The organism is Cellvibrio sp. ATLC23, from assembly GCF_057196725.1.
The window spans coordinates 230,686-288,356 of sequence record NZ_JBXUOS010000006.1; the positions used below are offsets into that span (position 1 = coordinate 230,686).

The 57,671-nt window shown below is 46.3% G+C and carries 41 protein-coding genes and 1 riboswitch (2 of these 42 only partly in view); of the genes, 18 read left to right on the forward strand and 23 right to left on the reverse strand.

Features of this window, described 5'->3' with window-relative positions:
* Positions 1 to 405, forward strand: partial view of a hypothetical protein gene (locus AC2CG4_RS11965; RefSeq protein WP_484486470.1) — the 3' portion only. The gene continues 477 nt to the left of window position 1, outside the view; the window shows 405 of its 882 coding nt (coding positions 478-882); its start codon lies beyond the left edge, outside the window; it ends in the stop codon at positions 403 to 405.
* A 239-nt stretch (positions 406 to 644) separates the two neighbouring features.
* Here the strand turns inward: AC2CG4_RS11965 and AC2CG4_RS11970 are convergent, their stop codons facing one another.
* From AC2CG4_RS11970 to AC2CG4_RS11990, 5 genes are all read right to left on the reverse strand, one after another.
* A complete protein-coding gene (locus tag AC2CG4_RS11970) occupies positions 645 to 3,629 on the reverse strand; it encodes a TIM-barrel domain-containing protein (protein ID WP_484486471.1) in 2,985 nt (994 codons plus the stop codon).
* Positions 3,630 to 3,706: 77 nt separating this feature from the next.
* A complete protein-coding gene (locus AC2CG4_RS11975) occupies positions 3,707 to 5,416 on the reverse strand; it encodes a DUF5597 domain-containing protein (RefSeq protein ID WP_484486472.1) in 1,710 nt (569 codons plus the stop codon).
* A gap of 102 nt (positions 5,417 to 5,518) precedes the next feature.
* Positions 5,519 to 8,425 carry a TonB-dependent receptor gene (locus AC2CG4_RS11980; protein WP_484486473.1) on the reverse strand — a complete coding sequence of 969 codons (2,907 nt, stop codon included), beginning with the start codon at positions 8,423 to 8,425 and terminating at the stop codon, positions 5,519 to 5,521.
* Positions 8,426 to 8,481: 56 nt separating this feature from the next.
* Complete coding sequence (locus AC2CG4_RS11985) at positions 8,482 to 10,836, reverse strand: glycoside hydrolase family 95 protein (RefSeq protein ID WP_484486522.1); 2,355 nt, start codon at positions 10,834 to 10,836, stop codon at positions 8,482 to 8,484.
* A gap of 297 nt (positions 10,837 to 11,133) precedes the next feature.
* Complete coding sequence (locus AC2CG4_RS11990; RefSeq protein WP_484486474.1) at positions 11,134 to 12,618, reverse strand: tryptophan halogenase family protein; 1,485 nt, start codon at positions 12,616 to 12,618, stop codon at positions 11,134 to 11,136.
* 238 nt (positions 12,619 to 12,856) lie between these two features.
* Between AC2CG4_RS11990 and AC2CG4_RS11995 the strand changes: the two genes are divergently transcribed.
* Complete coding sequence (locus AC2CG4_RS11995; protein WP_062060333.1) at positions 12,857 to 13,825, forward strand: hypothetical protein; 969 nt, start codon at positions 12,857 to 12,859, stop codon at positions 13,823 to 13,825.
* Between the two features lie 46 nt (positions 13,826 to 13,871).
* Positions 13,872 to 14,987 carry a phospholipase A gene (locus tag AC2CG4_RS12000; protein WP_484486475.1) on the forward strand — a complete coding sequence of 372 codons (1,116 nt, stop codon included), beginning with the start codon at positions 13,872 to 13,874 and terminating at the stop codon, positions 14,985 to 14,987.
* Between the two features lie 34 nt (positions 14,988 to 15,021).
* On the opposite strand, the gene AC2CG4_RS12005 is transcribed toward AC2CG4_RS12000, so the two are convergent.
* Complete coding sequence (locus tag AC2CG4_RS12005) at positions 15,022 to 15,384, reverse strand: PilZ domain-containing protein (protein ID WP_484486476.1); 363 nt, start codon at positions 15,382 to 15,384, stop codon at positions 15,022 to 15,024.
* The gene (locus tag AC2CG4_RS12010; RefSeq protein ID WP_484486477.1) at positions 15,381 to 17,810 is read right to left on the reverse strand and encodes a DUF1631 family protein; all 2,430 of its coding nucleotides are present in this window, start codon (positions 17,808 to 17,810) and stop codon (positions 15,381 to 15,383) included. The genes AC2CG4_RS12005 and AC2CG4_RS12010 overlap by 4 nt, the downstream gene beginning before the upstream one ends.
* Before the next feature lie 521 nt (positions 17,811 to 18,331).
* Positions 18,332 to 18,473, forward strand: a riboswitch (guanidine-I (ykkC/yxkD leader).
* Positions 18,474 to 18,543: 70 nt separating this feature from the next.
* Between AC2CG4_RS12010 and AC2CG4_RS12015 the strand changes: the two genes are divergently transcribed.
* From AC2CG4_RS12015 to uca, 6 genes are all read left to right on the forward strand, one after another.
* Entirely contained in the window at positions 18,544 to 19,605 is a 1,062-nt protein-coding gene (locus tag AC2CG4_RS12015) for a putative urea ABC transporter substrate-binding protein (protein WP_484486478.1), read from the forward strand.
* A gap of 95 nt (positions 19,606 to 19,700) precedes the next feature.
* The gene (locus tag AC2CG4_RS12020) at positions 19,701 to 20,522 is read left to right on the forward strand and encodes an ABC transporter permease (protein ID WP_062060326.1); all 822 of its coding nucleotides are present in this window, start codon (positions 19,701 to 19,703) and stop codon (positions 20,520 to 20,522) included.
* 106 nt (positions 20,523 to 20,628) lie between these two features.
* Complete coding sequence (locus AC2CG4_RS12025) at positions 20,629 to 21,420, forward strand: ABC transporter ATP-binding protein (protein ID WP_484486523.1); 792 nt, start codon at positions 20,629 to 20,631, stop codon at positions 21,418 to 21,420.
* A gap of 3 nt (positions 21,421 to 21,423) precedes the next feature.
* Positions 21,424 to 22,158 carry an urea amidolyase associated protein UAAP1 gene (locus AC2CG4_RS12030; protein ID WP_484486479.1) on the forward strand — a complete coding sequence of 245 codons (735 nt, stop codon included), beginning with the start codon at positions 21,424 to 21,426 and terminating at the stop codon, positions 22,156 to 22,158.
* Positions 22,159 to 22,171: 13 nt separating this feature from the next.
* A complete protein-coding gene (locus AC2CG4_RS12035) occupies positions 22,172 to 22,813 on the forward strand; it encodes an urea amidolyase associated protein UAAP2 (RefSeq protein ID WP_484486480.1) in 642 nt (213 codons plus the stop codon).
* Between the two features lie 79 nt (positions 22,814 to 22,892).
* On the forward strand, positions 22,893 to 26,507 hold the full coding sequence (gene uca, locus AC2CG4_RS12040; RefSeq protein WP_484486481.1) for an urea carboxylase: 3,615 nt from the start codon (positions 22,893 to 22,895) through the stop codon (positions 26,505 to 26,507).
* A 62-nt stretch (positions 26,508 to 26,569) separates the two neighbouring features.
* Here uca and AC2CG4_RS12045 read toward each other — a convergent pair whose 3' ends face one another.
* Positions 26,570 to 29,098, reverse strand: a complete 2,529-nt coding sequence (locus AC2CG4_RS12045) for a DUF1631 domain-containing protein (RefSeq protein ID WP_484486482.1) — start codon at positions 29,096 to 29,098, stop codon at positions 26,570 to 26,572.
* Between the two features lie 213 nt (positions 29,099 to 29,311).
* On the opposite strand from AC2CG4_RS12045, the gene nadC reads away from it, so the two are divergent.
* The 4 genes from nadC to AC2CG4_RS12065 all read left to right on the forward strand — a co-directional run bounded on the left by nadC (position 29,312) and on the right by AC2CG4_RS12065 (position 34,505).
* Complete coding sequence (gene nadC / locus AC2CG4_RS12050) at positions 29,312 to 30,169, forward strand: carboxylating nicotinate-nucleotide diphosphorylase (protein ID WP_484486483.1); 858 nt, start codon at positions 29,312 to 29,314, stop codon at positions 30,167 to 30,169.
* Between the two features lie 41 nt (positions 30,170 to 30,210).
* On the forward strand, positions 30,211 to 32,103 hold the full coding sequence (locus AC2CG4_RS12055; protein WP_484486484.1) for an acyltransferase family protein: 1,893 nt from the start codon (positions 30,211 to 30,213) through the stop codon (positions 32,101 to 32,103).
* A gap of 118 nt (positions 32,104 to 32,221) precedes the next feature.
* Entirely contained in the window at positions 32,222 to 33,319 is a 1,098-nt protein-coding gene (locus AC2CG4_RS12060) for a glycosyltransferase family 4 protein (RefSeq protein ID WP_484486485.1), read from the forward strand.
* A 91-nt stretch (positions 33,320 to 33,410) separates the two neighbouring features.
* Positions 33,411 to 34,505 (forward strand): glycosyltransferase, encoded by a 1,095-nt coding sequence (locus AC2CG4_RS12065; RefSeq protein ID WP_484486486.1) that lies wholly within the window; start codon positions 33,411 to 33,413, stop codon positions 34,503 to 34,505.
* Positions 34,506 to 34,519: 14 nt separating this feature from the next.
* On the opposite strand, the gene AC2CG4_RS12070 is transcribed toward AC2CG4_RS12065, so the two are convergent.
* The 8 genes from AC2CG4_RS12070 to AC2CG4_RS12105 all read right to left on the reverse strand — a co-directional run bounded on the left by AC2CG4_RS12070 (position 34,520) and on the right by AC2CG4_RS12105 (position 42,948).
* Positions 34,520 to 35,635 (reverse strand): glycosyltransferase, encoded by a 1,116-nt coding sequence (locus tag AC2CG4_RS12070; RefSeq protein ID WP_484486487.1) that lies wholly within the window; start codon positions 35,633 to 35,635, stop codon positions 34,520 to 34,522.
* Positions 35,628 to 36,524 carry an FkbM family methyltransferase gene (locus tag AC2CG4_RS12075; protein WP_484486488.1) on the reverse strand — a complete coding sequence of 299 codons (897 nt, stop codon included), beginning with the start codon at positions 36,522 to 36,524 and terminating at the stop codon, positions 35,628 to 35,630. Before AC2CG4_RS12075 ends, AC2CG4_RS12070 begins: the two co-directional genes overlap by 8 nt.
* Positions 36,524 to 37,318, reverse strand: coding sequence for a methyltransferase domain-containing protein (locus AC2CG4_RS12080; protein WP_484486489.1), 795 nt, complete (start codon positions 37,316 to 37,318; stop codon positions 36,524 to 36,526). Before AC2CG4_RS12080 ends, AC2CG4_RS12075 begins: the two co-directional genes overlap by 1 nt.
* Positions 37,315 to 38,427, reverse strand: a complete 1,113-nt coding sequence (locus AC2CG4_RS12085; RefSeq protein WP_484486490.1) for a lipopolysaccharide biosynthesis protein — start codon at positions 38,425 to 38,427, stop codon at positions 37,315 to 37,317. Before AC2CG4_RS12085 ends, AC2CG4_RS12080 begins: the two co-directional genes overlap by 4 nt.
* A gap of 322 nt (positions 38,428 to 38,749) precedes the next feature.
* Positions 38,750 to 39,619 (reverse strand): glycosyltransferase family 2 protein, encoded by an 870-nt coding sequence (locus AC2CG4_RS12090; protein WP_484486491.1) that lies wholly within the window; start codon positions 39,617 to 39,619, stop codon positions 38,750 to 38,752.
* 6 nt (positions 39,620 to 39,625) lie between these two features.
* Positions 39,626 to 40,417 (reverse strand): hypothetical protein, encoded by a 792-nt coding sequence (locus AC2CG4_RS12095; protein ID WP_484486492.1) that lies wholly within the window; start codon positions 40,415 to 40,417, stop codon positions 39,626 to 39,628.
* 22 nt (positions 40,418 to 40,439) lie between these two features.
* On the reverse strand, positions 40,440 to 42,374 hold the full coding sequence (locus AC2CG4_RS12100; protein WP_484486493.1) for a tetratricopeptide repeat protein: 1,935 nt from the start codon (positions 42,372 to 42,374) through the stop codon (positions 40,440 to 40,442).
* A 76-nt stretch (positions 42,375 to 42,450) separates the two neighbouring features.
* Positions 42,451 to 42,948, reverse strand: coding sequence for a pilin (locus AC2CG4_RS12105; protein WP_484486494.1), 498 nt, complete (start codon positions 42,946 to 42,948; stop codon positions 42,451 to 42,453).
* A 366-nt stretch (positions 42,949 to 43,314) separates the two neighbouring features.
* On the opposite strand from AC2CG4_RS12105, the gene pilB reads away from it, so the two are divergent.
* From pilB to yacG, 5 genes are read left to right on the forward strand one after another with little or no spacing between them, the layout of a single operon-like run.
* Entirely contained in the window at positions 43,315 to 45,042 is a 1,728-nt protein-coding gene (gene pilB / locus AC2CG4_RS12110; RefSeq protein WP_484486495.1) for a type IV-A pilus assembly ATPase PilB, read from the forward strand.
* A gap of 3 nt (positions 45,043 to 45,045) precedes the next feature.
* Complete coding sequence (locus tag AC2CG4_RS12115; protein WP_484486496.1) at positions 45,046 to 46,329, forward strand: type II secretion system F family protein; 1,284 nt, start codon at positions 45,046 to 45,048, stop codon at positions 46,327 to 46,329.
* Positions 46,330 to 46,331: 2 nt separating this feature from the next.
* The gene (locus tag AC2CG4_RS12120; protein ID WP_484486497.1) at positions 46,332 to 47,228 is read left to right on the forward strand and encodes a prepilin peptidase; all 897 of its coding nucleotides are present in this window, start codon (positions 46,332 to 46,334) and stop codon (positions 47,226 to 47,228) included.
* 9 nt (positions 47,229 to 47,237) lie between these two features.
* Complete coding sequence (coaE, locus tag AC2CG4_RS12125) at positions 47,238 to 47,864, forward strand: dephospho-CoA kinase (protein WP_484486498.1); 627 nt, start codon at positions 47,238 to 47,240, stop codon at positions 47,862 to 47,864.
* A gap of 6 nt (positions 47,865 to 47,870) precedes the next feature.
* On the forward strand, positions 47,871 to 48,083 hold the full coding sequence (gene yacG, locus AC2CG4_RS12130; RefSeq protein WP_484486499.1) for a DNA gyrase inhibitor YacG: 213 nt from the start codon (positions 47,871 to 47,873) through the stop codon (positions 48,081 to 48,083).
* A gap of 49 nt (positions 48,084 to 48,132) precedes the next feature.
* On the opposite strand, the gene AC2CG4_RS12135 is transcribed toward yacG, so the two are convergent.
* The 7 genes from AC2CG4_RS12135 to ftsA form a co-directional block, all read right to left on the reverse strand.
* Positions 48,133 to 49,086: a Nudix family hydrolase gene (locus AC2CG4_RS12135; RefSeq protein WP_484486500.1), complete on the reverse strand. Its 954-nt coding sequence runs from the start codon at positions 49,084 to 49,086 to the stop codon at positions 48,133 to 48,135.
* A gap of 17 nt (positions 49,087 to 49,103) precedes the next feature.
* Entirely contained in the window at positions 49,104 to 50,324 is a 1,221-nt protein-coding gene (argJ, locus tag AC2CG4_RS12140) for a bifunctional glutamate N-acetyltransferase/amino-acid acetyltransferase ArgJ (protein ID WP_484486501.1), read from the reverse strand.
* A 97-nt stretch (positions 50,325 to 50,421) separates the two neighbouring features.
* Positions 50,422 to 53,151: a preprotein translocase subunit SecA gene (secA, locus tag AC2CG4_RS12145; RefSeq protein WP_484486502.1), complete on the reverse strand. Its 2,730-nt coding sequence runs from the start codon at positions 53,149 to 53,151 to the stop codon at positions 50,422 to 50,424.
* A 157-nt stretch (positions 53,152 to 53,308) separates the two neighbouring features.
* On the reverse strand, positions 53,309 to 54,238 hold the full coding sequence (locus AC2CG4_RS12150; protein ID WP_484486503.1) for a M23 family metallopeptidase: 930 nt from the start codon (positions 54,236 to 54,238) through the stop codon (positions 53,309 to 53,311).
* A gap of 332 nt (positions 54,239 to 54,570) precedes the next feature.
* The gene (lpxC, locus tag AC2CG4_RS12155) at positions 54,571 to 55,482 is read right to left on the reverse strand and encodes a UDP-3-O-acyl-N-acetylglucosamine deacetylase (RefSeq protein ID WP_484486504.1); all 912 of its coding nucleotides are present in this window, start codon (positions 55,480 to 55,482) and stop codon (positions 54,571 to 54,573) included.
* A gap of 131 nt (positions 55,483 to 55,613) precedes the next feature.
* Positions 55,614 to 56,795: a cell division protein FtsZ gene (gene ftsZ / locus AC2CG4_RS12160; protein ID WP_062060292.1), complete on the reverse strand. Its 1,182-nt coding sequence runs from the start codon at positions 56,793 to 56,795 to the stop codon at positions 55,614 to 55,616.
* A 49-nt stretch (positions 56,796 to 56,844) separates the two neighbouring features.
* Positions 56,845 to 57,671: the 3' portion of a cell division protein FtsA gene (gene ftsA, locus AC2CG4_RS12165; protein ID WP_484486505.1), read on the reverse strand. The gene runs 412 nt beyond the window's last position; the window shows 827 of its 1,239 coding nt (coding positions 413-1,239); its start codon lies off the right edge, out of view — the gene reads right to left on this strand; its stop codon occupies positions 56,845 to 56,847.

Consider the following 57,671-nt stretch of genomic DNA (forward strand, 5'->3'; position numbering starts at 1 on the left):
AAAGTAAAGGATCTTACCATTGTTTATTCATTTACTTTTTTCGGAAAAGATGGATCCGAAACAACCATGACCGCAGACCCAATTTTATTCGAATCAGTTAAAACTGGAAGCACCTTAAGCGATTTAAATGCATATGGTACAAAGGCAATTTTCCCTTTGCCTGAATCCATTAGAGTTAAAACTACGAAAAGTGGCGATTCATTTTTAGAAACCCCTTATAAGTTGACCATTCAAGTTTCAGAGGTAAGTCCTGGAAAGGGGGCAGAATTAGCTGGAAACATCGCAAAATCAATTGGAGAGTCTTTAGAAAATGAGAATGATGCACTCACAAAACTTATAATAAGCAAAATAATTAAAGATGATAAAACTGGCGACTCTGGTCAAACGCAGGAGGACGAAAACTGATATAATGGCGACATCAAAGTTAAATAAGCGCTATTAGGAAGAAAGTAAACCCCACTGCTTGTGAGACTGTAACCAATATATAATGCACTGTGAGCACAAACAAACTTTGATTAATATGTACTAGAATAATATTAACTGCCTTTTTCTAAGTTATATCTTTTTTAAAAATTTTTCGCTTAAACAAAAATCCCGACCATTATTCAATGACCGGGATGTTTGTTTATCGCCACTCACGAAAATTACTTCACCATTTTCACCGCAACAGCTTTACCTTTGTAGGTAATTGTCTCTTGCACCGATTTATCAAAATTCGCCGCATCTTTGTTGGCGCCAGTGATAAAGCGAACACTAATACTGCGCTCGTTGGCCATACCGGTGAAGCTGCCGATACGGTCGCCAATGGTGACTGTGCCGGTGGCATCATCGTAGCTAACGGGAATGCGTGCCCACTCGCCTTGCTCGTATTTGGTTGAACGGCCATCATCTTCGTAAATCTCGAAACTGCCGTTTGCACCTGTGTAGATGTTCAAGGTTAAGGGTGTATTCAAACCTTCATCCACGTGTTGAATCGCGGCACCGGTCGGAATAATTGCGCCCGCTTTTACAAACAGCGGCATTTGTGACAAGGGTGCAGCAGCGGTAATGGTTTGACCACCGCTTAACTTCTCGCCAGTGTAGAAGTTGAACCAATCACTGCCCGCAGGCAAATAGACTCCACGTGAACGCGCTTTGTTTTCATAGACAGGGTTGACCAGAATCGATGGGCCAAACATGTATTGGGTATTGATGTTCCAACCTTTTTGATCATCGGGGAAATCCATCACCAGCGGACGCATAATTGTGCCGTCTTTGTGATAGGTATCGCCCGCCAAGGTGTAGATGTAAGGCATTAAGCGATAACGCAATTTAATGTAACTTTCGAGCGTGCTGTAAACTTCTGTGCCTTCGTCCGCGAGACTAAAAATTTCGCGGTAAGGATATTGTCCATGCGAACGGAACAATGGCACAAAGGCGCCGAATTGAAACCAGCGCACATTGAGCTCTTGCCAATCTGCAACCAACTCTGGTTTCAAATCACGAATCGTAAATACTTCGCCACCGGTTTTATGACCCCAGCGATATTTATCTTCCGGCGTAAACCCGCCTATATCAAAACTCCAGTTAGGCATACCGGCAATACCGGTGCTCACACCTGCAGCAACCTGATCTTTTAAATTGTTCCAATCCGATGAAGTATCGCCACTCCAAATCGCTGAGCCAGTCCGTTGAATTCCACCAAAACCTGAGCGGGTCAAAATAAATGAACGCTTCTCGGGGCTGGTTTCGCGCTCACCGTTATACACCGCAGTTGCATTTGGAATGGCATAGGAGTTGAAATTTTCTGCACCTGAAGCAATGCCACCTTCGCGGCTCATTAATTCTTTGCGCTTGGTGAATGACAAGTTTGAGTGAATATCCGGCTCGGCCGCATCTAACCACCAGGCATCGAAGCCTTTGGATTTAATTTTTTCGTTCAGTTGCTTCCAGAAAATTTCTTGTGCTTCTTTCGGGTAAGGATCGTAAAACGCATTGGGGTAGCCTTTACCAATCCAATCCACATTACCTTCTTCAATATTTTTGTTGAACATATAACCTTTATCATTCAACTCTTTATAGGTGTCGGTAGTGGGATAAAATTTTGGCCAAACGGAAATCATGATATTGCCGTTCATCGCATGAATTTTATCGTTCATGGCTTTAGGATCGGGGAAATATTTTGGATCAAAATCGTGGCTGCCCCAAGCATTTTCCGGCCAGTAAGACCAATCCAATACAATGTTATCAATCGGGATTTTTTTGTCGCGATAGTATTTAAAGGTATTGACGATTTCGTCCTGATTTTTATAGCGCTCGCGGCTCTGCCAGAAACCATACACCCACTTTGGCAGCATCACTGCTTTACCAGTTAAGTGACGGTAACCCGCGACTACGTCATCTTTGTTATCGCCAACCACAAAGTAGTAGTCGATGGCTTTGCCCGTGTCAGACGCAAGTGACAACTCGCCCTGCTCTTCTACTGGCATAGGGTCGAGATGGGTTAAACGGAAGAAACCGCCGCTCACTGTCCAATCCACTTTGATGGCTTTTTTCTCGCCTGCTTTCATGTCCATATTGTAGGTGTGGTACCAGGGGTTCCAGTTCAAACGCCAACGATCCAGCGCTAACTGACCTTCCACATAGAGTTTTGCATAACCGGAGTTATACATTTTGAAATGGTGCGTGCCGCTCTCATCCGATTGGATACTGCCTTCCCATTCGATGCGCAGGTTTTTTGCATCTTTCACTTCATCTGGAAAAGGAAATTCGCGCACGCTGTTGTTGCTAAAGAATTGGTAGTTCAAATCGGCCTCTACGCGGGTGAGCAATAATTTATCACCATCGTAGTAGCGCGCAGTCATACCACCCTCTTTGCCTTCTACATCAAATAACTTGAGTGATGCATTCAGTGGTTGGGTTTCGCGCGGGTCACCAAAGCGAGTTACTGAGTTGTTATCCCACAAGACACCGTAATCGCGGCTAGAGACCACAAATGGAATTGAAATCACCAAATTATATGTAGTGAGTTCAACATTTTCGCCCGCATAGTTTACTTGGCCGTTTTGATGCTGCCCTAAACCGAAAAAGCCCTCGTCTGTACCGCGATTAAATTCCTGGCGAATCGCAAATGAATCTGCATCAGGCTTGATTGGATCAGCGGTCACCTCGGTGAAGCTGCCGCGATTTTCTTCTTTTAGTAGCACCTCGCCTTTGGCATTGCGGAATTTTACCGTGCCATATTTCAACGATAACTCGGCAGTAAGCTGGGTAGTTTTTAATATGAGCGATTCTTTATCCTGCTCAGTACTAAATGGCACTTTACCTGCCGCGTTGGCGACAACTTGAATCGATTCAGGCAACACAGAAAAATCGTCACCGGGCAACGCGGTTACTCTAATAATTTTCTCGCTGATAACTTGCAGACGCACTTTTTTAACACTGCCATCATGCAGAGTTAACACTGCCCCATCAGGCGTCACATCCACTTCGGGGGCATATTCCATTTGTTTGGCAGGAGCGGAACTTTCTGCACTGCGCTCACTACCAGATTGTTTTGAACAGCCCTGTAAGTGCGCGACAGCAGCTACCCCGATGAGGCAGAATGTAATCATGGCTTTGCTTGAAAGCCGTTTTAATACAGATAGCATTTTTATTTTCCTCGTTTTGCGATGCAAATTTTCTGAATCTCCCTGCCCCCTTTTCCAAAGAGGGTTAGGGGGATTAATTATTCGGTCTCGTAAGTCGCCATTTTTATACGCAGCAATAATGGACGATTAGGAAAATTCAGACCCCAGTCGGTTTGGTCACCATTCCACACGCGATGCATAACCCATTTACTGTTCTTGCCATCATTGGAAGAGAAATGCCCCTCTTCCGCGCGTTCAATCATGGTTTTTTTATTAGCCAACTCCGCAGAAGGTTTAATTTCTACACGCGCGTTATACGCGGTAATTAAATATTCGTTTTCGCTTAATTGGGCAATCAATGCACCGCCTGATGCTGGTGTATTACCCTTGGGTGGATGAATCCAAAACATGGGGCGACCGTAAGTAACCTCCGCATCCCACAAGCCCAGATCCAAATGCTGGGTTAGTGCGGCAGCACGATCTTTAACCTGCTGCTCTTTTTCTTCCGGTGTTGCCTCTGCATTCCAAACTTTTTGTGTGTCGGTTTCTGTATCCAGCGGTTCAGCAACGCCCCAGACATTACTTTCATAACTTAATTTTGCCCATTCACGCATCATGGGTGACACCAAGCGATAAACTTGGGCAAAATTTTCGATGATCTCATCGTTAAAATTTTGCGCACCTAGCGGGTAGTTTGTGTAAGCAGTATCGTCCATACCAAATGGAGAAAAGCCAATTCCACCCTTGCCCAAGGTAGGGAAGAAGTACCGCACGTACGGTTGGGCGCTGCCAATTTCTGCAACAAACAAGGCGTTGTCGGGGCGGGCATAAAGATCCAATACTTTGCTCACGGTTTTGTAATCACGGAAATAAATATCCGGCGCGATTAAATCAATTGCTGGTGCCGCCGCTTTCCAAATATGCAGTACGTTATCCGTGCCACCACCACTGGAATATTGCCCAGGCAATCCCGGATTGTATGGGTTGCGCAGTGCCACATTCACATAGATGGGTAAATTTTTGATTGCCTTACCGGCCGCCGTGATCTCATTGCAGTATTTGGCGATGTAATAGGCGTGAAAAAATTCGTCGGCATCTTTACCAAAGACTTGTGCCCAGTTGCCGGATTTTAATTTCAATGATTCGATTAGATCAGTGGGCACCGGTGCCGCAAACTGCTGTTGCGCCATAGCGGAATAATCCCGCGCAGAGCCATAGGTGCCCACTTCATTTTGTACCTGCACCATAATCACGGTGTGATCTTTATCGCGTTTGGCCAAATATTTCATCAGCTCAATAAATGCTTTTTTATCGGCCTCTCGCGTATTTTTTCCCAGTGGCGAAAGTGAATTCAAGGTGTCGCCATCTTGTTTTACTACACGCGGGAAACGTTTGTTATCCAACTTTACCCATGCGGGCGCATAATGTGGCGCATTGTTTTTCCACGTGGCGAACCACAGCAAAACAACTTTTACTTTATGCTGGCGCGCTTCTTTTAACAGTACGTCCAAATAAGAAAAATCAAAGCGCCCCTCTTCTGGTTCAATTTGCTCCCAAGCAACCGGAATACTCAGGGTATTAGCACCCATTTTTTCCACTGTTGGCCACACATCCTTAAGTGCAGCAGGATAATTACTGGAATTATTTGTTTGTGCACCCAGCATAATAAAAGGCGCACCATCTACCATGAGGGCGTGTTTGCCGTTGTTTGTTACCAGTTGCGGCAACTCGCTCGCTTGTAGCTGATGCATAAAAATAATCGCGATTAACGGCACTAGTTTTTTAAACAATTGAGTGGGATATCTCATAGGTGAAGCCTCAAGCTGATTTTTCTTGGAATTTCGTGGCAGGTAAAAACTAAAATGCCCTGCATCGCTAAAGCGATGCAGGGCTGAACTTCATAGCACTAATTAAAATTTAGCACGAATACCCACAGCAAAGCGTGCGTCTTGTGCATAGGAGTATGCAATATTATCGCCCGGCTCGTTTTGATCCATGATACCCACCGTTTTTTCTTTTAGCAGGTTGGTAGCTTCCGCAGTAATGGTGTAATTATCGAGGAAGGTATAACTGACGGACGCATCCAATTGACCATAGTCATCATTGTAAACCGGGATAGAAGCCTTGCCCGACCAATCAGTAAAATCTGGATTGAATCCGTTAGATCCCACTGCAACTAAATACTCACTTCTCCATGAATAAGCCAAGCGTGCTGAAAGGCCATCCCGCTCAAACATACCAATAATATTGAATGAGTTTTTGGATAACTGCTCAGCGGGCAAGGTTCCTGCGTAGGAAGATTTATCGGTGTCCACCGGCCCAGCTAAAGTAGGTACCTTCAGCTCGCTATCGATGTAGGTATAGTTTGCCTGCAAGCCCAAACCGTTAAACGGCTCAGGCAACATATCAAAAAACTTGCTGAAGCCAACTTCAATACCGTTGATGTCACTTTCCCCATAATTGCCTAACCAGCTTGCCGTACCTGTGTAGGTAGTACCGTTGTCTGCCGTAATACCAAAAGGTGCAGTGCCCTTTCTAAAATAATCCTCAACTTGTTTATTGAAAATTGCCGCATGGGCCATGCCACCGTTACTATCGAAGTACCACTCGGCAGATATATCGAATTGATTTGCCTTCATGGGTTCCAGATACGGATTAGTATCCTGATTCAGGTTAAAGGTAATAACACCTTCATTACTTCTTGCAGGGGACATAACTATTCTTGCCCCCAAATCGGAAAAACTCGGCGCCCACACCGCTTTAGACGCAGCAAAACGGACAAACACATCTTCCGCTGCCTGCATTCTCAGATTGAAACTGGGCAACACATGGGTGTAATTGTTTTTTGCATCAAACGGTTCTGATGAATAAGGAATAATAAGACCGCCGGTTTCGGTAGATAGCTCATTCACAATGAGTGCACCGTTAGCGACGTTATCGGTCTGCACAACCCGCACACCAATATTACCGTCGATTGGCATCGCTAAATTTTCAAAAGCATAATTTGCCATCATGTACATAGCGACTTTGGTTTCTTCCTGAGTGTTGCGATAGTCAGGATTGCCTAAACGATTCCAATCCATGTACACCGAACCTTCACAGGCCCAAGAAAAAGGCTCGCTAGCACAATTACTATTAACAGCGTCCGTTGTCGCTCTAAAATTTTGTACTGCTGCACTGGAATACAAATAACCCGCCGCAGGCACAGCTACATCACCGCGTTGGAAATTATTGAATGAGTATAAATTTAGATAATCAGATGCTTGCGCCTCGGTGACTTTGGGAATTGAGTTTTTGTCAAAGCCGAACCAAGTAGCGTAACGGGTATTCCAGTCATAACCCGTGTTGACATTGTCAGCTGTTTTTTCCGAGTAGCGCATGCCGACTTTTACTGACTTAATTACATCGCCATCAAAATCATACTCGGCATCAAAACGAGCCGTTTTTGCCTCTGCATTATTGCGTTCGAAGTGAGTCATCTGTTGACCCAGACTGTAATTTTCATAGTCCGCCATATATGACGAATCAATCAAAATTGACGGTGTTTTTGTACCTACACCACTTAAGTAGGCTTCAGCCGGAATCACTTTTAACCCAAGCGTATAGTCATCTACCCTAGCTTCGGCTTTTACGTATTGCAGATCAGCAGAGAATTTCCAATGATCGTCGGGCGACCATTTAATGCCAGTCGAATAATCCGTTGTTTTTGAAATGTTATTAGCCCAACGAGTACTGGTACCAAAATCTAAACCCCAGTTCGCAGGGTTAGCAACAGTTACTGTGCCAGACTCCAGTGCACCACTGCTATTAAACGCCCAGTCATTGTTGCTGGTTGGAACCAAGGCTTGATCACCATTAGCACCTTCAAGGAAGAAAGCATTTTCGTCATAGACTGTATCGTGCTTACTTTGAAACATGGTGAAATAAAGTTCGGTCGCATCATTGGGCGCCCATTGCAATGCTAGGTATCCGCCTTCGCGAGTGCTCTCGTAATCGTTGCGACGCCAATCTACACCTTTGGAAACCCACACCTCTTCACCATTAATATCTCTTGGCAAAAAGGGGCGAGAATAGATTTGATCCGAGCGACTGGATAATTGCGACGTAGAGGCATTAATCAAAACACCGAACTCACCCAGATCGGTTTCCCAGCGGTTGCTGTACAAACCTGAATATTCACCATTCGTTTCTTTTAATTGATCGCCATAATTTGCTTTTGCCGACACACTAATCTGCTGCCCATCGGCATCGAACGGCATACGTGTGCGCAGATTTACGGTGCCGCCCAAGCCACCCTCAATCATATCGGCCGATGGACTTTTGTAAGTATCCACTGCATACATTAATTCTGCTGGAACATCTTCAAAACTTAATCCGCGACCACTCGCAGCGGAAAACACATCGCGGCCGTTCAACTCACCGCGAACTTGCGTTAAACCGCGAATAGCCACACCGCTACCTTCTGCTGCAGGGTGTTCTGCATCGTTATTCGTGTAGCGACCAACTGATACACCGGGAACGCGCTGTAACGCTTCAGTGACACTGCGATCAGGCAACTTACCAATATCTTCTGCGACGATTGAATCCACAATAGTGGAAGAGTTTCGTTTAATGTCTTGTGCTGACTGAATACTCGCACGCTGGCCAGTCACAATCACTTCTTCAACTTGTTCATCGGCTGTGTCTTGTGCGAAAACATGGGTAGCCATACCCATAGTGCTAACAACCAATGAAAGGCTTGAGGCCATTTTGATATACATTGGCAGTTGTTTTTTTAGAAAGGTTTTTTTGTGGTCAGGCTTATTGTTAGTTGTCATGATGTTCTCCAGTTAGAATTATTGAACTACCCCTAAAGTTATCTCTTGCTGTTTTTTTATTTGCCAACATTTAAGAGATATGTGCTTTCTCCTTTTGCGCTAAAGCTCCCATTGGTGCCCTTGCGTTTTAGTGCGACAGTGGCACCAGCTTGCGTTACAGTCAGAGAATATTTTTCTGCCTGTAATTGGGTTCTTAAATTAATTTTTCCCGGGTGTGTGGTGTGGATGCGAGCACGGATTAACTGCCCCTTCGCCCAATTCATATCCATAGTAATGCCGCCGCGTGCGCGCAATCCGGTTACCGAACCCGTCGCCCACGCGCTGGGCAATGCAGGAAGGAAATGCAATTCACCGTTGTGACTTTGCAATAACATTTCGGCAATGCCGGCGGCTGCGCCAAAATTGCCATCGATCTGAAAAGGGGGATGGTTATCCCATAAGTTACTCAGCGTGCTGCGCTGCAGTTGTTCACCCAACACTTTGTGTGCGCGATCGCCATCAAGCCCGCGCGCCCACATATTGACTTTCCAGGCTTGCGACCAACCAGTACCGCCGTCGCCGCGCGCGTTAAGTGTGGTGCGCGCCGCTTGTAATAATTGCGGATCTTTGTGTACGTTAATTTGCGTGCCGGGATGCAAGGCAAATAAGTGTGAGATATGGCGATGATCATTTTTAGGATCATCAACATCTTCTTTCCACTCTTGCAATTGCCCCCATGAACCGATGCGTAAACCCGCATCCAGATGGGTTAATTTTTTTTGCACTTGTTCCGCGAATGTTTTATCACCAACCGCTTGTGCTGCTTCATAGGTGTTGCGCAACAAATCAAACACAATTTGCTGGCTCATAGCCGCGCCGTTAGTAAAGCCGCCCTGCTCCGGGGAAAAACTGGGCGAGACGATCCATTTGCCGTCGCGCGGATCTTTAATTAAAAACTCCAACCAAAACTCTGTAGCACTTTTCATTAAGGGATAGGCGCGCTCACGCAGGAATTTTTCATCACCCGAAAACACATAGTGCTCGTAATAATGTTGCGCTAACCAGGCGGCAGCTTCCGGCTGCCAGAAAGCAGTTGGCCAATCGATCACGCCGGTAAAACCCCAGACATTGGTATTTAAAAAAAGCGTCCAGCCTTTTTTAACGCCGGCAATTTTCTGGGCAGAGATTTTTCCCGGTTCAACCAAACTATCGACAAAATCAAAATAAGGGCTCATCAACTCTGGCAAGTTGGTGGTCTCTGCCAGCCAATAATTCATCTGCAAATTGATATTGACGTGATAGTCGGCATTCCAGGGCGGCGTAGTGGAGTTATTCCAAACACCTTGCAAGTTGGCGGGCAGTGAACCAGCGCGTGAGGAGGCAATTAACAAATAACGACCAAATTGAAAATAAGTCGCCTCAAGGCTGCGATCCCATACGCTATTGCCTTTTTTATAGTTGGCTAATAGCTGCGGTGTAGATGTAGCGCTGGCACCTTGGCCAATATTTAATGTAACGCGGTTAAACAGACGTTGATAATCCTGGCGGTGCGCCGCTTGTAATTGCGCAAAACTTTTTGTGGCGGCGGCATCTAGTATTTGCTGTATTTTTTGATGTGGATGCGCGCCGCGATAGTGGGGATAGCGCTGCGCATAGTTGGTTCCCGCCGCTAACAAAATCACCACTGAATCGGCGTTGGTAATTTGTATTTTTTTATTGTCGATTATTGTTAACACACCGCCCTGGGGCAAAACTTGCACTTGGGTCTCATAAGCCAATTGATTGCTGTTGAGTTGCCCTGTCGCAGTCAACCGCCCCTTTTCTATGCTCAGCGTAAATGAGCGATTGTCGGGCACGGCAATACTCGTTGCGATAGAAATACTGCCCGGCTGATCGGCACTGAGTTTTATGGCGATCACCCCATCGGGATAACTGGCGAAATACTCGCGGCGATAATTCACCCCGTTATGAGTAAAACTCACCGTGACTTGCGCATCATCCAGCGATAGCTCGCGGCGATAAGCAATGACATCGCTGTCATTTATTGGCGAATCAATAATGAGATCGCCAAAGGTTTGATAGTCGCCATAAGCCGTGATTTTTCGCCCCAGCAATTCAGCGGCACGCTCGGGAGTGATCGAGCCTTTTTCGGCAATGCCTGCGCGAACTTCTGCCAGCGCTTTTGCCTGAGATTCGGCAGGGATTCCAAAATCATATCCGTCCGCTCCCGGGCCGCCAGTCCATAAGGTTTTTTCATTAAATTGAATCAGGTCGCGACTCAGGCCGCCCGCAATTACCGCCCCCATTGCGCCATTGCCAATCGGCAAACCCTCACTTTCCCAATCGCTTGCAGGACGATCAAAGCGAATCGACAAGGGCGTCGCAACCGGCGCAGGTTCAGCATGAGCAGCTGACCAGTGCACAGATAGCATCACGACCAAAGCGTTTAAGCCGTGCGTCAAAAGAGTGCTGATCTGTAAGGATGGCATTTTCATAGACGTAAATTTTATTAGTTTAATATGGTATATATGACTATTTCGATTAATCTTAAGTCAATGTTTTTATCTGTGCAAGACTTATCACCCGCAATAAAAAAGATTGAATCTTCATGCTACAAAAGGAAACACACGACAAAGCTGAGCAGAGTTAAAAGGCAGGAAGATAGAGAAGTGCCAGAAAATAGCGTGAAGCGGAGGGGGATTGCTCGGAGCCGTAGCCCCGATTGGGGATTACGACAGGGTTTTTAAAAACTCTTGATGAGAGAGAGCGTACTGAGCGCCCTGATAAACTGCACTGCGCATTTTATCCATGAGCAACTGCAGCTTTTGCGCATCCTGCACCGCTCCCGCATCCCGCGGATTCAGCCCAAAACCATAGAACATACTGACCCAACTCCCTTCCACAAAAGACTCCTGCTCCAAAAGATGGATATCGCCAGTCGCCGTAAAAATTTCAATCTTTTCAGCCAAAGTTGCGGGAATAGGCATGGCTCGCACCTGCTGCCAAAGAGGCTCCGAGCGCCCGTTGAGCGCGTAATGCAGAATGATGAAGTCGCGAATACGCTCGTATTCCAAGCGGTTGAGGCGATTGGCCTCGGCTACATGTTTGGCCTGAATTTCAAAATTGACCAGAAAACCGGCCAATTTGTTAATCCCCGTTTGGATAAGGGAAATGCTGGTGGACTCCAATGGCTCCAAAAAACCGCTGGACAAGCCAATCGCAACACAGTTTTTATGCCAGAACTCCGTGCGAATCCCCGTGGTAAAACGAATCAATCGCGGATCAGTCACTGGCTCGCCGCGCAGATTGGATAGAAGCTCGTGGCGCGCCTGATCATGAGTAATGTGTTGGCTGGAATAAACATAACCATTGCCCGCGCGATGTTGCAGTGGGATATGCCATTGCCAACCCGCGCTGCGGGCAATTGAGCGGGTAAAGGGGTCGGGTGCGATATTACTGCGGGTCTGCACGGCAAGCGCCGAATCGCAGGGCAGCCAATGGCTCCAATCTTCATACGCCACCCCCAATGCCTTCTCAATCAAGAGCGCATTAAAGCCAGAACAGTCGACAAATAAATCGCCTTCAACACAAACGCCTGACTCCAACTCCAGCGACTGAATGCAACCACTATCTGGATTGAGATGAACCTGACTGATTTTGCCTTCAACCCGCTTAACCTGACGCTGTTCAGCATAACCGCGCAGGTATTTGGCAAAGAGCGATGCATCAAAGTGATAGGCATAGTTGTACCAGGCCAAACGACTCGTCGAATCAAAACTGGGCTGGGCAAACTTTCCGGCCTTGGCCAGCTGAGTGCACAAGCAAAATTCGTCCAGCTCCGCCCTATAACCCTGCGCCTTTGCCGACCACCAGCTTTTATAAAACGGGCGATCTTCCAAGTCCACGCCATAGCCAGCAAACGGGTGGAAAAAAGACTGCTCAGGCGCCGCCCAACCCTCGAAGTGAATGCCAAGCTTAAACGTTGCGTTGGTTGCCTTGATGAATTCGCTCTCTTTAACTTCAAGATGCTTGATGAATTGGCGAATGCCGGGCACGGTTGCTTCACCCACCCCGACTGTGCCGATTAGTTCCGATTCAACCAAGGTGACGTGGATATCGACGCCATCCAACCAACGCGCCAAATAGGCTGCTGTCATCCAACCTGCGGTACCGCCGCCAGCAATGACAATATGACTAACAGGTGTAGCTTGCATGCATCTCAACTCCGGGCAAATGGCCTGACGACCAACGCCAGCATTATTATCATATTAATTCAGAATAGATCTTAAGCAGCTGATTTTATCTGCGCAAGGATTATCACCCATGCAACACATGGAAATTCTAACTGGCACGTCTGTTGCGATGATTTCTCCAGCAACTTAACCATTGGTTTTCTAAAGCGCCAAAATGCAGCGAAATGCAGGCGATTTCATGAGAAAAACGGTATAGATAATGGCAACAGGCACCATCAAAATACACGCACCACTCACAAGTGCACCATCAGGCAGCAAGGGCTCACAGCAATTCGCCCTGTTTTGCGAACAATATCAGCAACGGCTTGATGCACTTACACTGGCGAAGCAGCTAATTCACATGATCAAGGCGGTGCAGCGCCATCGCGGTATGACCATGGGCACCTTGGGAGGCAATGAACAATTCCGTGAGGAGTTGGCGCATTTGCAAATCCAATTGGAGCGCCGCCTGCAACTCCTACAGGCCTTTTCGGCGCGCAGCTCCGCCCTGCTTAGCCCACGCGATCAGGAAAACCTGAGCAACGCCTGGCTCACGATTAGCCGCGACTGGCAGGAAGATGCGGTCATCGACAACTACGAGCTGCACTGCCATCTGATCGAACAATTACTGGCGATGGTGGCCGCACTGGGGAAACAGCTGGAACAGCCCACCTCACAATCCATCCCGGATATGATTGAAACAGCGGTGATCCACGCCGATGGAATCCACTACCCTAATCGTTTCAAGTATTTGGAAGTGCTTCATTTTGCAACCCGTTTAATGCCCGCTGTAGCGGAGCAAATCGGCCGCATTCGCGCGCTAGCCACCTATGCTTCGGCACTCGGCTATTGCGACAAAGACTTTGCCAGCAAACTGCGCTACGTCATTCAATGCACACGGGTTAACAACGAAAAGCTGCGCCACCAGACCAAGCGCCTTGAAGGCCTACTCGATAGCGACCTCAGCCTGCTCAGCCAACTCAAAAGTTATGAAATCAAACTTGAGTTTTTGCTCTCAATGGTGGAGAGCGATGTAGTCAATCCGCACCAAATTAACGCCGATAGTAGCCGCTTGTTCAGCTTGGCTACCGACATTATCGATGTCTATTTGAAGGTAGTAGATGAGGGTGTACAGCTATTAACTCAGTGGCATGAACAAGATATCGAAGTTTGGGTGCAATCTTATTGAGTGTCTTCCGCGCACTAAGCTTGCCTCTCGGGGAGTAATCTCTACAATGGCCAAAAGCCAACCAGAGAAATATTCCATGCGCTGTATCTGGCAATTTAGCCTATTGTTTTTTGCTCTTCCTGTTTACGCCGAATTCAATCCTACTGATGAATTTACTTCTCAAGCGAGCCTGTCTATTGAAGCGATGAACATCTGCTTGCAGGCTTCAGTAGTGGGTGCAGCAGAAAGCATGACCATTCGAGAATTAAAAGCGGCTTGTGAAATATTACATAAGCAACAAAAAAGCAGTGCAGAGCAAACGGAAATAACCGAAACGTCGCCAATTATTGCGCAAGCGCATGAGACGCCTTTGTTAAAAAAACGTATGACGTTAGAAGCGCTCAATCGCTCTAATCGTTTTATGTTGACGCCACACAAGCGCAATTATTTTTTCCCAGTGAGCTACACCCGCCACCCCAATAACGTACCTTACCGCAATAACGAATCCGAATCTTTGAGCACGCTCAGCAAGACGGAAGCAGAGTTCCAGTTGAGCATTAAAATACTTATTCGTGAGGATCTTTTTGATGATAACGGCCATCTTTACCTTGGCTACACCAATCATTCATTGTGGCAGGTTTATAACGATACTGACTCAGCACCATTCCGCGCGACAGATCATCAACCGGAATTTATTCTGAGTTTTACTAATGATTGGGAAATATTCGGTTTTAATAATCGTATTAACGAATTTTCGTTAACGCATCAATCCAACGGTTTGGGTGGCCTGCTATCACGCAGCTGGAACCGTATTATGTTTAATTCAGTGTTTGAGCGTGGCAATTTTGCATTTTCATTAAACCCTTGGTATCGAATTCCCGAACCCGAACAGGAATTTCCTGGCGATCCACACGGCGACGACAATCCAGACATTTCTCATTACATGGGGAACTTCGAATTCAACGCAGCTTATCAATACAAGGACAATATTTTTAACGCAATGCTACGCAATAATTTGGATGGCGATAATAAAGGAGCATTGGAATTAGACTGGAGCTTTCCGATCAGCTCAAATCTGCGCGGACAATTTAAATACTTTAACGGCTATGGTCATAGCCTGATTGATTACAATACTGATATGGAAATTTTTGCCCTGGGCATTGTGTTTACGGATTTGTTCTAGTTATGCAAATGCAAGCGATGGATGCACGAAGTTGTTAATAAGCTTCGCCAAGTAAATCCACCAGAGCGCGGATCGACTCAGCTGCTTGAGGCGAGGCGTCGATGATAGAAAAACCAATCCAATGCTTGCCCGACAGATCAGCATCTCGCGCCCAGAGGCAATCGGCGCCCAACTGGATTACCATCTGCCCATTGACCGGCTCAGGTACATGCAAATCGAGGGTGTAAAGATGATCCTCTTCGATTGCCACATCCCCCACAATCATCAACCCCTGAGTGTGGATATTGACCAAGCGACCAATGTATTGGTCGCGCAGGCTGTCGTACACATCGACATCGCCATTGATTGTATGGCGCTCCAACTCCCTGTCATGTTCACGCGAGCAGTTGTGAGTCATGATGCTTTACCGGTTTTAAGGTGATCGGCTCGTTCATTAAGGGTGTGGTAAATATTTTCCAGTGCGCGTTCAAAAAACGGCTTGGTGCTACCGGCGATAATCCGCGCGCGGCCAGCGAGCATATCGCGCGCCAATTGCAGGCCTGCCGCGAGTGACACTTTACGCCCCTGCTGATCCACCAACATATAGTGTTGGGTCTTTTTGTTGTACCAGGCCACCTTCAAGCGTTTACCGCCCTCAAATTCAAACCAAGTACCAAACTCGACCATTTTCAGACTATCGACAATTTTGGCTTCTTCAGGCAATACCGGTTGCAAATGCGCAACTGCATGTCCGGCTTTTTCTGCCGCCAGAGATTCCAGCTTGGTGCGCATAGGTGCAGGAGCGGGCTCCGCTTTGCGGCTTAAAAGTGCCATTCGCTGGAGCGAGATGACTGCATCAAGTAGTTTTCGGCCTTTCGCCTGCTCGTATCCAATCGTTTCAAAACCACGTTCAATCGCGGTTAGCAGCGAATCCTGCAATTCCATCTGCCTGGTTTTATCTTGCGGATTGGTTTTGGGTTCCAACGTCCAAAGAAGATCATCAATAACTTGTAGTGCGCGGGTCCAGCTATCGGATTTATCGCCGTAACGCAGCAACACAAAAGAGAGATAGTCCGACCATGGCTGCAACAGCAGCAGCAAGATAGCAGAGGGCATATCGCGCTCATCGGTGCGATTGCGCACCTCGTTGTTTACCTGAATTTTAGCTTCACGCAGTTTTTCTTCGCCTTGGGCTTTCTCCAGCGCGCGGCGCTCCATTAATTCCTGACGACGCGCCACATTGAGTGTATAGGCATTAAACTCAATTAATAACTCGGCAAAGATACGCACGTCATTTTTAAATTCTTGCAGCAAGCGGAACACGGTTGTTTTGATCTTGGTGAAAATATCGTATTGATCGCTGCCGTCGTTACTGACCCAGCGTACCCCAGCCTCGGCAAGACTATTAAGCAACACACGAGCCGGGTGCTCAGGTTGCTCGAAAAATCCTTTATCGATAAATGCAATTTTCAGGAAAGGGGTGTGCAAATAACTTAACAGCGCCTTGACGGAATCGGGCAAGTGATCGTCTGACAGCATGTACTCAAACAACATACCAACCAAATCGATGGTCTGCATATCGCCCGCTTCTACCGCACCATTTTCATTCTCGCTGGCGATCTGCTCCATCATTTTGCGCCCGACATCGGCCACCGCTTGCGGTGCAATCGGCACCGGGCCAGACTCATGATGGGCGAGCGCCTGATGGGTTGCGTCAAACGCTTGCGTCTGCATTTGCTCGAGCACACCCACCAATTGGGTCTGGGTGTAAACCTGCAAATTAGCTGGCGCAGCGGTAGGCACAGCTGGGGTTGCGGGAGCGCGTTCAGGATTAATCGCAGGGCTATTCGCCGCTTGCGCTGTTGTCATGGTTTGAGGTGTGAAGTTCGCCGCCTGAATTGCAGGCAGGGCCTGGGTAACATGGGTCTGCAACAGGCGAATCGCATTCAACAAGCTATTTTGGTACTGAACATCATTGGGGTTGAGCGCGCCACTTAATAACTTGTCACTAGCGCGACGCTGGTGCTGCTGTTGCTCTTCGGCTTGCTGCTGCTCATCCACCGGCTGATCATTGCGCTCAAACGGATCATCCTCCATCGTTTTCTCTTCTGGCTTGTGCTCAGCGGGTTTATCACTGGCGGGAACAAAGCGCAGATTGGGCAATAAATTTTGGCGGATCAGGTAATCGTTCAGCTCATCGTAAAGCCCGTCGAGCATGCCGATCACGTCTTGATCGAACAGCTTATAACCGATGATCTTGGTTTTAACATCCACATCCAAATTGGCGAGCAGTTTGCGCAAGGATTCACAAAACTGTACCGGGCTGGCCGGATTTGCGCGCTCATCAATTTTTTCGCCGTCATTTAATAGCGCCAAGCGCTGCTGCAATGCCCACAAATGCTCGGCGAAAAAATTATCGGCACGATGGGTAATAGAGGTGATCGCGATGGTTTCTTCAAGATCGGAATGCTCAACCAACGAGAGAATGTCGCCACTAAAGCGCTCTTCGCCAGTCAGCGTATTGAGAGACTTATTTTTGAACTTGACGAAGCCGTTGGCCAGGTGCTGGCAGAATTCCTGCTCGGCTGCTTGCTGAACCGCAGCCAGCAAATTTTGGGTTTCATAGAGTGCAATCTGGTCTTTATTGGATTTGGCCTGCTCGGCAATCTCCAAAACCTGTTTGCACCACTGCCGCCAAAAATTAGGGAAAACGCGGTAGGCAAAACCGCGAGTTAAATCGCGGCAATGTTTTAAATGTTGAATAACCAGTTGCTCCGACATAGCCACCGCAGAATACGGAGAGGACTTGTTAGATTCAGAGCCAGGTAAGCCTGAGTTATGCATAATTATTCCGTGTTTTTCCATGAAATTCATATTCCCTAGCGCCTTTTATTACCAAGCTGGGTACGCTTCAGCCACGCCTGGAATCAGAGCCTGCAAACCTAGAGACTAGATGAACGCGTCTTTTGCGTAGGTTGTCCTGAGCGACAATCTTAACAGTTTGTGAGATTTCTTCCAGACAATACGATTACCAGCTCACAGTTAGATTAAAAATAGCACGATCCACGCAATTCGCCTTCAAGATGTCTACTTAAAGCGACTAAAAGTCCGCAAGACCTTAGCCCCTTAAGATAATCACCCAAGTGATGCCATGAGCATACGCACCAAAATGACCAGCCATGCACAGCAATATGCACCATAAAAAAGCATGGCTGCTTGTGCCGCTATCGCTTATATTCACAAAAATGCCAACAAAATCAGCAAATTAAATAATTGGCACTCATATTGCGATAAATAACCTGTAATAACTGATTCGCACTCTGGGTGGTTTTAGCTATTCAACAAGCTGTAAACACAATGTTTTACTAATAGGAGGCTAGGGTTCCGGTCACTTGAAACCATCAAGTTGATGTCTGGTCCGAGAGCTTCCGACCTCCCAAGGCAGGCACATGGCTAAACGCCGGTAACTGTCTTGAGGTTACACGGCGGGATAAAAGCCCGGGAGATGGAATGGCTTAATCGCCAGAGTGCTCCCATTTGCTTGCGCCGACGTCACCAAAACCGCTGGAGGTTATTCATGTTGCACCAATCCCGCCTTTCAAAGCTATTACTCGCTCTTACACTCTCCTTTTCTGCCGCTGTCGCCAGTGCCGCCGAGCCCTTTAAAGTCTGCTGGTCTATTTACGTTGGTTGGATGCCCTGGGGCTATGGTGCCGAGCAAAAAATTGTCGATAAATGGGCGAAAAAATACGGCATCGAAATTGAAGTGGTGCAAATCAACGATTACGTCGAATCCATTAACCAATATACCGCCGGTCAATTTGATGGCTGTGTGATGACTAACATGGATGCCCTCACTATTCCTGCGGCTGGCGGCGTGGATTCAACCGCACTGATCGTGGGCGATTTCTCTAATGGTAATGATGGTGTTGTGCTTAAAGGCGCCAACAAAACCTTGAAGGATATTAAAGGCCAACAAATCAATCTGGTTGAACTCAGCGTATCCCACTACTTGCTCGCACGTGGCTTGGAAACAGTCGGCCTGAAAGAGTCCGATGTTAAAGTCGTCAACACCTCCGATGCCGATATGGTCGCTGTCTACGGCACCAAAGATGTCACTGCCGTCACCACCTGGAATCCGCTGCTCAGCGAAATCCTCGCACAACCTAATAGCACCAAAGTATTCGATTCATCACAAATCCCCGGTGAAATTATGGATTTGATGATTGTTAATACCGAAACATTAAAAGCCAATCCTGCACTCGGCAAAGCATTAGTCGGCGCTTGGTACGAAATTATGGGCGTGATGAGCGCATCGGACAAAGCCGCTACCGCCGCCAAAACCGCAATGGCCGTTGCATCTGGTACTGACCTCGCCGGTTTTGAAGCGCAGCTCGCCAGCACCAAAATGTTTTACACCCCCGCCGCCGCACTGGAGCTCATCAACAGCGATGCATTATTAAAAACCATGCAAAAAGTAGCCGAGTTTTCCTTTGATCACGGTTTGCTTGGTGATGGCGCACCCGATGCAGGATTTATCGGTGTAGCAGGCCCCAAAGGTGTGTATGGCGATAAGAAAAACGTAAAGCTTCGTTTTGATCCGACCTATATGCAAATGGCGGCTGACAAAAAACTGTAATGCACGCCAACCCTGTTCCCAAGCCTCGCTTGGGAACACTTCACTAAAAAATATAACAAGACCGCTACACGCAACTGCCAATTAAGAGCAACGCCATGAAAAGACTGATCAATCTCACGCCCTCAAAACCGCTCAAATTGTTGCTGGGCATTCTCCCGTTTGCGCTATTGCTCGTTGTCTATCTAGTCGCCTCCGATGCACGCCTCGCCGAAAATGCTAACGACAAACTCTTGCCGAGTTTTGCGCAAATGGGCGATGCAATTAGCAACCTTGCATTTGAGCCGAGTAAACGCAGCGGTGACTATTTATTTTGGCAGGATACACTCAGCAGTTTGTATCGTTTATCACTTGGTATTTTTATCGCCGCAATTTTGGGTTTCACCATCGGTATCTTAACCGGTGCGATTCCCACCCTTTATTCCCCTATAGCGCCGCTGCTTACCGTTATTTCGCTGGTGCCACCTATGGCGCTGCTGCCGGTGTTATTTATTGTATTTGGTTTAGGCGAACTGTCTAAGGTGGCGTTAATTGTTATCGGTGTTGCGCCCTTTATCGCACGCGACATTCAACGCTGCACACAAGAAATTCCACTTGAGCAATTAGTTAAAGCACAAACTCTCGGTGCATCCACCTGGCAAATTTTAGTGCGTGTATTAATTCCGCAACTGCTGCCACGTTTAATTAATGCGGTGCGTTTATCACTCGGTGCCGGTTGGTTATTTTTAATTGCGGCCGAGGCCATCGCCTCTACCGATGGCTTAGGCTATCGCATATTTTTAGTGCGTCGCTATATGTCGATGGATGTGATTCTGCCCTATGTAGCCTGGATTACCCTGCTCGCCTTTTTAGTGGATTGGCTCCTAGTTAAGCTCAGCACCAAGTGTTTTCCATGGCACTATCAATTGACTAGCAAATAAAACCCATGCAGCTGAACAAAAACGACAAGCAAAAGAATGCGGAATAGAAGATATGACCGTTATCCCTTTTGATAAAAAATACCTCTATGAAAAAAGAGCGAAAGCTATGCCCATGATTCAGGCAAAAAACCTGTGGAAAAAGTACGGCGACAACGTAGTGCTAGAACGCATGAACGTAAGCGTAAACGCCGGTGAATTTATTACCATGGTAGGCACCTCCGGCTGTGGCAAAAGCACATTTTTAAAAATGCTGTTGGGTATGGAGTCGCCAACATCGGGGGAATTATTGCTGGATGCCAAACCTATCCGCAGCGAACCCGATCAATCGCGCGGCATTGTTTTTCAACAGTATTCCGTCTTCCCCCATTTAACCGTGTTGGAAAACGTGATTATCGCACGCGAGTTTGAACACTCGCCGCTTTTGGGGAAATTATTTGGTAGCCAAAAACGTAAAGTTGTCGATGAAGCCAAAGCGCTGCTGGAATCCGTTGGCTTAACTCATGCCATTAATCGCTACCCACACGAATTATCCGGCGGGATGAAACAGCGCTTGGCTATCGCCCAAGCACTGATTCGCCAACCGCGCATTTTATTGCTCGACGAACCCTTCGGTGCACTCGATCCAGGTATTCGCGCCGATATGCACCAATTAATTTTGGAGCTCTGGCGCGAACATCAGCTCACTGTGTTTATGGTGACGCACGATCTGAGCGAGGGTTTTTATTTGGGCACGCGCCTGTGGGTATTCGACAAGTTGCGTCGCGATAATCAAGCGCCCGGCGCCTACGGTGCGAACATAACCTATGACCTGCCGGTTACTCGCCGCAAAAGTGAAGTGCCGCAGGAATTGCAAACTATTGTCCAAGAATCAATTATCAAAGAATCACGGGATTTTTAACTCATGAGTAAAATGCTGTACACCACCACCCTGCCCGGCAATGGCCACTGGTCACTGGAACTGCGCCGCGGCAGCCTAATGAAAATTACCGATCTCGAAGGCGGCGCCAATGTCGGCATGCTGTTTTACAACCCGCGCAATTTGTTAGAGCGCTACAACGCGCCCGATACACTCAAATGCCAACACACCTTTAAATTGCAACGCGGTAATTGTTTATATTCCGATATGGGGCGAATTTTCGCCTCCATTGTTGAAGACCACTCTGCCAATGGCGAAGGCAACTGGCACGATACTATTTGCGGCAATAGCACCGCAGCACAAGTCGAACAGCAATGGGGCAAGCGCGATTATCAAAGCCACCACAATCAATGGCTGCAAAATGGTTACGATGCCTTTTTAGTTGAACTGGCCAAATACGGTTTGGGGCGCGCCGACATGGCTGCCAACATCAATTGGTTCAGTAAAGTGATTGCGGATAACCAAGGCAACATTCAACTCGACACAAAAAATCGCTGTGCCGGCAATAGCGTCACCCTGCGTTTTGAAATGGATACGCTCGTAGTGATGCACGCCTGCCCACACCCGCTGAACCAATCAGAAACTTATCCGTTCGCCTCAGTAAAAATCGAATTGAGTGAAGCAGACCCAGTCAGCGAGGATGACTACTGCAAAAATTTCCGCGCAGAAAACCAGCGCGGATTTCAAAACAATGCACTGTATTACCTATCGGCGAAATAATTGAGGCGCGCACATGTCACATATTCAAAGTAATTTGCATCCTGAAACCGCATTTTCAAAACACCATGTTCCCGCAGGCGATTATTTTCTGGGCGAAATAAAACAGGGTCAAACTTTTCGCATTGTCGATTTGGAAGGCAACCAGGCCGCCGACGTTTTATTTTATAACGCCAAAGACCCGAGCGAGCGCTACAGCGCTATGGACACCATTCGCAGCCAGGGCAATTTGTATTTAACGGCGGGCACCAAATTAATGTCCAATGCCAATAATGAATTGCTGGAAATTGTCGCCGATACCTGTGGCCGCCACGACACCCTCGGCGGCGCCTGCGCCACCGAGAGCAATACTGTGCGCTACAGTTTGGAAAAACGCTGTATGCACGCCTGTCGCGATAGCTGGATGCTCGCCATTGCCGAGCACCCGGAATTTGGTATTAGCAAACGCGACATCACCCACAACATTAATTTTTTCATGAATGTTCCGGTTACCAGCGATGGCGGCCTCACCTTTGAAGATGGCATTTCCGCACCGGGAAAATATGTGGAACTGAAAGCCAAAATGGATATAGTCATGCTGATTTCCAATTGCCCGCAATTGAACAATCCCTGCAATGGCTATAACCCAACGCCGATTGAAGTGATTGTTTGGAATTAATCTTTATTTAAATTGAATGTCTTCAATGGACGACCATTGTCGTAATCAATCCCAGCGGGACGACCTGCCGGAGCAGACTATGTTTACCAAAGTGCTTATCGCCAACCGTGGCGCCATTGCCACTCGTATTATCCGCACCCTGAAAAAACTCAATATCAAATCCGTCGCCGTCTACGCCGAATCAGATGCAGATTCACTGCATGTGCGTATTGCCGATGAAGCCTTTTCCTTGGGCGAGGGTGCAGCGGCACAAACCTATTTGGACCGTAAAAAAATTATCGCCATTGCCCAGCAAACCGGCGCCCAGGCGATTCACCCTGGCTATGGTTTTCTCAGTGAAAACTCCAGCTTTGTCGCCGAGTGTGAAGCAGCTGGTGTGGTTTTTATCGGCCCTACTGCGGAGCAAATGATTACCTTTGGTTTAAAACACAAAGCGCGCGAACTGGCGCAAGCCGCCAATGTTCCGCTCTGCCCCGGTACAGATTTATTAACCAGTTTGGATGAAGCCGTAACCGCCGCAGCTGCAATCGGCTATCCGGTTATGCTGAAAAGCACCGCCGGTGGCGGTGGTATTGGTATGCAATTGTGCAATAGCCAAGCCGATCTGGTGGGCGCATTTGAATCAGTAAAACGTTTGGGCAAAAATAATTTTGCCGACGATGGGGTATTTTTAGAAAAATTTATCGCCGCCGCGCGCCATATTGAAGTGCAGGTGTTTGGCGATGGCAAAGGTACCGCTGTAGCCATTGGTGAGCGCGATTGCTCCAGCCAAAGGCGCAACCAGAAAGTGGTTGAAGAATGCCCCGCGCCAAATTTATCGGACGCGCAACGCAAGGCCATGCAACGCACCGCAGAACAACTTTTATCTTCAGTCAGCTATCGCAATGCGGGCACAGTGGAATTTATTTACGACTCACTCGATGACAAGTTTTATTTCCTCGAAGTGAATACCCGCCTGCAAGTGGAGCACGGTGTTACCGAAGAAGTCTACGGTGTGGATTTAGTCGAGTGGATGCTGCGCCAGGCTGCAGGTGATCTCGGTAACATTAAAGCATTGCGCGATCAACTCACACCAAACGGCCACGCCATTCAAGTGCGTGTGTATGCAGAAGACCCTGCATTAAATTTCCAACCCTGCGCAGGCTTGCTGAGCAAAGTGGAATTTCCCGCCGCAAATGATAATTTGCGCATCGACCACTGGATTGAAAGCGGCATTGAAGTACCGACGTTTTTTGACCCTATGCTGGCCAAAATTATTGTGCGCGGCAGTGATCGTGAACAAGCGCTCGCGCAATTAGCAAGCGCCTTAAACAACACTTATCTTTACGGCATTGAAACCAATATTGGTTATTTGCGCGCACTGTTACAGGATCAAACCCTGGTGCAAGGCAAAATGACCACTCGCTATTTAAATAGCTTTGTCTATCAACCCGCGCGCATCGATGTGATTCAAGGCGGCACCCAAACGACCATTCAAGATTACCCAGGCCGCTCCGGTTATTGGCATGTAGGTGTACCCACCTCCGGCCCCTTCGACAGCTATTCATTTCGTTTAGGCAATCGTTTGCTGAGCAACAGCGAAGCGGCAGCAGGTTTGGAAATTACGCTGCAAGGGCCGACCTTAAAGTTCGGCTGCGCGACAAAAATTATCTTAACCGGCGCTGCGATTGATGCAAAACTCGACGGCAGTGCAATTCCACTTTATGAAATTATCTCAGTCGCCGCTGGCCAGCAATTGCAATTAGGGCGCATCACCGATCAAGGGGCGCGCAGCTATTTGTGTATTGCTGGCGGCATTCAGTGCCCGAATTACCTCAATTCAAAATCTACTTTTACGCTCGGTCAATTTGGCGGCCACAATGGCCGCGCATTGCGCGCCGGTGATGTACTCGCATTAGATGTCCATCATTGCAACGCAGAAATAAACGCGGCAATAGTTAGCGATGAATTAAAACCTCAGATTAATAACCTCTGGCAGTTGCGCGTTATTTACGGCCCCCATGGTGCACCGGATTTTTTCACCGACAATGACATCAACACCTTTTTCACCACCGACTGGGAAGTGCACTACAACTCCAGTCGCACCGGTGTACGTTTGATTGGCCCCAAACCCGAGTGGACGCGCAGTTCCGGCGGCGAAGCGGGCATGCATCCATCGAATATCCACGACAATGCTTACGCCTTTGGCACCGTCGATTTTACCGGCGACATGCCAGTTATTCTCGGGCCAGACGGTCCATCGCTCGGTGGTTTTGTCTGCCCCGCAACGGTAATCAGTGCCGACCTCTGGAAAATCGGCCAGGTGCGCGCGGGCGATAAAATTCGCTTTTTACCGGTGAGCATTGCGGATGCTGTGGCTATTGAAGCAACACAAAATCAATCCTTGCGTTCGCTAGAAAAGAAATCCCATCAATATGAGGTACAGAGCCCCAGTGAATTAAGCTCGCCCATTGTAAAAACCTTGGCAGCAGCTGAATTTGGTGAAGAGATTGTCTACCGCGCCGCCGGCGATCACTTTTTATTGGTTGAATATGGCGCGCTGGAATTGGATATTAAATTGCGTTTCCGCGCCCATGCCTTGATGCAATGGTTGGAGCAAAATACCCTGCCCGGCCTGCGTGAATTAACGCCGGGAATTCGCTCACTACAGCTGCACTACGACAGCCAACAATTATCGCTGGAAAAATTATTAGTCCATCTTGAGCGCGCTGAGCGCGAATTAATTGTGCAGCTAGCGCAATTGAGTGTGCCCTCGCGCATTGTGCACATTCCCCTGAGCTGGGATGACGAAGCCTGCCAATTGGCAATTCAAAAATACATGCAATCAGTGCGCGCCAATGCGCCTTGGTGCCCGAGCAATTTAGAATTTATTCGCCGCATTAATGGCTTGGATTCCATCGCTGATGTGAAAAATATTCTGTTCAGCGCCTCTTATTTGGTGATGGGTTTGGGCGATGTGTATTTGGGCGCGCCGGTTGCCACACCAGTTGACCCGCGCCATCGTTTGGTAACCACCAAATACAATCCAGCGCGCACCTGGACAGCCGAGAACTCCGTGGGTATCGGCGGCTCCTACTTGTGTGTCTATGGCATGGAAGGCCCGGGCGGCTACCAATTTGTCGGGCGCACATTACAAATGTGGAATCGCTATCGCCAGACCAAAGAATTTAAACAACCTTGGCTGCTCAACTTTTTTGATCAAATTCGTTTTTATGAAGTGAGTAGCGATGAGCTGCAACAAATTCGCCGTGACTTCCCCCAGGGACGCTATCCAATCAAGATAGAACAAAGCGATTTCAGCTTAAGTGAGTACCAGGATTTTCTGGCTGCCAATCAGGACTCCATCAGCGCCTTTACCGCCCAGCGTGAACAGGCATTTGAGGATGAACTGGCACGCTGGCATGCCGATGGCCAATTCAATTATGTGCAGGAAGAAGTTGCAGAAGAAAGCTCAGAGACTGAACTGCCGGAAGATGCCATCCGCATAGACTGCTCAGTCTCTGGCAGTGTTTGGCAAACCCAGGTGCAGATTGGACAAACGGTAAAAGCAGGAGATGTGTTGCTGATTTTGGAGTCTATGAAAATGGAAATTAATATCACCGCCAGCAGTGCCGGCAAAGTAACGCATCTGTTAAAAGCCGATGGCGCACGTGTGCAAGCAGGTCAGACATTAGTGGTGCTGGAAGCAATTTAAATTCTTAACAGCGCAAGATGGAAAAAACCCGGCGCAAGGCCGGGTAAGCATCTGAGGAGAAACTAATTTAGTGTGCGCTGCTCGCGCAACGTACCAATCACCGCTTCCAGCGCACGATCAAACAACATGCCGTCATCCAAAATTGTCAGTCGTTTGGTTTGCAATGCAATCGCTAAACTCTCACGACTCTCTTCTGCGACCTTCATACCGGAGCGGTTTACAAAAATATATTTTCCAACCGAGCGAATAATCGCCGCTAAACGACAGCGGTATTTTTCACCCGCTTCGCCCTGCATTTCAAACCAAGTGCCTTGGGTAATATTGTTTACCAACGCCAAATGCTGTGGATCCGCCTGAACAGGTTTACTGACAGTTTCGACTACAGTAACAACCTCACCTACTGCTTGCGAAACCGTACTCACTTCTGCAGTAACTGTCGGTTCAATTGGCTGAGCGGCAATCGTCTCGTCCGATTCAATTACAGCTTGGCTCACAGGTGATGAGTCCACGACTGTTGCGACTAATGGCTCGGGCGATGGATCAACTGGTGGCACTGAATTACTTTGTTGCTTAGCTTCTGGCACAGCTGCATTGACGACTTGTTGCGCAACTTTTGGTGAGTCCGCCATAACGGCTTTCAACATGGCACTTTTAGCAGCCATCTCACTTGCCTTCGCAGCATTGTCTACCGACGGCGCCGATGCAGCAGCATCACCCTGAGGTTTCATTTCGCCGCGCAAGCGCGCCAAATGAGCAACTTCCAATTGCTTAAACAAGTTGGTCGTTTCAAAGGGGCTGAATGAAATACTTTCCAACCCGGTACGCAATTTTTGCAACAACTCAGGAACCAGCTTTAATAACTTTTGGCGATTATCCTTGTCCATCGTGGCCGTCACACTCCACACCAGCTGCTGTGCTGTTACAGAGTTGCTGCGCCACTCGTCACTTTCTACACCCTGTTTAAGCGAAGTAATAAACATGACATTCGCCCATGCTTCACGCAGCAGTTTTGTTGCCGCCAAGGGCAGCTCTTTCCCCGCACAGATACGATTCAACTCTGCATCCACCTGCGCCCGTGCACGCTCAGATTTTGCCTTGCCATCTTCAGCATCAATGGTGCGCTGCTCAAGAATGGAAGCGCGGCGTTTTTCTTTGTCAAGGAACGAACGGAAATCCACCAGCAAGCGATCAAAGATACTCATATCTGTATCAAAATCGGTGAGGATCGCGCGTACCGTTTCTTCCATCTTATTAAAGAGGCTGTCTTTGCGTTGATTTTCCTCGCTGGATTCCTGCCAGCCTAAACAAGCCATTGCCATTTCATTCAATAACCGACGCGCAGGGTGACCGCCTTTGCTAAAAAAGGCTTTGTCCGCAATTGCCACTTTAACCATTGGGATTTGCAAGCGGCCAATAAGCGCTTTCATCGGCGCCGCAAGATTGCGGTCATCCAAAATGAACTCAAACATCATGCTAACCAAATTGATTACATCATCATCAACCTGGTTAATAGCGGCGGCAGTTTGGGTTTCATTGCGCAGTAAATCTGTCAATAAGTTGCGCAAATTGGTAGGAGCGCCACCCGCTATAGAATTATTGGTGGTATTTTGTTGTTGCGCCAGCGACAGAATTTTAATCAAATCCCGCGTGGTAATTTCTTCGCCTGGCAACTGAGCTCGGGGCGCACTACGATTAGCGCCCAGTAAATCACGCAAGTGATGCAAAACCTGATTGGTTTGCTCGTCATAACTCTGATTCAGGCCACCTGTTTCCGCGCCCGCTTGTTGCCCACCTAAACCATATTGGGCGCTGATACCTTGGCCATAGAGATCCGCGCTCGAAGAAGCTGGAGAGCGTTTAACCCGCACGTCCTGTTTTAGCGACGGCAAAATATTGGCATCGATTAAGGTTTGATTGAGTACATCAAAAAGTTTACCGAGTTTGGTCATTACAATGTTGTCGAACAATTTAAACAACACCAACTTGGCTTTTACATCAATACTCAATGCCTTGGTTGCATCCGTAAAGGCATTGCAGATCACGTCCACACCTAGAGGATTATTTTTTTGGTAAACCTTGGTCGGCACCAAATGATCGATACGCAGAGTCAAATGCTGAATGGGCTCGGCGAATTGCTCATTGGCCTTGTTGACCATGCCATCAACCGCAACCATCTCTTCCAGTTCATCGTTTTTAACCAGAGACAAATCATCCAGCGACAAGGACTTATCGGGAGCTTGTTGCTCGTCGCGATAAGCCGTTGGGTCAAGCAATTGCGCAAAACCTATATCGATACTGCGAAAAAAAGAAGCTTCCATCGCACGGCGACGAATACGTACTTCGCGCATGGAATCAAAAAAGATATTTTGGTCATGGTTGTTATTAGCTTTGTCAGCCAACTCAAACATGGCATCATCGACTTTATCGAACAACTCACGCAAAAAAAGCTGCAGCTGCTGCCGCGCCTTATCGCGCAAGGTATGCATAGCCGCGGGCAAGCGAGCAAGTGCCACTTGGGAGTTAGCGGTGGAATTGCGCTCTACGTTTAAATGGACAACCTTTTTGGGGTCGGATTTCATCTGTTCGGACATGGCGGATTACCATTAGTAAAAACTTGCGTAACTTGAGTATAACTAAGGGCAAGACACTCCAAGTAAGCAAATGATAAGATCGAGAGACATATCACAAAAGGCTATAACCAATACGTTATCTTATGGTTTTTTAAGTATGTTTTGGAATTAGCCGAAGACTTCCGCGCCATAAATGGCCACAATCAACCACACATTGTTTAATTATTCGACACCATGAATCCTACATTTAGTAAAAGCATACCTAACTTCATTGACGACATAGCCAAAAACGTGGCGATGGCGCTTGCCGAAGACATAGGTTCGGGCGACATCACCGCGCAGCTAATTCCAGCCGGGCAAATCGCCGAGGCGAATATTATTACTCGCGAAGAGTGCATTTTTTGCGGTAAGGCTTGGGTAGAGGAAGTGTTTCGTCAACTCGATCCACAAGTTCACATAATCTGGCACATAGAGGATGGGCAACGCGCAGCAGCCAATAGCGCTTTGTTCACGCTGAAAGGCAGCGCTCGCAGCCTGTTGACAGGTGAGCGTTCCGCATTGAACTTTGTACAAACCTTATCTGGCACCGCGACGATTAGCAGCCAGTATGCATCGCTAGTAGCGCACACCCAGGTGAAACTGCTCGACACTCGCAAAACCATCCCCGGTCTGCGCAGCGCGCAAAAATATGCAGTAGCCTGCGGCGGCTGCCACAATCACCGCATTGGCCTGTACGATGCCTTTTTAATTAAAGAAAACCACATTGCAGCCTGCAATGGAATTGCTAACGCAGTGGCTAACGCCAGAGTCATCGCCCCAGAAAAACCGGTTGAAGTAGAAGTAGAAAGCTTCACTGAACTAAATCAAGCACTGGAAGCCGGAGCGGACATAATCATGCTGGATAATTTCAGTATTGAAGATATGAAAAAAGCAGTGGCGATAAATGCCGGAAGAGCAAAACTTGAAGCATCAGGAAATATTGACGCGCAGACATTAATTCCAACAGCGGAAACCGGTGTGGATTTTATTTCTATTGGTGCGCTGACCAAGCATTGCCTGGCGGTGGATTTGTCGATGAGGATAATCAGTTAATTTTTAAAAATTATAATCAATATAAAAGGCATCAATCCAAGATGGATAATATCGTTAAAAAAGATAGAAGTATTGAAGGGGTTCGTGCCGTAGCAATATTGCTAGTCATTACAGCGCACGCTGGCATTCCTGGACTTGAAGCGGGATTTATTGGAGTAGACATATTTTTTGTGATTTCGGGTTTTTTAATCACTCGGCTACTTATACAGGAAATACAAGAAAGAGGCAGCATTAGCTTCAGTAATTTTTATATTAGAAGACTTCAACGCCTACTACCCGCCTTAATTGTTGTTATTGTCACAACAGGAATTGCTCTTTCTCACATACTGCCCAAGCACGAGCAATTAGCACATATAGAAGCAGGAGCAAGTGCAGCCGTCTGGGCTAGCAACATCTACTTTGCATTTTCAACTATCGATTATTTTGGAACTGATGCATCATCAAATGCTTTTACACACACTTGGTCACTAGGAGTAGAAGAACAATTTTATATTATCTGGCCGGCATTAATGATGCTCTTATGGTGCTATAAACGATCACTGTCCAGCCTGATATTATTTTTGAGTGGGATTGCAGCAATTAGCTTTTTCAGCTGCATGTACCTCTCAATTTTCTCACCAATTAAAGCTTTCTATTTGATGCCATTAAGGGCATGGCAATTTGCCGTTGGTGGACTCGTGTTTTTTTTATTAGAAAAAAACAACATCAACAAATACAATTTTTTGTGGGGCCATATCGGATTGGCTTTACTTTTAGTAACATTAATTTCAATCGATAAAAATCAAACCTATCCAAGCCTTTTGGCTGTTTTACCTACTATAGCAACAGCATTCATTATTTATGCATGTCTAAACGGCCCCTCATTCATTTTTAAGAAATATCTTTCTACGGAGTTTATGCAACTTCTAGGAAAGACATCCTATTCTTGGTATTTATGGCACTGGCCAATTTTAATAATTGGTAAAATCTTATTTGCAAATGAAAGCATACTTATTAATACAGCTCTTTGTATATTCGCATGGATGCTGGCTTTTTTAACATTCAGGATGGTCGAATCACCCATAAGATATAGCTCATTCTTACAATTCAAACCATTTTGGAAATTAACGTTCTTCATATTTATAATGCTCCTTACCTGCCTTTCTTTTATTCGTTGGTACAACAAAGTATCTCTGAACGTCATAAATTATACCGAGCTAACCTCCGCAACTCGCAACCTATCTAAAATTTATGAAATGGGATGCGATCAATGGTACACAAGCTCCGAAGTTAAGCCATGTTATTTTGGCAACCCTGACGCATCAAAAAGAATTCTACTTCTTGGCGATAGTATTGGAGCTCAATGGTTCCCTGCCATTGAAAAAGTATTTCTCGATCACGGATGGCAGCTTATTGTGTTAACAAAATCCGCCTGCCCAATGATAGATGGAACAGTGTTTTATAAAACAATAGGCCGAGATTATACCGAATGTGATAGATGGAAGAACAAAACTATAGACAAGCTGGCCGAGTTAAAACCCGATATAATCATATTAGGTTCAGCTAGAGGATATACATTAACTCCTCTCGAATGGCAAAAACGATCCGAAAACTTCTTGAAAGAAATTGTGATAAATACGAACAAAATTTACATTTTAAGACCCACACCAGAGCTGCCATTCCATGGCCCACAATGTCTGTATAATGGCAGATCTTCTTGCTCCAATAAAAATGACCCCCTTGTTGAGGATGAAATGTGGAGCGCAACTATTAACGCATCAAAAATATCTTCAAAAATTTACCACATAGATCTTAACGATGCGGTGTGCCCCAATAAATTATGCTCTGCTAGAAATAGTGAATTTATTATTTATAGAGACCAAAAACATCTTACTGCACATTATGTGTTAAGCCTGTATCCGCTATTTGAAGAACATTTTAAGGATGAGCTATAGCCACCAGAAAACCTCAATACAAACGTTACACTAATATTCGCTACTGGCTTTCATATCTCATATGTGCAAAGAAAAAATAATCATAATAACGCGAAATCTCCCCCCTCTTGTTGGAGGCATGGAAAGACTGAACTGGCATATTCTTGATGAGCTATCTGAACATTTCAATGTGCATGCGATTTGTCCTGAGGAGTCCACACGCCTCATACCAACAGGCACCCAATCTACGAGCATCCAATTAAAACCGCTATGGTATTTTTTAATAGCTGCAAGCTGGAAATCGGTTCAGTTGGCCAAAAAAATTAGACCGAAATTTATCCTTGCAGGAAGTGGGCTTACAGCACCAATGGCCTTAATTAGTGCACGAATGACAGGCGCTCACGCTATTGCCTATGTACACGGGCTCGACGTTGCGGTTAAACATCCGTTATATAAGCTGTTATGGTTGCCTGCTATTTGTAAATTAGACAGAGTGATTGCAAACAGTACCCACACAGCAGAACAACTTAGAAAAATTGGAGTTGACTCAAGCCGCATTGGCATTGTTAATCCAGGAGTATCTATTCCTGATTTTCTACAAGCTAATAACGAAAATAACTTTCGCAGCAAATTCAACTTGAGAAATGGACCAATTTTACTTTCAGTCGGACGCTTGACCACAAGAAAAGGCTTACTGGAATTTGTTAAATATTCTTTTCCCATTATTCTTGAAGAGCAACCTAGTACAATTTTAGTCATAATAGGTGATGCACCAACTGATTCTTTATATGCAAGTGTCCAAACACAAGCTGAAATACAGAAAGAGGCAGATAAAAAAGGTATTGGGAGCAACATTTACTTTCTTGGAAAAATCACTGATACAGACACACTATCTAGTGCATATCGATGTGCAGCAGTACATGTTTTTCCTGTGAGAGAAATACCCGGTGACCCGGAAGGATTTGGTATGGTCGCAATTGAGGCGGCAGCACATGGCACTCCAACTGTTGCATTTACAACAGGAGGTATCGTCGATGCAGTGCGTGAGAGAGAATCTGGTTTTCTAGTTGAATCTAATAATTATCAAATGTTCGCAGAAACCACACTACGAGCATTAGCAACAAGGGAAAAACTTCGAAAATCATGCATAGATTTCTCTAAACACTTTTCATGGCCTAACTTTGGAAAAAAACTTATTAGGCAATTACATGATACGGATTTCAGCAATATTGATTAGAAGTTCATACCTATAGTGGAAATTATGTATCCGTACAATGCTTTACCGTAATTTTTTTGGCACAACCACTCCAAGGGCACTAACCAAAAACATGAATATTCTCTTTATTGGCAAGCGCTTTTACACAAATCGCGATGCACTAACAGAAAAATATGGCCGCATTTACCAACTCCCATGGCACTGGTCACAAGAAAATATTCACACTCGTCTTTGGCTCATTGATTACCATAGCAAAGAGTCAATCAACACAACTCACAACTCTTTTACAATCATCTCCACACCTATAAGAACTGGCGAAGCATTCAAACAATATATTAAAGAGAGAAGATCAATCTCTCACCCAGATGTTATTGTGGCCAGTGGCGATTGCTACATTGGTTTAATGGCTTATCGATTAGCAAAAAAAATGAATATAAAATTTATTTTTGATGTTTATGACAAATATGATGAATTTGGAGCTTATTTTAATTTTTTGGGTTTTAATTCCTATAAGTTTTTGTTGAAAAATTCTGATTTATGCTTATTTTCCAGCCAAGCTCTGGAAAATTCACTAAAGGATATAGTTAAGGAAAGCTGCATTGTTCCTAATGGAGTTGACACAAATCTATTCAAGCCAATAGATATGTATGTAAGTCGAAGAAAATTAGGCCTACCAACAGAAGCGTTATATATTGGTTACTTTGGCTCATTAGACACTGACAGGGGTATTGATGATCTACTTGCAGCACATGCATTGCTGCTTGAACAAGGATTTATTTGTGATTTATTGATTGCAGGGAAAATGCGTATTGACCTTGATTTAAACAAACCAAGAGTGACTTATTTAGGTAACATTCCATATTTAGATATACCAACAGCAATGTCCGCTTGCGATCTGCTAGCACTACCCTATCGCCGATCGCCTTACCTTGACATGGCATCCTCTTGTAAAATAGCCGAGTATTTTTGTATTCAAAGACCAATTGTGGCAACACGCACCCCAAACTTGCAAAGTAATTTTTCTATACATGCCGCCAAACTGAAGAATGCAATGGCAGAACCAAATGACCCTCAAGACATAGCAGAAAAAATTATCAAACAAATCCGAAATCCCGTTGCTCTAACTGAAGAAATAAATATGAGCTGGAAGGTCATTGCAAAAGAAGCAGCAGATAAGATTACTAATTTAGCGCTCTCTCTAAAATAACGTCTACAGATAAATCAAGCTCGCACCAAGCCATTCAGAATCGCCAGATAATGCGCAACTGCGCTTTCAACACTAAATTCAGCAGCGCGCGCTTTAAGATCATCTACCGCAGCATAACGATGCTTTAAACTGGCCAATATGGCAGCTGCCAATCCATCGACATCACCCACTGGAACCAAACGTCCATATCGCCCTTTAGAAAGCAGTTCGGCGGGACCATGAGGACAATCTGTCGAAACCACTTGGGTGCCACATGCCATTGCCTCAACCAATACCAGCCCAAAGCCCTCGAAGTCGGAACACAAGACCAATAGATTAGCGTGACGAATCCAAGGGAGCGGGTTGTCGCAATACCCAACGAAGGAGCAAACCTCCTCAAGATGCAAGTTCGTTACGAGCTCCTTCGCCACACCAAACTCCGGGCCATCGCCTATAACAAGCAATCTTGCCTGCATCGATTGGGTACAGATTGCAAATGCATGGAGCAACAAATCAATACGTTTAACACGAGCCAATCGCCCCACAAAGATAACCGTAGGTACTGCATGATCTAACCACGGCCAATCGATCCTCTTCCCGCTCAGCAATTCAAAGTCCTCAGCAATGACGGGGTTATATACAACCTGAATCAGCAAATTAGGATCTATCAGACATTTCATATCGCCAGCGAGCGACTGCGACACAGCGACCACCACATCTGCAGATTTAACTAAACGGCGCATTAGCCATAATTCAATTAATAGCTGTAGTCGCTTCATTCCTTTTGATGCCTGTAAGGGACCGGAAATTGATAAATGTTGCGTCCATATAACTTTAGAGTCCCGCCAAAATAGAAAACGCAGCAGTAGAACAATGCACCCAATATCATTAGCACTGGTAAAAATCACATTTGGTTTAGTCTTTTGGAGCCAGCGAGCCAGCCTGTAAATAAACACACATCTTCCACCGCCAAGTGCACGCACCATCACTTCCGGGCTAAGCAAACTTTGCGCCTGCGCATCAGTCTGACGGGTCACCAGTTCAGTCTGGATACCGAACCTTATCAGCCCCATTGCAATGCGCGTCTGCACACGCTCAAGCCCTCCTACCTCAAAACAGGACAATGGAAAACAAGCTGACGGCTTATTCACTCTTCAGTTCCTCTCGTCCCCTGCAAAATACATTTTGAAAATCAGTCAGCTCATTCAAATCCAGCAAACTCAAGCGCCCCCTTGAACCAATTGTGAAGAATTCATAACCAAATCCACCAAGATACTGAAAAAGCTCACCAACGGACCAGCCCGCTTGGCGAGCAGAAAATGCCTGAACCTCCACAATAAGCATGGGCCGAAAACGCCGCAACACCCCCTCTGCCCCCTGGAGACATGCCAACTCACCTCCTTCCACGTCAATCTTTATCAAGTCAACTCTTGCCAGCGAGAGAGAAGCCAAGGCATCATCAAGGGTAATAACATCGACATATTCGATTGGATTTTGACCTGCGCACGCACCATACAAACTCGCCAATCCAAGGTTTTCCTCAGACGCATTTTGCCCACAAGACTCATAAATAGGCATGCGACCACTTCCAGCTTTTCCCAAAGCCTCTCTTCTTATAATTACCTGACTAAGATCATTTATCCGAACATGCTCGGCGAGCCGCTCTGCAATGACGCTCACTGGCTCAAACGCAATCACCTTTCCTGTGACGCCAACTCGCTGCGCCGCAACCAAAGAAATTTCGCCGATATTTGCCCCCACATCAACAACGACCATGTCCTGCCGAAGCTCCCGCTTCAAAAGCGCAACGATATCGGTACTGTAAAAACCCATCCAGAAGATTCGGCGCTGCATATGCTCTGAGAGCCGCAAATGCATGCGGAACGTTCCATCAAAGTCAGTTACTACAACCTCTCTCTTTACCAATCGAAATACACGCCGAAAAATAGATTGTAGGGTCTGCAAGCGCCCCCCGAAGGACAACGCATTACCAAGACTCCTCAGCGCAATTAACACATATGAAATAAAAAAATCACCCATCAATTTGAATCCTTTTTTAACACATAGATGTGACATGCACTCCCGAATATCCGCGCCATAAAACGCCGCTTCTTCATACTTACAGCCGAGCCCATTGCATTCGCCATAGTATAAAAAAGATCATTGGAGCTCATATGAACTATACGGAAGTTACATTTCTTGAATTTGTCTTGCCAGAAATGGCGCGAGTAGTAATAAATCTCGGTAACTGTATTCCCTCTTTCCCCATGCCTTGCAGGAAACAAGGTCCAGAACCAAGCCGCAACGCTAGTGGGCATACGTGGCGTATCTTTTACATCAGCGGTTGCGCTGCGAAAAATCAGTAAGCGCTGCACGACGCGCCTTATTAGCCAAATATAATGCGCAGCAAGGCTCCACGTCCTGCAGGATGGCGTAGGCACCAAATGAATACATATTCCATCATCCGCCAGCACTCGATACATCTCTTTGAGTACTTCATCCAGATGAACGACGTGCTCAAGAACATGTGAGCTGAATACGACATCATACGATCTGTTCGGAAAGGGTAAGTTTATCCCGTCATATTCCACTATGTCGAAACATCGAACCTTATTATAACTACCACCTCGAACATCCAAGGCAGAAACCTTGTAGCCAAGCTCAGATAGGCGTTTTGCCTGAGCTCCTGTCCCTGCACCCACTTCTAACAGTCGGCACGGAACGTCATTTTCAGCATTGGCAGGCAAATAACTCCTTGCTAAATCCAACTCATAAGCTCGCACGGTATCGAGAAACGCGAGGTGCGACTGACGTGGGGTTAAATCGTTGATCATTTTGATTTGATTCCGTGAGTGGATTTATGCGAGGAAACTGAAATCATATTTATTAGAACGACCGAACCAACCGCGAGAAGCCATTCGGAACAAATGATCGAAAACACTAGCCCCCTACTTTCAGATGATTTAACAAAAACAAACGCCAATACAACAATAACCAGCCACCCCACCAACTCCAAGCCAATCCGCATCCATGGCCGCTCAAGCGTGGTAAGCACGTTGGTGGCTGCTGCACGTACACACACCGCTGGAATGGCAAAGACCAGCATGCAGATAAGCTCACCGATACCAGCATACGCCACACCCAACACAGACTCGACCCATGGCGCGATAAGTGTCATAAAGACTGCAGCCATAATTCCGTATGCACCTGCAAGGGCGAACAACCAATACTGAAGATATATGCGGGAAGCCGACCCGTCGCGAAATAGACGCGGCATCGCCGAGAGGATCATTCCCATAACCGGGACTACGAGTGAGCCAACTATTCTTGATGCAGCAGAGTAGATGCCTGCGACATCTATTGGCAGGAGACGAGCTGCCAACATTTTATCGAGCTCAGCCACTCCATTTGCGCTTACATTCATCAGGGCATAACCCGTGAGACCGCGCCAGTGAGACCGACGCGCCACCTGCCACTGGAAGGGATGACGCCATTCGACTGGCATCCGCCGAACGACAAAGCCAAGCACGAGCATAACTGTTACCAAATGACCCAACGCATACCATAACAACGGATTCTGTGGGGCACTCCATGCAACGGCAAAGATGACAAGTAAACGCAATAGCAGCGGATAGATCAACAAAATCTGCGAGCGAGCAACCAGACCCCGACCATGACGCTCCATCGCTGCAACCACCAAGAATGGTTGGAAGACCACCTCCGCACACCCAAAGAGAACAACAACCCAATACGCATCATTTGGTATGGGAAACAAAACCAACGATAGAATAATGTATACGATCAATAATATGGGTCCACAAAATGCCGTGGTACCCAACGCGACTCGTAAGGCAACATCTGCATCAAGAGACGCACGAGAAACATCTCGCAGTAGAGTCAAATGGGTTCCGAAGTTAGCCATTGAGCCCAACAAGACGGCCATGGCGCCAAGCCCTGCATAGAGTCCGAACCCATCTGCCCCAAGGGTTGATGCTAGAAGTAAAAGTGTCCCTGCCTGCAAGACCAGACGCAACCCAAGAACAGAACTAGTACGTATAGCACCAAGGGCGATAGGCCCCCTAAGCATGTTCAATCATCTATAGCCCACCGTCTGCGCAGCGCACAGCAAAAATTTTCCACTTGCTTCGAATCAATGAATTTCGGCCTCTACAATCGCACGCATCATCGGACGCGTAAGCAACATCCAGAAAGTACTGCCTTTAAGTTTCGACACTTCGACTTGGCTATTGGCTCGTATAGCCTTCTCAAGGCTTATCCTTATACAACAACGAAGTCACCTGCTCTGATACCAACCCCATCAGAAATATAAGGATTGAGGTACTAAACAACAAGGCGCCCATGTTGGTAAAACGACCATCACCCAGATATGTGTACAGGTAATAACCTATACCTGAAAAAAATAATAAAATACTAATAGGTGCAAACAGCTTAAGCGGCGAAAACAAAGTACCGATTTTAAAAATAATAATTAAAAAGCGAATACCATCGGCCATCAGGCGAACATGGCTTTGCGTGCCCTCCACCCTCTTTTGAACAGCAATGGGCACATAAGCAACTGAATAACCCGAACGAAAAAAGCTCATTGTAATCGTCGTGGGGTAGGAAAATTTATTTGGCAATAAGGACACAAATTCTAAAAATTTTTCGCGGCGAATAGCGCGAAAGCCCGAGGTCAAATCATGTATTTTATGGCCGACCATCCAACTGGCAAATTTATTATAAAAGCCATTAGCAAAAGAGCGATGAATATTGGCCTGCCCCGAACTGTCGCGAGCTCCTACGACCATATCGAACCCACAACCTTCATTCAGTTTTTCCAGTAATAACACTATATCTTCTGGGCGGTGCTGCCCATCTGCGTCCATACAAACCACTACAGTGCCAGTTGCTGCTCGCAAACCTGTTTTGATAGACGCACCATTTCCTTTGCTATACGGATGTGAAATAACCTTTGCATTAAACGATAGGGCCACCTCACGAGTTTCATCGATTGAGCCATCATCAACAATAATGACTTCCGCATTAGGATGCATAGCCTTCAAATCAGGCAATATTTGTGTAAGCCCTTTGGCCTCATTTTTTGCAGGGATTACTATAGAAAAATTAGCGATCATGCACCCTCACTGACTCGAATTAATAAAAGGAAGTTGGAATTGCGCGGGAATAGAAATACCCACGCAGCCTTTAATATCTCCCGAAAGAGGGTCAACCGCCAAAACAGAACTTTTAAAGCGAGACACTACCGGAATATAAATAAAGTCTTCCATTCTTTTATCACGCTTTGCTAACCACTTATCCATTACAATTTTTTCTTGCGGAGACTCATCTAAAAAACCGCCGACTTCCCGCGCATATTTAACTATTTCTTTTTGATGATACTTAAGCGGAACATAGTAGTTTGCTTGGGCAAATAACGCTTCACCTTTGGCTGTGGCTTTTCTGCGCAGCTCCCTAATTTCATCCCAATTATCTGGCAAATTAACCATAACGTACCCAGGAAGACTACCGGCAACTGACATTATTTTTTCTAGTCCATTTTCTTGGCTTTTGTATTTTTCAACCCCCATGGAATAAAAAGTATCCTTGTAAAAAACTAACGCAGCCGGGCGATGCGAATACAACACCCATATCCCATAAACCAAAAAAGAAACCTGTAACACACCGATGATAGTCAAATCCAACTTCAATCCTTTTTTCCCTTGCCGATATAAAATCAAAGTCAACACGGGTCCAACAACAACATCAACCAATGCAATTAACTGTAAACCCTTTAGTCCACCATCTGTAGTAAAAAAAATATCCGGATACCAAAGCATGACCAACACATAAAATACTGCACAAAATATAACTGCACTTAAAAGGATATGTATCGAAAATGCATAAAAACGGCTTCCATCTAACCTAAATGACATAGCTTATCTCTATTAAAAAACATTATCGATTTAATAGTTCGCGATATGGCTTTAACTTCATTTGCAACGCAGTAAAAGCGTCACTATGATTCTTTGCGAACTGCTCATACACAAGATTAGCTTCAGCGTAGTCTCCATTGTCGATCAGGGCATGGATTAAAGCGACCCAGTATTGCCCCTCTGTCGGCTCGAAAGAAATAGCTTTCTTAATAAAGATTACAGAGTCTGTATTTTTTTGCTTTAGCATAGCCAACCCAAAAAGATGAGCAAGGCGCCCTTTGACTCGCTCAGATGCTCTCTGACTCTCTATTATTGTCGATAAAATATTGCGCATTAACCCTATCTCGACGCTACACTCACCACGCATATAGCATTGAAACCAACTAATAAGCTGCCCTCCCTTGGCTTCACCTATCGGCTGACTAGCTATACGCTTGATCAATTCCTTGTAGTCACTGCTGGCATCTACGATGCCAGCGTCACTTTTACTTTCCAACCACAATAATCCAACGAGTCCACTAGTTCCTTTTTTATCGCACTCAGAGGAAATCCTGAAATATTTTTGAGCATATTCTGCATATTCCCTTCTTTTGCTCCCCTCTTTAGCACTTAAATAAGCATCGTAATACCAAACACCAACTTCATAATTAGCCCTGGCAGAAAAGGGGTGCGATTGCACGTTAGCCCAGGTTAACCGAGGCAAGCTGCTCCACTGATTAGCGCGAGTAGCGGTTATAAAGAAAAGGGAGCCGATTATTAAAAGACCTAGAATTGTCGCACCAATTCTGTACCGTCTAGCTTCAGTTAAACGAATGAGACAAATTGTCACAAGCAAGACAAGCGCAAGGCTTGGAATATAATTTCTGTGCTCATGCACCATCTCCAATGGAAAGATCGTTGACTCAAGCAAATGTCCTATTAAAAAAAACAGCCAGATCAGACTAAACCATGAAAAGCGATTGCGCCCAGCAATTATGGCGACCACAACCAAAAACCAGCATGCAAACGCAATGACAGTTGCCCATGACTGCCACAAGAATGAAGACAAAACGAAGTCATCATGATACAAACCAAAACTATTAAGTTGCGGCACCAATACCCAATATACGTAACTCCATAACACTCGGGGTTGCGTGAAAAAACGCTCTTCAAGAGTAAAGTCACGGCTAGCGTAACCTCCTACTATCCATTGGTGATCAAACAGGAGCCAGATACAGAGCAAAACCAACGCAGCACAAGCCGTATTCAGTGAGTATTTAAATATTTTTTTCTGCCATATAAATGGCGCACGATAACCAAAAATTAACCACTCCAATGCCATCACCCAAAGCGGCCACACCAAACTATTTTCTTTGCTAAACACAGCCAAAGGAAATACAACAAAGAACGCAATAACGATAGACCACCAACCACTTTGCCTCTCGCTAATTATTTGATTACGCCCCCAACAGTAGAGCGCGAGGCCCAATAAAACAAACAGACCGGATAAAGACGTCATTCGCTGAACAACATAGAGCACGGACGTCAAATTAATAGGGTGAAGCCCCCAAAGCACACCCGACAAAATAGCTATACGCAGTTGTTTAGAAGCATCAAGCCAAACAATTGAGCTATAACGATGGGCATAGGCTCGAAGCACTTGCAGAATAAAAAAAATGGCTAGTAGTACGCAGATACAATGAATAAACAAATTTGTTGCTTTATAAGCCCAAGGATCATCACCGCTCAAATGGTAATTCAACCACAATGATGCCATAGCAATAGGCCGAGCCAAAGGCCCGGTATTGGTGGAAAAAGCACCATCCAAAATTCCTTTTTCTTCAATAAAGACCTGATTGTCAACAATATTGGGAAAGTCATCAAATATAAAAGGGCCGCCCAGCCCCTGCCAATAAGCGGCAACAATTAGCACTATACCAATTGCGATTAGACCAATAGAATTGAACAATAAACGCATAAAATCTTGTCTACAAAATGTGGATGCCAATAAAAAAAGGAGCCGAAGCTCCTTTTTTATACCAGCTTACAACCTATTATGGGCGGCAGCTAGATGGGCGATATTTCTCAAGCATAGTTGCAGATGTTGTACCAGCAGTTCCCATCAAAGTAGTGCCGGCCGGCGGCTTGCCCGTAGCGCAAACCCATGCCAATGGAGCAGTACTGTTAGCGCCACCAGCAGCATAAGCCGTCAAACCTAGAGTAGCAGCAGCAATGCGATCATTGGCATTATTACCATACAAAATAGTTATACCGCCATCGTTCACTGTTACAGATGTCACGTAATTACCAACAATACTAACAGCAGCTGCCATACCTGCAGATGCGTTATTTGGCGGCAATCTGCCGCGGTTGGAGCGGAACTCAGAAACAGATGCCTTTGCCTCACCGGCCAATGCCAAACCTTCGGACACTTGGGTGCGGATGGTGTAATCCTGATAAGCAGGCAACGCAACAGCAGCCAGAATACCGATAATAGCAACAACGATCATCAATTCAATCAGGGTAAAACCCTTTTGCATTAACTTACTCATAAACTTTTCTCCACAGTTAAATTACTTACACGATAAAACATAACACACCTACCCAGAAGCAAACTGCATACCAACTTACACGCACCAAATGGCAACACCATACAGCATCGCTGTATTTATACCTGCTGTAATGAAACAACCACTAAATCATGCAAGTAAATACCCATTAACGGAGGCACAAAGAGTCGCTAAGTGACCTTTTTTGTCACTAAGCGATAGTCGCCAAGTGAAAACAGAACCCAGATTGAGCTATGACGCCAAATCTCACTATTGAGAGAAGCGGTAATCGAGAGAAGCTGCTAAAGTTGAGTTAGTATCACTCGCCAGCTACGAGACAAATAAAACCTGCGGACTTGAGAAGCTTTCATGAACACCCCGATCCCTACCCCCCTCAATGGCCTTGCAAGGCGCCTGGTTGCCGATAACCTTCTGGATGCAGAGCTTGCTTCCAAAGCAGCATCTCATGCAAAAAAAGAAAAAACTCCCTTTGTTCAACATTTAGTTGCGCACGGAATTTTAGATGCAAGAACAATTGCTCGTGTGGCATCAGAAGAATTTGGCTCCCCCGTTTTTGATCTTGACGCATTGAATGGTGACGCCATACCTCAAAAGCTGGTTGATGACAAACTCGTCAGAAAACACCATATATTACCTCTTGCCCGTCGCGGTAATCGTCTTTTCTTGGCAGTCACTGACCCCACTGATTTACATGCACTTGATGAAATCAAGTTTAATACCGGAATCAACACAGAGGCAGTGTTAGTTGAGGCCGACAAACTAAAAATAGCGATAGATAAATATCTCAATTCTCAAGAAGAGACTTTGGGGGATGCACTTGGCGGGCTAGATGGTGATTTAGATGATCTGGATATTGAAGCCGTCGATCCAAATGCAAAAGTGGATGAAGGCACCTCTGAAGCTGACGAGGCACCGATTGTTAAATATATTAATAAGGTATTGCTGGATGCAATCAAAATAGGCGCATCTGATATTCACTTTGAACCTTACGAGAAAAGCTACCGGATCCGTTTTCGTACCGATGGTGTACTGACTGAAATGTCGCGTCCGCCAGTAAATCTGGCTACACGCATGGCTGCACGCTTAAAAGTTATGTCGCAAATGGACATATCAGAGCGCCGCATGCCGCAGGATGGGCGCATAAAATTAAAAGTATCCAAAACACGGGCAATTGATTTTCGTGTAAACACATTGCCTACTCTTTTCGGTGAAAAAATTGTACTGCGTATTCTCGACCCAAGCTCTGCAAAACTGGGGATCGACGCGCTGGGATATGAGGATATACAGAAAAAGCTCTATATGGATGCATTGGCCCAATCGCAAGGAATGATTCTGGTTACAGGACCGACAGGTAGCGGTAAAACTGTTTCGCTTTACACAGGACTTAATATTCTCAATACATCAGAGGTAAACATTTCCACTGCAGAAGATCCAGTGGAAATCAACCTTGAAGGTATTAACCAAGTTCAAATGAACACCCGGGTGGGCCTTACCTTTGCAGAAGCGCTCCGCTCTTTTTTGCGGCAAGACCCTGACATAATCATGGTCGGTGAGATTCGAGATTTGGAAACTGCTGAGATTGCAATTAAAGCATCGCAAACTGGCCACTTGGTTTTATCTACACTTCATACCAATTCAGCCCCCGAAACATTAACTCGCCTATTAAATATGGGGGTTCCGGCATTTAACGTTGCAACTAGCGTTAGCCTGATTATCGCCCAACGACTTGCTCGCCGACTATGCCCGCAATGTAAAAAACCTGCTACTGATATCCCTGCAGATATTCTGACAGAGGAAGGGTTTGACGAAATAGGTATACCGCGCGCAGAATTTCAACTCTTCCACCCAGTTGGTTGTGAAAAATGCAACCTTGGTTATAAAGGGCGCGTAGGCGTATATGAAGTAGTTCGCATCACCCCACTGATTGCCAACCTTATAATGGAAGGCGGCAATTCACTTCAAATTGCGCGCGCCGCAAAGGAAGCTGGCTTTAATAACCTTAGGGTTTCCGCATTGCGTAAAGTAGCAATGGGACTAACCAGCCTCGAAGAGGCCAACCGAGTCACCAAGGATTAATCCATGGCATTAACATCCACATCAAAATCAACTAGTAGCGCGTCCACCAAGACGAAGGCAGTAGTTAAAGCCAAGCAAGTTCCTACCACCAATACCTATACCTATAAAGGTGTGGATAAGAAGGGCAATAAAATACAAGGGGAAATAAATGGCGGTAGCCCGACCATTGTTAAAACTCTGCTAGCCAAACAGGGAATTACAGCTAGAACAGTTTCAAAAAAGGCCAAGCCTCTGTTTGGCTCCACAGGAAAAGCAATCAAGCCAACGGATATCGCTGTGTTTTCGCGCCAAATGGCTACAATGATGAAGGCTGGCGTACCCTTGGTTCAAGCATTTGATATTGTAGCCGATGGACTTGAAAATCCTAATTTGCGCAAGCTGGTACTAAGTATTCGAGATAGTGTTGCCGCGGGTGGTGGTTTTGCAAACTCTCTTAAAGAGCACCCAAGATATTTCGATGATCTCTTTTGTAATCTGGTGGACGCAGGAGAACAATCCGGCGCGCTGGAAACGATGCTTGATCGAATAGCCACCTATAAAGAAAAAACAGAATCACTGAAAGCAAAAATCAAAAAAGCTATGACCTATCCGATAGCAGTAGTGGTGGTCGCCATTGTCGTTACAGGAGTGCTTCTAGTAAAAGTAGTACCGCAATTCGCCGAAACATTTAGCAGTTTTGGAGCCGAACTTCCTGCGTTTACTTTGTTTGTATTAGGCCTATCAGAATTTGCACAAGCATATTGGTTTATAATTTTAGTAAGCATCGCTGGCGGCCTTTTCGCGTTTAAGGAGGCAAAACACAGATCAGCTAGCTTCGCATACCTCATGGATCGGTACATTTTAAAGGTACCAATCATCGGGCAAATTGTTTATCTTTCAGTTATGGCGCGGTTCGCTAGAACTCTTGCAACTACATTTGCTGCTGGCGTCCCCCTTATTGATGCATTAACTTCAGTTTCTGGAGCTGCGGGCAATAGGATTTATGCTGACGCAATTATTAGAGTTAGAGATGATGTATCAACAGGTATCCAATTAAACACCGCGCTCAAAGCTAGAGCTATTTTTCCAACCCTACTAATTCAGATGGCAGCAATTGGCGAAGAATCTGGTGCGCTAGATGCAATGCTAGATAAAGTTGCTGTTTACTATGAAGAAGCAGTAGATAATATGGTTGACAGCCTTACCTCTCTACTTGAGCCTTTAATCATGTCAGTGCTGGGTGTACTAGTTGGTGGATTGATGATCGCAATGTACCTCCCCATCTTCCAACTCGGTGCGGTTGTATAAACGTGACGTTATTTTCAGCTCTGCAAGCCTATCCACTGTTAGGCTTGGCTTGCACCTTGGTGCTTGGCTTACTCGTTGGCAGTTTTCTAAACGTTGTTATTTATCGTCTGCCCAAGATGATGGAGCGGGACTGGCAAAATCAATGTCGCGATTTCTTAGCCAATGATGGCGATATAGCGTCTCTCCCTACTAACGATGCAAAGCAGGAACCGTTTAATTTAATGGTTCCTGTTTCTCGCTGCCCCCACTGCGGCCACAAGATCAAACCTTGGGAAAACATTCCTGTCATTAGTTATTTGTTTTTACGTGGAAAATGCTCCAATTGTAAAGCCAACATTTCTATTCGTTACCCCAGCATTGAATTAGTGACAGGCTTACTGTCTGTCGCCGTTATTTATTATATTGGTGTCAACTGGAACGGTTTGGCGGCACTCATATTTACTTGGTCGCTCATCGCCTTGACCATGATCGACTTTGATACCTACTTACTGCCAGACGATATTACCCTTCCCCTGCTTTGGCTCGGCTTAATCGCCAATAGTTTTGGCGCATTTACGGATTTGCCCAGCGCACTCTGGGGGGCAATAGCGGGTTACTTGGCGCTCTGGTCGGTGTATAAACTCTTTAAACTGGTGACGGGTAAAGAGGGTATGGGCTACGGCGATTTTAAATTACTCGCCGCGCTCGGTGCATGGATGGGCTGGCAAATGCTGCCGCAGATTATTTTGCTGTCATCGCTTGTGGGCGCAGTAATTGGCATCAGTATGATTGTTATTCGTGGTCGCGATAAAAACATCCCCATTCCCTTTGGCCCCTATCTAGCCATCGCCGGTTGGATTGCTTTTATCTGGGGCGATGCCATTAATCAATCCTACTTAAAACTGTTTGTTGTTCATTAGGTTGTATAAATGCCTCTGATTATTGGACTCACAGGCGGCATTGGCAGCGGCAAGTCTGAAGCGAGCAATAGATTCATCGCACGTGGTATAAAGGTTGTTGATGCAGATATAGTCGCGCGCGAAGTAGTTGCACAAGGAAAGCCGGCATTAGCAGAGATTGCCGCTCACTTTGGCGCAGATATTCTTGATGACGCTGGCAATCTCAACCGCGCCAAGCTGCGCACCATTATCTTTGCCGACCCTGCGGAAAAAAAATGGCTCGAAGCCCTATTACACCCGATTATTAACGCCGAAATTCGCCACCAACTTGCCAACGCAACCAGCCCCTACGCGATTCTTGCGTCGCCACTGCTACTGGAAACACAACAATATCAATTAGTGGATCGCACTTTAATAATCGATACTAGCGAGCAACTGCAATTGGCGCGTGCCACTCAGCGCGACCAAAACAACGAGGCGCAAATCAAAGCCATTATGCAAACCCAGCTCACGCGCCAAGAGCGTTGTGCAAGAGCGACAGACATTATTGAAAACTACGGCAGTATTGACGCCTTGGAAAACCAAGTTGAACAGCTGCATCAACTTTATCTTGAATTGGCGCAGTCCAGCGTAAAATCACACACTCAAACAAACTGACTTATTATGCACAGCACATCGCCCGACTCTGACCTGACATCGCTCAAACTCGCCTGCCCCAGCTGTAAAAAAACAGTGCTCTGGAATGATGACTTTCCTCATCGCCCCTTCTGCAGTGATCGCTGCCGCCTGATTGATTTAGGTGAATGGGCGAGCGAAAACCATCGCATCGCGGGGGACAATTTGGATATTAATTCAGAGGATGAACAGCATCAGTAATCGCTGCCCTACTGAACTCAGAGCGCAACTTCTACCTTTCACCGACCAGCTACCACCAAGCACTAATGCCCGCAACACCCTGTGCGCCGCACGAGCGCGCAACAGTTAAATGCTCGTCGCCAACCCCACCCAAAGCATACACAGGCACGTTTGATTGCTCTACAAGCGTGGAAAACAGTTCCCAGCCCAATGACTGCACCGATGGATGGGAGTTGGTCGGCAATACCGGCGATAAGACGAGATAGTCTGCACCTATCTGTTGTGCATGAATAATCTCTTCTGCGTTGTGACAGGAAACACCAAGCAACACCTCTGGTGCAACAGGCCGTTGACGTATAGCCGCAGCATGATGGCTATTGAGATGTAACCCCAGATTTTGCTCAGGGCGAGAATTTGCGATTCGAGCAAATTCAGCAAGCGAGCAATTAATTACCAAGCGAGCACTGGCTTGGTTGACCGCTGCCAGCGTCTTATTTAGCAACGACTGATGCGTATTCAAATAAAAGTCGGCAATACGCAGCTGCACTATAGATAAGCCCTGTGCCAGCGCCTTGTTTAATCGCGCAATACAATCATCTTCATCGCGAGAGGTACCGGTTATCAGATATTTTTCCGGCAGATTAATCGCAGCAATAATCGGGCGATTCGCAGCGGGAAATTCAAAGTCCTGCAGTGCTTTGGCATCTACCCACTGAACAGGCTGCCCCTCATTGCCCACCGGAATACCCGAGAATTGGGTGACTTTTTGAACATTCAGCAAAACGGATTTATCTGGGTAGTGATGGCGAATTTGAATAAGCGGCTGACTGGCGAGCACATTAATCGCAAGCTCCTCCTGCAATTCACGCACGAGCGCTTGCTCAATTGTTTCGCCAGCGTCGACCTTACCGCCAGGAAACTCCCACAAACCACCTTGATGGGCGCTTAGCGGGCGTTTGGCGATAAGAATTTTGCCATCAGCATTTACAATCACACCAACGGCAACATGCACCAATTTAGTCACGATGAAATGCGAAACAATTAAGAGCGGTAATCCGCATTGATGCGAACATATTCATAGGAGAGATCGGTCGTCCACACAGTTTCAGCAAAGTCGCCGCGGCCCAAATTGATATTAATCGCAATTTCAGCTTGGCTCATCACCGCTTGCCCCTGCTCTTCCGTATAGGTTTTTGCACGGCCGCCGTTTTCAACGATTAGCGTATCGTTCAAATGCACACGAACCTTGGTCGCATCCAAATCAGGCACACCAGCATAACCGATTGCCGCCACAATGCGCCCCCAGTTAGGGTCTGAAGCAAAAAGTGCGGTTTTAATTAAGGGTGAATGCGCTACGGCATAGGCGACATCCAAACACTCATCGCGATTAGCACCACCACTGACTGCAACCGTAACAAACTTGGTTGCCCCTTCACCATCACTGACAATACTTTTGGCCAGATGCACATGCGCAGCAAGAATAACTTCACGCAATTTTTCGTAGAGTTCGCCGCTGGCCGTATTCACCTCGGGCAAATCTACCTGACCGGTAGCAATTAAAATGCAAGAGTCGTTAGTCGAAGTATCGCCATCAATCGTAATGCGATTAAAGGATTTATCGGCAGCTTCACGCGCTAACTGTTGCAGCAATTCTTGCGAGACTTTTGCATCAGTGGCGATATAACCGAGCATGGTCGCCATATTGGGCTTAATCATGCCCGCGCCTTTGGAGATACCATTAACGGTAATCAGCTTACCTTGATATTCAAACTGCTGACTAAAACCCTTGGGGCGTGTATCGGTGGTCATAATGCCAGCGCCCGCATCTTCCCAGCCATTTTCATTCACCTTTTCCAATGCCTCAGGCACTACCGCAATAATTTTTTGCACCGGCAATGGTTCGCCAATAACGCCCGTTGAAAAGGGCAGGACTTGCTCAGGCTTAACTCCCGCGCGCTCAGCAATTGCAGCGCAGGTCGCTTTGGCATCCAGCAAACCTTGTTCACCAGTACAGGCATTGGCATTGCCCGAGTTGATAATCAAAAAGCGAATAGGCTGTGCCGCCAAATGTTCTCTGCAGACAGTCACCGGTGCCGCGCAAAAGGCATTTTTTGTAAACACTCCGGCAACACTACTGCCTTCGGCCAGCTCAAATAAAACCACATCGCGGCGACCGACTTTTTTAATACCAGCGCTCACTGCGGTTAATTTCACACCCTTTACTGGATGCATGTGCGGAAACGGATATTCACCTACGGCCATAATATAAATCTCGATATTTGTTCAGAATCAATTTTCTAATAAGAAAGCCTAGCCAAATGCACAGAGCCTCGCAATTGCGAGGCTCTGGTGGAAAGCATTACTCTAAAGCACCGTGACAACTTTTGAATTTTTTCCCAGAGCCACAAGGACATGGATCATTGCGCCCCACCTTACGACCTTCGCGCACCACTTGGTTTTGTGGCATTGCCCGAGGCTCTTCAGGTTGCCCCAAGGAAGAGAGCTCATCATGACGCAGCTGCATTTTTTGACGAGCTAATTCCTCGCGACGCTGATTTTCCATCTCTTCCATTTGCTCGCGTGAAATAGGTTCAACCCGCGCCATCAAATGAACAGTTTCTCGCTTCACCGTCATCAATAAACTTTGGAACAGTTCAAATGCTTCACGCTTATATTCCTGCTTTGGATTTTTTTGCGCATAAGAGCGCAAATTAATTCCCTGACGCAGATGATCCATAGTGGCAAGGTGATCTTTCCAAGCATTATCCAACACCTGCAACATTACTTGCTTTTCAATCTCAAACATTATTTCGCCGACACGCTCGCACTTCGCATCATATGCACCCTGAATTTCAGCAAGAATTTTCTTGCGCAAGGTTTCTTCATGCAGGCGAGTATCCTCTCCCAACCATTTGGCGATGGGCAAACGCAGACCATAATCGCTTTCGATTTGCTTTTCCAAGTCAGGAATATTCCATTGATCCTCAATTGATTGTGGTGGAATAAACTCACTTACCAAATCATCAACCACTTCTTCACGCACCGCAGTAATGGTGTCGCGAATTGAATCCGCATCTAACAACTCATTGCGCTGATGATAAATAATTTGGCGCTGATCGTTAGCAACATCATCAAATTCAAGCAATTGCTTACGGATATCAAAATTGCGCCCTTCCACTTTACGCTGCGCTTTTTCAATAGCGTTATTCACCATGCGATGTTCAATCGCCTCTCCTTTTTCCATCCCCAATGCCTGCATAAAATTACGCACGCGCTCGGAAGCAAAAATACGCATTAAGTTATCTTCTAATGATAAATAAAAACGCGTTAACCCAGGGTCGCCTTGACGGCCCGCACGACCGCGCAACTGATTATCGATACGACGCGACTCATGACGCTCGGTACCAATAATATGTAACCCGCCCGCAGCCAACACGGCTTCATGGCGAATTTTCCATTCAGCTTTAACTGCTGCGATTTGTTCTGGTGTTGGGTTTTCCAACTTCGCAATATCAGACTCCCAGCGCCCGCCCAGCACAATGTCGGTACCGCGACCAGCCATATTGGTGGCGATAGTTACCGTAGCCGGACGTCCGGCCTGAGCAATAATTTCGGCTTCCTGCGCATGGAATTTCGCATTGAGCACTTGGTGTTTAATACCAGCAGCAGTCAAGCGACGCGACATCTCTTCCGATGTTTCAATCGATGCCGTACCTACCAGAATGGGAGCATTTTTTGCTTGAAATAATTTAATATCTTCAACAATGGCGAGATATTTTTCTTCGAGCGATAAAAAAACCTTATCGTTCATATCCAAACGCTGTACGGTTTTATTGGTGGGAATTACCACCACATCCAAACCATAAATCTCACGAAACTCATAGGCTTCGGTATCAGCCGTACCGGTCATACCGGATAAGGTTGGGTAGAGACGGAAATAATTCTGAAAGGTGGTAGACGCAAGTGTTTGACTTTCGCTTTGAATCGCAACACCCTCTTTAGCTTCAATTGCCTGATGTAAACCTTCCGATAAGCGACGCCCCGGCATAGTACGACCAGTGTGCTCATCAATTAACACTACTTGCCCTTCCTGAACAATGTATTCCACATTGAGATGAAAAAGTGCATGTGCGCGCAGCGCAGAGTTGACGTGATGCAATAACGAAAGATTATTCGCCGCGTAAAGATTTTGTTCTGCTTGCAGCAATCCAGCTTGAATTAATAAATCTTCTACTTTTTGATGACCATCTTCAGTCAATTCAACCTGACGCGATTTTTCATCCACCGTAAAATGACCTGGATCACTAATAACACGACGATCTCCATCTTCGCCGTTATCAATTTGGCGCTTCAGCTTTAGTACCAGTTGATTAACGCGTTTATACATCTCTGCACTATTTTCTGCTGCACCAGAAATAATCAGCGGGGTACGCGCCTCATCGATAAGAATCGAATCCACCTCGTCGATCACCGCAAAACTAAGATCGCGCTGAACTTTGTCACGCTTACTGAGAGCCATGTTATCGCGCAGGTAATCAAAACCATATTCGTTATTAGTGCCATAGGTCACATCTGCGGCATAGGCTGCACGTTTAACCGCTTGTGGCTGCATAGATTGAATAACACCCACAGTCATACCGAGAAATTCGTACAACGGCATCATCCAGTTAGCATCACGACTTGCCAAATAATCATTCACTGTAACTATATGAACACCCTTGCCCGTCAATGCGTGAAGATAACTAGGCAGTGTCGACACCAAGGTTTTACCTTCTCCAGTACGCATCTCCGCAATACACCCTTCATGCAAAGTCATACCGCCAATCAACTGCACATCAAAGTGACGCATACCCAGAACACGATGCCCAGCTTCGCGCACAGTTGCGAAGGCTTCCGGTAACAATTGATCAAGGGTTTCACCGTTTTGAAAGCGCTCGCGAAATTCTATTGTTTTTGCCTTGAGTTGCTCATCACTGAGCTTTTGCATATCTGGCTCAAGCGCATTAATACGCTGTACAACTTTATTCATGCGCTTTAGTTCGCGCTCATTTTTTGAACCAAAAACTGCCTTGATTAACTTACCGATCATTTTTTAATACCGTAAAAATTCCATAGACTGAATACATTTTGCGCAGCGAAATACAGGCGAAATAACCTAGAGGTACCCTAAGGTAAGGCTGGCAAGTAAATAGGAAGGAGCCGAGTAAAGCAAGAGCGAAATCTGCTTCTCAGCGGAGGAGATGATTTTAGCGATTAGTGCGGCGGATATAGCTGGCTGGATCTACTACGCGACCATTTTTATAGACCTCAAAATGGACATGAGGCGCTGTTGATCGCCCCGTCGACCCCGACAGGGCAATCACTTGCCCCTTTTTTACAACATCACCTGCCTTAACAAGATTAGATGTATTGTGAGCATAGCGAGTAACCAAACCGTCGCCATGTTTAATTTCAACCATATTGCCATATTCAGGATGGCGCCCGGCCCAATTCACTACACCGGCAGCGACAGTGCTGACTTTGCTGCCTTGGCGTGCAGTAAAATCAATACCAGAATGAAATGCAGTCTTGCCGGTAAACGGATCTTTGCGGTAGCCATAGCGAGATGAAACCCAAGCATTGGCGACTGGAGCACCAGACACAAGGGTCTCTTGTTGCAAACTACGGTTGGCTAGTAACGACTCTATTGTATTGAGCTGCTGTTCGCGACTGTCGACCTGCTGGGAGAGTAGATCTATTGCAGTGAAAAAATCGGGCGCAGAATAAAGTGTTTCCGGACTGGATTTAGAAGGGCCGCCGAGCGCTGGAATTTGGCTGAAATCAAACTCGCCTTGCTCTAAGTTTGCCGCTGATGTGAGCTTTTCACCGAGTGCATCCAGGCGCATTAAACGTGCCTGCAACTCCCCCATTTTACTTGTCAGTGCAGCGATTTGTGCTTCTGAGGCTGCTCGTTCCTGTTCAATTTCCGACTCTCGTGCAGAGAGAATGGCCATCCAAGCCTTAGTATCAGTATTAAAAAAGCCATCCCGCTCATCGGATACTAGCCAGCTATAGCCCCAAGCGCCAACAAAGGTGGGAATTCCCAACAGGCACACAGACAGAAACGCACGTGTCCACCCGCCCAGGGTGAAACTGCGAGCTTGCGCATGGTCTTTGTTGACGATAATAATCTTCATTTGGAAATCTACTTTTTTATAGGTTAAAAAACCATTCACCTCGGGTCTTGCCCGATGAGTTTTCGATAAAAAATTCGACTCTCAGATCGCGAATCACCTTCGGGTGAACACAGTTGGACATCCAATGAAAACACTTTTACTTTATTAAACAACTAATAAAAAGCGTTTTAAAACAGCCAGTTACAACAACTTCTCAGCGGAAATATGGCATTGCGGAGATTCCTTGCAATATGCCTAAAACGGCATAAGCCCGAAATATCGCATAGATAGGAAGGTTTTAACAAGTGCAATTTTAGCCGTCGTTTAAAAATTAGACATAATACCAATACCTTTTATGCAGCAACTATCGGCGGCATATAAGCAATGGGTAACTGCTGCCCCTCTTCAAAAGTGACTATCTCCCAAGCATCTGGCTGCTCAATCAACAACCTTAAGGCGCGATTATTAAGAGAGTGGCCTGACTTATGCGCTCTGTATTCACAGATCAAACTATTGCCGAGCATATACAAGTCGCCGATAGCATCGAGCACCTTGTGCTTCACAAACTCATCTTCAAAGCGAAGACCATCTTCATTAAGAATCTTGTATTGATCCACCACTATTGCATTATCCATACTGCCACCACGGGCAAGGCCCTTGGAGCGCAAGTATTCAATTTCATGCATAAAGCCAAAGGTACGCGCACGGCTGATGTCTTTGACGAAGGTTGAGCTGGAGAATTCCAGCTCAGTCTGCGGACGACGATCTTTAAATACAGGATGATCAAACTCGATAGAAAACGACACTTTGAAGCCATCGAAAGGAATAAAACTGGCAAATTTATCGCCATCTTTTAGGGTGACTTCCTTTTTTATACGAACGAATTTTTTGGGCGCATTCTGTTCCTGGACACCGGCAGATTGAATCAAAAACACAAAGGGACCGGCGCTGCCATCCATGATCGGAATTTCAGGCGCATTTAATTCGACAATCGCATTATCTATACCCAGCCCAGCCATAGCTGACATCAAGTGCTCAACAGTAGAGACACGGACATCATCTTTAATCAGGCAGGTAGAAAGTGTCGTTTCACCTACATTTTTAGCGGTTGCTTTGATTTCTACCGGCGGATTTAAATCCACCCGGCGAAAAACTATGCCCGTATCGACCGGAGCTGGTAACAGGGTTAGATGAATTCGATCACCCGTATGAAGCCCTACTCCAGTCGTACGTATCGCATTTTTAAGCGTTCGCTGTTTGATCATTTCAACCCCTTACTCGTCTCACCGCTTCAATACCGCACAACAGGTACGGCCTGATTTTCATGGGCATGTTACCAATCAGAGAAACCACGAACCAGTTAAAACTGGCAATCTCCCCTATAGCTAAAAGCCGATTAATCAGCTTGGCGACGCAAGAAAGCAGGAATATCAAGATACTCCAACTCTTTGTCGCCCAAAGGTGCAGCCAACGCAGCTGCACTGGATGACTGTGCGTTAGCGCGCAAATGTGCAGGGCGATCAAGTGCCGCATAATCAACAGGCGGCGAAGTACGACGAGTGTTATCGACAACTTTGGTTGGAGTTGGCTTAGTTTCTTTTAGTGGCGCAACAGCGCTAGCAATAACACCCAAACCAGTTGCAACTACTGTCACACGCAATTCATTGGTCATTTCTGGATCGATTACAGTACCCACCACCACAGTCGCATCGCCGGAAGCAAACTCTTCAATAATGTTACCGACTTCAGAGTATTCACCGAGTGACAGATCAATACCAGCAGTGATGTTCACCAAGATGCCGCGCGCACCCTGCAAGTTCACATCTTCCAACAACGGACTGCGAATCGCAGCTTCAGCTGCTTCACGCGCACGATTTTCGCCAGTTGCGCGGCCAGTTCCCATCATCGCCATACCCATTTCCGACATAACAGTTCTTACGTCAGCAAAGTCTACGTTGATCATACCCGGGCGGATAATCAAGTCTGCAATGCCCTGCACGGCCCCGAGCAATACATTGTTTGCCGCCTTAAAAGCATCCAGCAAACTGGTGGATTTTCCCAAAACTGACAGCAGTTTTTCGTTAGGAATTGTAATCAGAGAGTCAACGCGTTCGCCCAGCTCTTTAATACCCGCGTCAGCAATCAACATGCGCTTTTTACCTTCGAAAGGAAAAGGCTTGGTGACGACAGCAACAGTCAAAATACCGAGATCACGTGCTACTTCTGCCACCACCGGTGCCGCACCCGTACCTGTACCACCGCCCATTCCGGCAGCGATAAACACCATATCGGCACCGCGCAATACTTCGGCGATCCGCTCGCGGTCTTCCATCGCCGCTTGACGACCGATTTCCGGGTTGGCTCCAGCACCCAAACCTTTGGTCATGGTATTGCCGAGCTGCAACACAGTGCGCGCATCTATATCTTTCAATGCTTGCGAATCGGTGTTGGCGCAAATAAATTCTACGCCTTCAATTTTACTCGCGATCATGTGCTTAACTGCGTTTCCGCCGCCACCACCAACACCGATCACTTTGATTACTGCGTTTTGATGAATGCTATCAACTAATTCAAACATGGCCACACCCCTTTTGTTTCCCTTGACTCAATCTGTGAAATAAATTTGGTTAAAAATTGCTCTGAAATATTTTTTTAATCTTGCTGAAAATTGAACCTTGCGATTCTTTGGCAGTAGATGATGCACGCCCACTGCCCTGTTGTTGCTTCATGGCGTAAATCAGTAAACCCACGCCCGTCGAATAAATGGGATTATTAACAATATCGGACAAACCGCGAATATTTTGCGGGGCACCGAGCCTGACCGGCATGTGGAAAATTTCTTCGGCCAATTCGATAACACCTTCCATTTTGGAAGTGCCACCGGTCAAAACAATACCTGCCGCAATTAAGTCTTCATAACCACTGCGGCGCAGCTCTGCCTGAATCAAGGTAAACAATTCGTCGTAGCGCGGTTCAACAACTTCCGCCAATGCTTGGCGAGATAAATCGCGCGGTTGGCGATCGCCAACACTTGGCACTTTAATGGTTTCATCCGGGCTGGTTAATTTCGCCAGCGCGCAGGCATATTTAATTTTGATTTCTTCTGCGTTAGGTGTTGGTGTGCGCAATGCCATAGCGATGTCATTAGTTACCTGATCGCCCGCAATCGGAATCACTCCGGTATGACGAATCGCACCGTCTTTAAAAATCGCGATGTCGGTAGTACCACCGCCAATATCAACCACACAGACACCCAGCTCTTTTTCATCGTCGGTTAACACCGAATAACTTGAAGCCAACTGCTCCAGAATGATGTCTTCTACTTCCAAGCCGCAGCGACGGATACACTTTTCAATATTTTGTGCCGCATTAACTGCGCAAGTCACCAAATGTACCTTAGCTTCCAAGCGTACACCCGACATACCCAGCGGCTCTTTTACGCCGTCTTGATCAT

Excerpts from the sequence above, each read along its gene's own strand:
- AC2CG4_RS11980 (WP_484486473.1), bottom strand. The coding sequence starts at position 8,425 with ATGACAACTAACAATAAGCCTGACCACAAAAAAACCTTTCTAAAAAAA.
- AC2CG4_RS12045 (WP_484486482.1), bottom strand. The coding sequence starts at position 29,098 with ATGTCCGAACAGATGAAATCCGACCCCAAAAAGGTTGTCCATTTAAAC.
- AC2CG4_RS12010 (WP_484486477.1), bottom strand. The coding sequence starts at position 17,810 with ATGCATAACTCAGGCTTACCTGGCTCTGAATCTAACAAGTCCTCTCCG.
- lpxC (WP_484486504.1), bottom strand. The coding sequence starts at position 55,482 with ATGATCAAACAGCGAACGCTTAAAAATGCGATACGTACGACTGGAGTA.
- argJ (WP_484486501.1), bottom strand. The coding sequence starts at position 50,324 with ATGGCCGTAGGTGAATATCCGTTTCCGCACATGCATCCAGTAAAGGGT.
- AC2CG4_RS12100 (WP_484486493.1), bottom strand. The coding sequence starts at position 42,374 with ATGCGTTTATTGTTCAATTCTATTGGTCTAATCGCAATTGGTATAGTG.
- pilB (WP_484486495.1), top strand. The coding sequence starts at position 43,315 with ATGAACACCCCGATCCCTACCCCCCTCAATGGCCTTGCAAGGCGCCTG.
- secA (WP_484486502.1), bottom strand. The coding sequence starts at position 53,151 with ATGATCGGTAAGTTAATCAAGGCAGTTTTTGGTTCAAAAAATGAGCGC.
- ftsZ (WP_062060292.1), bottom strand. The coding sequence starts at position 56,795 with ATGTTTGAATTAGTTGATAGCATTCATCAAAACGCAGTAATCAAAGTG.
- AC2CG4_RS12000 (WP_484486475.1), top strand. The coding sequence starts at position 13,872 with ATGGCCAAAAGCCAACCAGAGAAATATTCCATGCGCTGTATCTGGCAA.
- AC2CG4_RS12015 (WP_484486478.1), top strand. The coding sequence starts at position 18,544 with ATGTTGCACCAATCCCGCCTTTCAAAGCTATTACTCGCTCTTACACTC.
- AC2CG4_RS12020 (WP_062060326.1), top strand. The coding sequence starts at position 19,701 with ATGAAAAGACTGATCAATCTCACGCCCTCAAAACCGCTCAAATTGTTG.
- AC2CG4_RS11995 (WP_062060333.1), top strand. The coding sequence starts at position 12,857 with ATGGCAACAGGCACCATCAAAATACACGCACCACTCACAAGTGCACCA.
- AC2CG4_RS12095 (WP_484486492.1), bottom strand. The coding sequence starts at position 40,417 with ATGTCATTTAGGTTAGATGGAAGCCGTTTTTATGCATTTTCGATACAT.
- AC2CG4_RS12150 (WP_484486503.1), bottom strand. The coding sequence starts at position 54,238 with ATGAAGATTATTATCGTCAACAAAGACCATGCGCAAGCTCGCAGTTTC.
- yacG (WP_484486499.1), top strand. The coding sequence starts at position 47,871 with ATGCACAGCACATCGCCCGACTCTGACCTGACATCGCTCAAACTCGCC.
- AC2CG4_RS12005 (WP_484486476.1), bottom strand. The coding sequence starts at position 15,384 with ATGACTCACAACTGCTCGCGTGAACATGACAGGGAGTTGGAGCGCCAT.
- uca (WP_484486481.1), top strand. The coding sequence starts at position 22,893 with ATGTTTACCAAAGTGCTTATCGCCAACCGTGGCGCCATTGCCACTCGT.
- AC2CG4_RS12035 (WP_484486480.1), top strand. The coding sequence starts at position 22,172 with ATGTCACATATTCAAAGTAATTTGCATCCTGAAACCGCATTTTCAAAA.
- AC2CG4_RS12080 (WP_484486489.1), bottom strand. The coding sequence starts at position 37,318 with ATGATCAACGATTTAACCCCACGTCAGTCGCACCTCGCGTTTCTCGAT.
- AC2CG4_RS12055 (WP_484486484.1), top strand. The coding sequence starts at position 30,211 with ATGGATAATATCGTTAAAAAAGATAGAAGTATTGAAGGGGTTCGTGCC.
- AC2CG4_RS12060 (WP_484486485.1), top strand. The coding sequence starts at position 32,222 with ATGGAAAGACTGAACTGGCATATTCTTGATGAGCTATCTGAACATTTC.
- nadC (WP_484486483.1), top strand. The coding sequence starts at position 29,312 with ATGAATCCTACATTTAGTAAAAGCATACCTAACTTCATTGACGACATA.
- AC2CG4_RS11990 (WP_484486474.1), bottom strand. The coding sequence starts at position 12,618 with ATGCAAGCTACACCTGTTAGTCATATTGTCATTGCTGGCGGCGGTACC.
- AC2CG4_RS12030 (WP_484486479.1), top strand. The coding sequence starts at position 21,424 with ATGAGTAAAATGCTGTACACCACCACCCTGCCCGGCAATGGCCACTGG.
- AC2CG4_RS12065 (WP_484486486.1), top strand. The coding sequence starts at position 33,411 with ATGAATATTCTCTTTATTGGCAAGCGCTTTTACACAAATCGCGATGCA.
- AC2CG4_RS11975 (WP_484486472.1), bottom strand. The coding sequence starts at position 5,416 with ATGAGATATCCCACTCAATTGTTTAAAAAACTAGTGCCGTTAATCGCG.
- AC2CG4_RS12115 (WP_484486496.1), top strand. The coding sequence starts at position 45,046 with ATGGCATTAACATCCACATCAAAATCAACTAGTAGCGCGTCCACCAAG.
- coaE (WP_484486498.1), top strand. The coding sequence starts at position 47,238 with ATGCCTCTGATTATTGGACTCACAGGCGGCATTGGCAGCGGCAAGTCT.
- AC2CG4_RS12085 (WP_484486490.1), bottom strand. The coding sequence starts at position 38,427 with ATGGCCGTCTTGTTGGGCTCAATGGCTAACTTCGGAACCCATTTGACT.
- AC2CG4_RS12105 (WP_484486494.1), bottom strand. The coding sequence starts at position 42,948 with ATGAGTAAGTTAATGCAAAAGGGTTTTACCCTGATTGAATTGATGATC.
- AC2CG4_RS12090 (WP_484486491.1), bottom strand. The coding sequence starts at position 39,619 with ATGATCGCTAATTTTTCTATAGTAATCCCTGCAAAAAATGAGGCCAAA.
- AC2CG4_RS11970 (WP_484486471.1), bottom strand. The coding sequence starts at position 3,629 with ATGCTATCTGTATTAAAACGGCTTTCAAGCAAAGCCATGATTACATTC.
- AC2CG4_RS12025 (WP_484486523.1), top strand. The coding sequence starts at position 20,629 with ATGCCCATGATTCAGGCAAAAAACCTGTGGAAAAAGTACGGCGACAAC.
- AC2CG4_RS12075 (WP_484486488.1), bottom strand. The coding sequence starts at position 36,524 with ATGGGTGATTTTTTTATTTCATATGTGTTAATTGCGCTGAGGAGTCTT.
- AC2CG4_RS11985 (WP_484486522.1), bottom strand. The coding sequence starts at position 10,836 with ATGCTATCTGTGCACTGGTCAGCTGCTCATGCTGAACCTGCGCCGGTT.